General features: G+C 71.1%; 50 protein-coding genes (2 of these 50 only partly in view). 21 read left to right on the top strand and 29 right to left on the bottom strand.

Going from position 1 to position 57,671, the window contains the following annotated elements:
• The 3 genes in view from ET989_RS11420 to ET989_RS11410 are tightly spaced (each overlapping or abutting the next) and all read right to left on the bottom strand, a layout consistent with a single transcriptional unit that may run on beyond the window.
• Window positions 1-54, bottom strand: the 5' portion of a protein-coding gene (locus tag ET989_RS11420) for an AAA family ATPase (protein ID WP_165490146.1). The gene continues 930 nt to the left of window position 1, outside the view; 54 of the gene's 984 nt are visible here — the first part of the coding sequence; the start codon lies at window positions 52-54; its stop codon lies beyond the left edge, outside the window.
• Window positions 51-2,177 carry a Mu transposase C-terminal domain-containing protein gene (locus tag ET989_RS11415; RefSeq protein ID WP_131169037.1) on the bottom strand — a complete coding sequence of 709 codons (2,127 nt, stop codon included), beginning with the start codon at window positions 2,175-2,177 and terminating at the stop codon, window positions 51-53. The genes ET989_RS11420 and ET989_RS11415 overlap by 4 nt, the downstream gene beginning before the upstream one ends.
• A complete protein-coding gene (locus ET989_RS11410) occupies window positions 2,159-2,983 on the bottom strand; it encodes a hypothetical protein (protein ID WP_206662325.1) in 825 nt (274 codons plus the stop codon). Before ET989_RS11410 ends, ET989_RS11415 begins: the two co-directional genes overlap by 19 nt.
• Before the next feature lie 1,181 nt (window positions 2,984-4,164).
• Between ET989_RS11410 and ET989_RS11405 the strand changes: the two genes are divergently transcribed.
• The 4 genes from ET989_RS11405 (at window position 4,165) to ET989_RS11390 (ending at window position 10,773) form a co-directional block, all read left to right on the top strand.
• A complete protein-coding gene (locus ET989_RS11405; RefSeq protein ID WP_131169033.1) occupies window positions 4,165-4,953 on the top strand; it encodes a phosphotransferase family protein in 789 nt (262 codons plus the stop codon).
• On the top strand, window positions 4,950-5,210 hold the full coding sequence (locus ET989_RS11400; protein ID WP_131169031.1) for a hypothetical protein: 261 nt from the start codon (window positions 4,950-4,952) through the stop codon (window positions 5,208-5,210). Before ET989_RS11405 ends, ET989_RS11400 begins: the two co-directional genes overlap by 4 nt.
• Window positions 5,207-6,031, top strand: a complete 825-nt coding sequence (locus ET989_RS11395; RefSeq protein WP_131169029.1) for an aldo/keto reductase — start codon at window positions 5,207-5,209, stop codon at window positions 6,029-6,031. The genes ET989_RS11400 and ET989_RS11395 overlap by 4 nt, the downstream gene beginning before the upstream one ends.
• A gap of 113 nt (window positions 6,032-6,144) precedes the next feature.
• Window positions 6,145-10,773 (top strand): ATP-dependent helicase, encoded by a 4,629-nt coding sequence (locus tag ET989_RS11390; RefSeq protein WP_131169027.1) that lies wholly within the window; start codon window positions 6,145-6,147, stop codon window positions 10,771-10,773.
• A 4-nt stretch (window positions 10,774-10,777) separates the two neighbouring features.
• Here the strand turns inward: ET989_RS11390 and ET989_RS11385 are convergent, their stop codons facing one another.
• The 4 genes from ET989_RS11385 to ET989_RS11375 all read right to left on the bottom strand — a co-directional run bounded on the left by ET989_RS11385 (window position 10,778) and on the right by ET989_RS11375 (window position 14,030).
• A complete protein-coding gene (locus tag ET989_RS11385) occupies window positions 10,778-12,127 on the bottom strand; it encodes a Fic family protein (protein WP_131169025.1) in 1,350 nt (449 codons plus the stop codon).
• A 70-nt stretch (window positions 12,128-12,197) separates the two neighbouring features.
• Window positions 12,198-12,458, bottom strand: a complete 261-nt coding sequence (locus tag ET989_RS15290; RefSeq protein WP_206662324.1) for a hypothetical protein — start codon at window positions 12,456-12,458, stop codon at window positions 12,198-12,200.
• A gap of 16 nt (window positions 12,459-12,474) precedes the next feature.
• Complete coding sequence (locus ET989_RS15285) at window positions 12,475-12,891, bottom strand: hypothetical protein (protein ID WP_206662323.1); 417 nt, start codon at window positions 12,889-12,891, stop codon at window positions 12,475-12,477.
• Window positions 12,892-13,043: 152 nt separating this feature from the next.
• Window positions 13,044-14,030, bottom strand: coding sequence for an SDR family NAD(P)-dependent oxidoreductase (locus ET989_RS11375; RefSeq protein WP_131169023.1), 987 nt, complete (start codon window positions 14,028-14,030; stop codon window positions 13,044-13,046).
• A 106-nt stretch (window positions 14,031-14,136) separates the two neighbouring features.
• Here ET989_RS11375 and ET989_RS11370 point away from each other — a divergent pair, with 106 nt between their 5' ends.
• From ET989_RS11370 to ET989_RS11355, 4 genes are all read left to right on the top strand, one after another.
• Window positions 14,137-14,829, top strand: a complete 693-nt coding sequence (locus ET989_RS11370; protein ID WP_131169021.1) for a TetR/AcrR family transcriptional regulator — start codon at window positions 14,137-14,139, stop codon at window positions 14,827-14,829.
• A gap of 196 nt (window positions 14,830-15,025) precedes the next feature.
• On the top strand, window positions 15,026-16,918 hold the full coding sequence (locus ET989_RS11365; protein ID WP_131169020.1) for a metallophosphoesterase family protein: 1,893 nt from the start codon (window positions 15,026-15,028) through the stop codon (window positions 16,916-16,918).
• A gap of 106 nt (window positions 16,919-17,024) precedes the next feature.
• A complete protein-coding gene (locus tag ET989_RS11360) occupies window positions 17,025-18,395 on the top strand; it encodes an L-serine ammonia-lyase (protein ID WP_131169018.1) in 1,371 nt (456 codons plus the stop codon).
• Window positions 18,396-18,457: 62 nt separating this feature from the next.
• The gene (locus tag ET989_RS11355) at window positions 18,458-19,381 is read left to right on the top strand and encodes a hypothetical protein (protein ID WP_131169015.1); all 924 of its coding nucleotides are present in this window, start codon (window positions 18,458-18,460) and stop codon (window positions 19,379-19,381) included.
• 15 nt (window positions 19,382-19,396) lie between these two features.
• Here the strand turns inward: ET989_RS11355 and ET989_RS11350 are convergent, their stop codons facing one another.
• From ET989_RS11350 to ET989_RS11330, 5 genes are all read right to left on the bottom strand, one after another.
• Entirely contained in the window at window positions 19,397-21,391 is a 1,995-nt protein-coding gene (locus ET989_RS11350; RefSeq protein ID WP_131169013.1) for a M3 family metallopeptidase, read from the bottom strand.
• A 23-nt stretch (window positions 21,392-21,414) separates the two neighbouring features.
• Window positions 21,415-22,938: a serine/threonine-protein kinase gene (locus tag ET989_RS11345; RefSeq protein ID WP_165490145.1), complete on the bottom strand. Its 1,524-nt coding sequence runs from the start codon at window positions 22,936-22,938 to the stop codon at window positions 21,415-21,417.
• An 81-nt stretch (window positions 22,939-23,019) separates the two neighbouring features.
• Window positions 23,020-23,760, bottom strand: a complete 741-nt coding sequence (locus ET989_RS11340) for a phosphotransferase enzyme family protein (RefSeq protein WP_131169008.1) — start codon at window positions 23,758-23,760, stop codon at window positions 23,020-23,022.
• A 9-nt stretch (window positions 23,761-23,769) separates the two neighbouring features.
• Window positions 23,770-24,501, bottom strand: a complete 732-nt coding sequence (locus tag ET989_RS11335; RefSeq protein WP_131169006.1) for a pirin family protein — start codon at window positions 24,499-24,501, stop codon at window positions 23,770-23,772.
• Complete coding sequence (locus ET989_RS11330; RefSeq protein ID WP_131169004.1) at window positions 24,498-25,016, bottom strand: glycine cleavage system transcriptional repressor; 519 nt, start codon at window positions 25,014-25,016, stop codon at window positions 24,498-24,500. Before ET989_RS11330 ends, ET989_RS11335 begins: the two co-directional genes overlap by 4 nt.
• An 84-nt stretch (window positions 25,017-25,100) precedes the next feature.
• Between ET989_RS11330 and ET989_RS11325 the strand changes: the two genes are divergently transcribed.
• A complete protein-coding gene (locus tag ET989_RS11325) occupies window positions 25,101-25,724 on the top strand; it encodes a hypothetical protein (RefSeq protein ID WP_131169002.1) in 624 nt (207 codons plus the stop codon).
• Window positions 25,721-26,911, top strand: coding sequence for an MFS transporter (locus ET989_RS11320; RefSeq protein ID WP_131169000.1), 1,191 nt, complete (start codon window positions 25,721-25,723; stop codon window positions 26,909-26,911). Before ET989_RS11325 ends, ET989_RS11320 begins: the two co-directional genes overlap by 4 nt.
• Window positions 26,912-27,049: 138 nt before the next feature.
• Here the strand turns inward: ET989_RS11320 and serB are convergent, their stop codons facing one another.
• Both serB and ET989_RS11310 read right to left on the bottom strand, forming a co-directional pair.
• Window positions 27,050-28,234, bottom strand: a complete 1,185-nt coding sequence (serB, locus tag ET989_RS11315; protein WP_131169076.1) for a phosphoserine phosphatase SerB — start codon at window positions 28,232-28,234, stop codon at window positions 27,050-27,052.
• Between the two features lie 259 nt (window positions 28,235-28,493).
• Window positions 28,494-29,627 carry a DUF2207 family protein gene (locus ET989_RS11310; protein ID WP_131168997.1) on the bottom strand — a complete coding sequence of 378 codons (1,134 nt, stop codon included), beginning with the start codon at window positions 29,625-29,627 and terminating at the stop codon, window positions 28,494-28,496.
• A 190-nt stretch (window positions 29,628-29,817) separates the two neighbouring features.
• Between ET989_RS11310 and ilvD the strand changes: the two genes are divergently transcribed.
• Entirely contained in the window at window positions 29,818-31,683 is a 1,866-nt protein-coding gene (gene ilvD, locus ET989_RS11305; RefSeq protein ID WP_131168995.1) for a dihydroxy-acid dehydratase, read from the top strand.
• 91 nt (window positions 31,684-31,774) lie between these two features.
• A complete protein-coding gene (locus tag ET989_RS11300) occupies window positions 31,775-32,521 on the top strand; it encodes a hypothetical protein (RefSeq protein WP_131168993.1) in 747 nt (248 codons plus the stop codon).
• Window positions 32,522-32,548: 27 nt separating this feature from the next.
• Here the strand turns inward: ET989_RS11300 and ET989_RS11295 are convergent, their stop codons facing one another.
• From ET989_RS11295 to ET989_RS11280, 4 genes are all read right to left on the bottom strand, one after another.
• Complete coding sequence (locus tag ET989_RS11295) at window positions 32,549-33,391, bottom strand: rhomboid family intramembrane serine protease (protein ID WP_131168991.1); 843 nt, start codon at window positions 33,389-33,391, stop codon at window positions 32,549-32,551.
• Window positions 33,392-33,408: 17 nt separating this feature from the next.
• Entirely contained in the window at window positions 33,409-33,831 is a 423-nt protein-coding gene (locus ET989_RS11290; RefSeq protein ID WP_131168989.1) for a hypothetical protein, read from the bottom strand.
• Between the two features lie 117 nt (window positions 33,832-33,948).
• Window positions 33,949-34,671, bottom strand: coding sequence for a hydroxyethylthiazole kinase (locus tag ET989_RS11285; protein WP_131168986.1), 723 nt, complete (start codon window positions 34,669-34,671; stop codon window positions 33,949-33,951).
• A 115-nt stretch (window positions 34,672-34,786) separates the two neighbouring features.
• Window positions 34,787-35,170: a hypothetical protein gene (locus tag ET989_RS11280; protein WP_131168984.1), complete on the bottom strand. Its 384-nt coding sequence runs from the start codon at window positions 35,168-35,170 to the stop codon at window positions 34,787-34,789.
• A gap of 201 nt (window positions 35,171-35,371) precedes the next feature.
• Here ET989_RS11280 and ET989_RS11275 point away from each other — a divergent pair, with 201 nt between their 5' ends.
• Window positions 35,372-36,775 carry a DUF2252 domain-containing protein gene (locus tag ET989_RS11275; protein WP_131168982.1) on the top strand — a complete coding sequence of 468 codons (1,404 nt, stop codon included), beginning with the start codon at window positions 35,372-35,374 and terminating at the stop codon, window positions 36,773-36,775.
• Window positions 36,776-36,838: 63 nt separating this feature from the next.
• Here the strand turns inward: ET989_RS11275 and ET989_RS11270 are convergent, their stop codons facing one another.
• From ET989_RS11270 to pdxH, 3 genes are read right to left on the bottom strand one after another with little or no spacing between them, the layout of a single operon-like run.
• On the bottom strand, window positions 36,839-37,513 hold the full coding sequence (locus ET989_RS11270) for a potassium channel family protein (RefSeq protein WP_241656322.1): 675 nt from the start codon (window positions 37,511-37,513) through the stop codon (window positions 36,839-36,841).
• Entirely contained in the window at window positions 37,506-38,849 is a 1,344-nt protein-coding gene (locus ET989_RS11265; RefSeq protein ID WP_241656321.1) for a TrkH family potassium uptake protein, read from the bottom strand. Before ET989_RS11265 ends, ET989_RS11270 begins: the two co-directional genes overlap by 8 nt.
• A 40-nt stretch (window positions 38,850-38,889) precedes the next feature.
• Window positions 38,890-39,522, bottom strand: coding sequence for a pyridoxamine 5'-phosphate oxidase (gene pdxH / locus ET989_RS11260; RefSeq protein ID WP_241656320.1), 633 nt, complete (start codon window positions 39,520-39,522; stop codon window positions 38,890-38,892).
• Between the two features lie 43 nt (window positions 39,523-39,565).
• On the opposite strand from pdxH, the gene ET989_RS11255 reads away from it, so the two are divergent.
• Window positions 39,566-40,282 (top strand): TIGR00266 family protein, encoded by a 717-nt coding sequence (locus ET989_RS11255; RefSeq protein ID WP_131168978.1) that lies wholly within the window; start codon window positions 39,566-39,568, stop codon window positions 40,280-40,282.
• A gap of 168 nt (window positions 40,283-40,450) precedes the next feature.
• On the top strand, window positions 40,451-43,018 hold the full coding sequence (locus ET989_RS11250; RefSeq protein WP_165490144.1) for a PEP/pyruvate-binding domain-containing protein: 2,568 nt from the start codon (window positions 40,451-40,453) through the stop codon (window positions 43,016-43,018).
• Window positions 43,019-43,095: 77 nt separating this feature from the next.
• Here ET989_RS11250 and ET989_RS11245 read toward each other — a convergent pair whose 3' ends face one another.
• Together ET989_RS11245 and ET989_RS15825 are read right to left on the bottom strand one after the other, a co-directional pair.
• On the bottom strand, window positions 43,096-44,313 hold the full coding sequence (locus tag ET989_RS11245) for an MFS transporter (RefSeq protein WP_165490143.1): 1,218 nt from the start codon (window positions 44,311-44,313) through the stop codon (window positions 43,096-43,098).
• 175 nt (window positions 44,314-44,488) lie between these two features.
• Window positions 44,489-45,067 carry an ATP-binding protein gene (locus ET989_RS15825; RefSeq protein ID WP_277751368.1) on the bottom strand — a complete coding sequence of 193 codons (579 nt, stop codon included), beginning with the start codon at window positions 45,065-45,067 and terminating at the stop codon, window positions 44,489-44,491.
• A 220-nt stretch (window positions 45,068-45,287) separates the two neighbouring features.
• Here ET989_RS15825 and ET989_RS11235 point away from each other — a divergent pair, with 220 nt between their 5' ends.
• Window positions 45,288-47,867 (top strand): alpha-amylase family protein, encoded by a 2,580-nt coding sequence (locus tag ET989_RS11235; RefSeq protein WP_241656319.1) that lies wholly within the window; start codon window positions 45,288-45,290, stop codon window positions 47,865-47,867.
• 50 nt (window positions 47,868-47,917) lie between these two features.
• On the opposite strand, the gene ET989_RS11230 is transcribed toward ET989_RS11235, so the two are convergent.
• The 3 genes from ET989_RS11230 to ET989_RS11220 are packed head-to-tail and all read right to left on the bottom strand — an operon-like array spanning window position 47,918 to window position 50,284.
• Window positions 47,918-48,424 (bottom strand): universal stress protein, encoded by a 507-nt coding sequence (locus ET989_RS11230; protein WP_241656318.1) that lies wholly within the window; start codon window positions 48,422-48,424, stop codon window positions 47,918-47,920.
• A gap of 1 nt (window position 48,425) precedes the next feature.
• Window positions 48,426-49,823 carry an MFS transporter gene (locus tag ET989_RS11225; protein WP_077348526.1) on the bottom strand — a complete coding sequence of 466 codons (1,398 nt, stop codon included), beginning with the start codon at window positions 49,821-49,823 and terminating at the stop codon, window positions 48,426-48,428.
• On the bottom strand, window positions 49,820-50,284 hold the full coding sequence (locus ET989_RS11220; protein WP_077348528.1) for an SRPBCC family protein: 465 nt from the start codon (window positions 50,282-50,284) through the stop codon (window positions 49,820-49,822). The genes ET989_RS11225 and ET989_RS11220 overlap by 4 nt, the downstream gene beginning before the upstream one ends.
• A gap of 288 nt (window positions 50,285-50,572) precedes the next feature.
• Here ET989_RS11220 and ET989_RS14985 point away from each other — a divergent pair, with 288 nt between their 5' ends.
• The gene (locus ET989_RS14985; RefSeq protein WP_165490142.1) at window positions 50,573-50,812 is read left to right on the top strand and encodes a hypothetical protein; all 240 of its coding nucleotides are present in this window, start codon (window positions 50,573-50,575) and stop codon (window positions 50,810-50,812) included.
• A 27-nt stretch (window positions 50,813-50,839) separates the two neighbouring features.
• Here ET989_RS14985 and ET989_RS14980 read toward each other — a convergent pair whose 3' ends face one another.
• Both ET989_RS14980 and ET989_RS11210 read right to left on the bottom strand, forming a co-directional pair.
• Window positions 50,840-50,977: a hypothetical protein gene (locus ET989_RS14980; protein WP_165490141.1), complete on the bottom strand. Its 138-nt coding sequence runs from the start codon at window positions 50,975-50,977 to the stop codon at window positions 50,840-50,842.
• Between the two features lie 7 nt (window positions 50,978-50,984).
• Window positions 50,985-54,368: a pyruvate carboxylase gene (locus ET989_RS11210; RefSeq protein ID WP_131168971.1), complete on the bottom strand. Its 3,384-nt coding sequence runs from the start codon at window positions 54,366-54,368 to the stop codon at window positions 50,985-50,987.
• A gap of 227 nt (window positions 54,369-54,595) precedes the next feature.
• On the opposite strand from ET989_RS11210, the gene ET989_RS11205 reads away from it, so the two are divergent.
• The 4 genes from ET989_RS11205 (at window position 54,596) to ET989_RS11190 (ending at window position 57,300) form a co-directional block, all read left to right on the top strand.
• A complete protein-coding gene (locus ET989_RS11205; RefSeq protein ID WP_131168970.1) occupies window positions 54,596-55,177 on the top strand; it encodes a hypothetical protein in 582 nt (193 codons plus the stop codon).
• 106 nt (window positions 55,178-55,283) lie between these two features.
• The gene (locus ET989_RS11200; protein ID WP_131168969.1) at window positions 55,284-55,547 is read left to right on the top strand and encodes a hypothetical protein; all 264 of its coding nucleotides are present in this window, start codon (window positions 55,284-55,286) and stop codon (window positions 55,545-55,547) included.
• 63 nt (window positions 55,548-55,610) lie between these two features.
• The gene (locus ET989_RS16120) at window positions 55,611-56,048 is read left to right on the top strand and encodes an HU family DNA-binding protein (RefSeq protein WP_206662322.1); all 438 of its coding nucleotides are present in this window, start codon (window positions 55,611-55,613) and stop codon (window positions 56,046-56,048) included.
• Window positions 56,049-56,184: 136 nt separating this feature from the next.
• Window positions 56,185-57,300 carry a hypothetical protein gene (locus ET989_RS11190; protein ID WP_131168966.1) on the top strand — a complete coding sequence of 372 codons (1,116 nt, stop codon included), beginning with the start codon at window positions 56,185-56,187 and terminating at the stop codon, window positions 57,298-57,300.
• Here the strand turns inward: ET989_RS11190 and ET989_RS11185 are convergent.
• Window positions 57,266-57,671 carry the 3' end of a TIGR04053 family radical SAM/SPASM domain-containing protein gene (locus ET989_RS11185; protein WP_131168964.1) on the bottom strand. The gene runs 800 nt beyond the window's last position, so the window shows 406 of its 1,206 coding nt (coding positions 801-1,206); the start codon falls outside the window, past its right edge — the gene reads right to left on this strand; it ends in the stop codon at window positions 57,266-57,268. The two genes, ET989_RS11190 and ET989_RS11185, sit on opposite strands and share 35 nt — an antisense overlap.

The following is a 57,671-nucleotide window of genomic DNA, read 5'->3' as shown; positions in this document are numbered from 1 at the left end:
GGGCGAGTTGGTGTGCCAATCGTCGAGCAGATTGGGCTGGAAGCCGATGGTCATTGGATGCCCTCCTGCCATCCGTTCTCGTATGCCGAGAGGTCCATGTACTCCTCGTCGGCCTCGGGGTCGTCGTCGGTCGTGGTGATGTCAAGGCGTCCGATGAGGCTGCGGTACTCCAGCGGGCTGTCCTCCAGGTCTTTGGCCCAGGCTTCGCGCCGGGATGCCTCGAAGTCGGCTTGGCGCTGTTGGCGACGGTCGGCGAAGACTCCGCGTGACCAAGCCATCGACAGGCGGGCCAAGGCATCGAGTCGTTGGGTGGCGGTGTAGCCGCGGGCGCGGTCGTCCCGCGTGATGGCTTCGTGGAGGAGTGCCTCGCCGAATGGTGCCATCGTTCGCCCGACGCCAGAACCGACGGGGACGCTCAGCCACTGTCGAGTGACTGGGTGTTGGACGAACACTCGCGACAGGTCGTAGCGGTCATAGCGGACGTCCATGAGGTGTCCGGGGCGACCCAGCCCCGGCTGCACGAACTGGCGGAGGTCCATCAGTTCGTCGGACTGGTAGACCAACCCATGCAGGTTGATGCCGTAGTCCTCGAGTCTGCGGGGCTCAGAAGACAGGAAGTCGATGACGCGCCACGGGTCGGTGGGCACGGGTACTTCCCCGACGACCGTGAGGTAGTTCTCCAGTATCTGGTTGGGTGTGGCGCGAAGGGCCGGGTTCAGGGGGTCGGTGAGCCCGTGGTGTTCGGTGTTGTTGTAGACGCCGAGGAACGCGCTCCAGAGGGCGTCGTGGAGGTCGCCCATGGTGAGGCAGACTTCGCCGGCATTGTCCTTGGGGTGGTTCGCGACAGAGGCTCCCTTGTAGCCGGCCTCGAGGAAGAGGGACTGCACCTGGTCCAGGACCCGGTGGAGTGACTCGACGATGCCCTTGGCCCAGCCGGCTGCGGGAGGGCAGTAGATGAGGTTGATGCCGTTGCGTGCTGCGGCGCTGAGCAGGTGCAGGGATTCGTTCTCTCGGCCATGATCCATCACGACGAAGGACGGTCGGATCCCCAGCTTGGTGCCGATCACAGCGGGTCTCGTCACTCGTAGTCCGGATGACCCAGCGGTGAGGGTCACGAAGCGGGGCAAACCCCTGACGAGTTGATACTGGTAGGGCCAGCCGGCGCGAGTGACCTGAGGCCGACCCATGTCCCACAGCAGCATCGCGACATCGCGTGAACTCGGCGCATTCGCGACGACGCGACAGGCCACGACCATGCGGGTGTACACGTCGATCCCACTGAGGATGTAGGCCTTGGCGCGACCGACGCGTGGGAACCACGGGTGCATGGTCGTCTCTGTGGCATCGATCTGCACGAGTTCCCCAGGCCGGCTCGCGGTGAGCGAGCCGTAGGTGCGTCCGACATCGCGTGTGCGGTTCCGTCGCGACTTGGCTTCCCGGTGGAGCGCCTGTCCGCGGGTCAGTTCCCCGAGGAGCCGGGCCATCTCATCGGCGGTGAAGCTCACTTCGAAGCCGGTGTCCCAGAGGCGTGCTTGCGCCAGAGCCGCCAGCACGGTGTTGTCGACTCGGGGTCGGTCGGGTTGTTCGGCAACGAACTCCTGCAGGACCTCGCGCACGTCGTCGGGTAACTCGGCGACACCGAGGGGAATGCGACGGTTTCGGTGGACGAGGCCGAGAACGCCGTCCTGGTCGAACATCGAGAGCTGCCGGTACAGCTGAGACTCTGAGCTCGGGAACTCGCCACGAGCACGCAGTTCCCGGGACTTGTGGGCGACGCGCTCGCCCAAGGTGGTGATCGTTGGGTCGTAACGCGGGTCAAGAAGCCCCTCGAGTCGATCCAGTTCTGCGAGACCCCGGCGGCTACCTGAGCGGAGTTCGAGCAGGTCCCGCGCTCGGCGCTCCAATCGCTGACGTTCCGCTTCGTTCAGGGCGTGCCAGATCCAGGACGTGGGGAGTTCCAGCCGGTCCGGCACTCGTACCTGCGGCATCGTGGTCGGGCGCACCCGCTGGTAGACCTCGCTGAGCGTTAGTCGCACCAACTCGTTGGCGACGGTGAACACGACCTCCATGCCGGCGGGGCCTCGCTCGAAGCGGACCATTCGATGGATGACGCCGTCGAGGTCCACCAGGCCGCCGGGCCGCAGGAACGAGTGGCCCTTCACACCTGCATCAGCCACGGCGGCGCCTCTCTGGGCGGGGTGCCGTAGACCGGGCTCCACGGAGCGAGGGGTTGATCGAGATCCACGAAGAGCTGGCCGCTGGCCATGGCGGCCAGCACCCTCCTGCGTGCGTCGGGGCAGGCGAGCGCGGCCTCGATGTCAGCCACGCGGACGCGACCCGCCGATTGCCCTGTCATCCTCACGGTCTCGTCGGGAACAGTCTCCCGGCCGAAGTCCCCCCACAGGAACCGCAGGTTGCGACACCTCTGAGCGGGCAGCTCGGTACGGACTTGGTATTCCCACCCGATCGCACGGCAGGTCTCGGCAGTGAGGGTCAGGATGGCGCCCAACCGCGGGTCCGTGCGTAGCTTCTCCGCTCGTGTGACATCCACCAGAAGCAGACGCCCATCGCGCAACGCGACGAGGGCATCGGGGGTGTGTTCACGGAGACCGCGGCGCGGGAAGCGCCACTCGAAGCGGACTGGCTGCGTGACGACATCGACGGCTCTGCCAACCAGGACGAGGTCCATCAGGTGATGCATCTCGTTGAAGCTCTCGAACCAGATCGCGCGACGCTGGTCGACCCCACCCGGCACGTGCAGGACTCCGATGTAGTTCGGCATGCCCACGTGCGAGGACATCACGCGGACCATCTCCAGCCCGTTCGGCTGAATGGCCCGGGCCCCGTGTACGGCGAGCAGCGAGCCTGCCTGCGACCCGCGACGGATCACCCCCACGGTGGCTCCATGCGCCACCTGCCGACGCTTCTCTTCATCGAGCGCCGTATCGATGACGACGTCCCAAGGACACCTGATTCCCTGCACATCAGGGAGGAGGGAAACGAACCGCCCCGCCCTACGTGGGCTCTTGACCGCATGGGGGTTGGGCCCGGAAGATAGCATGCGAAAGCCTTCCACTTGGTTTTCCTTCCGACGGACGAGCCGCGAACTCCACCGACGGACCTACAGGCCGGGCCCGCAAGGCCCGGTCTCGTGCGTTACGAGCAGTTGAGAGTGGTGCGTCGTCGTAATCGACGCCACGAAGCACAGATCGAAGAGGCTGCTCCCTTCCGCGGCGGCCACGATGGGATCGGTCCGCATCGCCCGCGTGTCGCTCCAATCCAACGGACACCGCGAGCCTAATGTCTAGTGACCCAGCACCTCAATGCATTTTCCGACCCGGGCTGGCGCCAGCCGCGTCGACGCAAATGCACGGGTGGTGGTGTATTGCCGGGCGCGCGAACGTATCACGCCTAGTGGAAGCCCGAAAGAAAAACATCAAACAAGTGATAACAATGCACACTGTTATCGGAAGCAATCGAGCAATGAAAGGCGTAGTAAATGGGCGAACAAGGGGTAGGGAGCCGACGAGAGGTGGCACTATTCTCCACCGCGCTGAAGAGTCTCGGGGACCGTCCTGCCGCGCGCGACGTGCTCGAGCTCGCCGCCGACCCTCGATTCGCGATCGACAGCACTCAGCCCTGCATGCGTCCGGGATGCCACAACACGTGCGAGTGGGGAGGGCGGGGTCGTCCCAGGATGTTCTGCAGCGACCAGTGTCGACGCCAATACGACAGGACTCGTGCCGAACTCCTGCGCCAGGTCGCCACCCTCGAGCGGCTCTCGAATGTCTTCCACGAACTCGATCGCCGCAAGGCAGTGGCCGAGCTTGCCAAGCGACGGTGGGTCCTGGCGCGCTACCCAGCCTTGGGGGTCGCTCTCGGTGAGTCCACCGGAGAAGACCAGCCGCACTGATGGCGAGTTGTAGTCAGTCCCACTAGGTTTCACGCATTTTCTCGGACTCCTGAGCGTGAGCCACTCTCACGTACTCGCAGAATCCGCGCGCTACTCGCAGAATCGCACCCGCCGGACACGTGGCGTTCGGCGCTGGCCGGGATTGAGCCCGAGTTACACGGGTGTAGTTTTCCCCAGCTGTGCACAACCCTGTGGACGGCGGCCTCCCCGAACCTCCGCCCCACCGAGGCCGGCGCTCTAGAGTGGAGGACATGCGCCAGCAGGTGGTCGACGACGTCATCGTCAGCAAGCATCCGGCCGGCACGATGGAGGACGACCTGGCCGTGCGTCTGGCCGTCGCGTCCACCGATCCCGTCCGCCGCAGCTTCGCGCCGCCCCTCAGCGCCATCCCGGTCGCCGCGCCCGACGGGCGGCTGGTCACCCTCGCCCCGCGCACCCACCCGATCCCCGACGATGAGCCCCCTCCGTGGCACGAGGCAGGCGCCCTGCTGGCGCGGCTGCACTCCTGCCCCGTCCCCGACGACCTTCCCGAGCACGGCGGACGCCAGCAGTTCGCCGCCGCCGTCGCCGAGGCGGATGCCCTTCACCCCGGCGGTTCCACCGACGTCCTGCGCGAGCTGGGGCTGCACCTGCTCCAGTCCTGGCCCGTGCCTACCCGGGTGGCCGTTGTACACGGCACCTTCGACCTCGGTCGCCTCGGCCGGCTACCCGGCACCGAAGCCTGGCTGCTCACCGGCCCGCACACCCTCGGCGTCGGGGACGCCGCCTGGGACCTCGCCGGGCCGGCCGCTCTGTGGGGCGCCGGGCTACTCGACGACGCGAGCTGGTTCGCCTTCGTGGGCGGCTACGCGGCAGCCGGCGGGCGCACGCCCACGGAGGGGCAGCCCTGGCCCGGCCTCGACCACCCCGCCCGGTGCGCGCTGCTGATGGCCACCGTCGCCGAGCTGCGCCGCTGCCCCGGCCACCCTCAGCCCGAGCTCAGCCCCGCCGCCGAGGCCCTGCTCGCCGCGTGCGTCAAGGCGAACGGACGCCGCTGGTGACCGACTCCCCCAGCTGCCCGCACTGCCGGCAACCGCTGCCGGGCTGGAACCCGCCGCCCGAGCCCGGTCCCCCGCCCCAGCGCGAGCCGGGGTACGCCGACCACCACCCCCAGCGCAAGGCCGGCCACGCCGCCACGCGTCCCCTCCCGCCGTTCGCGCCCGGCTGGCTGGCCGGGCCCACGGCGTCCGACCCCGACGCGCACGGTCTGCTGCGCGGCATGATGAATTCCTTCACGAGAGAAGAGGAAGCACGATGACCCTGGTCCCCGAGATCACGCTCCACGACGGCACGACGATCCCGCAGCTCGCCTTCGGCACGTGGCAGGTGCCGGATGCCGACGTCACACCCGCCGTCCTGCACGCGCTCGAGACCGGCTACCGGCACATCGACACCGCCGCCATCTACGGCAACGAGGCGGGCGTGGGCCGTGCCATCGCGCAGGGAGGCGTTGCCCGCGAGGACCTCTACATCACCACCAAGCTGTGGAACGACGTCCACCGGAAGGCCGACGCCCGCCGCGCCATCGAGACGAGCCTGGAGAAGCTCGGCCTCGACCACGTGGACCTGTACCTCATCCACTGGCCCTCCACCGTGAAGCACGGCGACGCCTACATCGAGGCTTGGGACGCCCTCCAGGAGTTCAAGGCCGAGGGTCTGGTCACCAGCATCGGCGTGAGCAACTTCCACGCCCACCACCTCGATGCGATCTCCGGGGAGGTGCCGGCGATAAACCAGATCGAGGTGCACCCGACGTTCGCCCAGATCCCCCTGCGGGCGTTCTGCGAGGAGCGCGGCATCAAGGTGGAGTCGTGGAGCCCGCTCGGCTCGGGCGCCGACCTCGGCAACGGCGAGTTGGCCGACATCGCCGCCGCCCACGGGCGCTCGGTGGCGCAGGTGATCATCCGCTGGCACCTCCAGCACGGCCTGATTGTGCTGCCCAAGTCGGTCACCCCTGCCCGCATCGAGGAGAACTTCGCCGTGTTCGACTTCGAGCTCGACGCCGACACCATGGCCCGCATCGACGGCCTGGACGCCGGCAACCGCGTCGGCTCCGACCCGGACACCGCCGGCTTCTGACGGTCAGCCGCCTCTCAGTCTGACGGGACCTCAGTCACACTGACCTCGCGGGGCCCCATGCGGCGATTGAGAGGCGGGAAACCGTCAGTCGGCCGTGGCAGAGTGTCCCCACGATGACAATTGGTCCCGGCTCCGAGGTGCTGGAACGCTTCTCCACCGCAACGCGGGCGTGGTTCTCCAGCAGCTTCACCGCGCCCACAGCCGCCCAGGCCGGGGCGTGGGCGGCCATCAGCGCGGGCGAGCACACGCTGGTCGTCGCTCCGACGGGCTCGGGCAAGACCCTCGCCGCGTTCCTGTGGGCCATCGACAAGCTGGCGGCGGCTTCGACGAGCTCAGCCAACCGGGCGGCAGAGCCTGTCGAAGCCCCCTCCACACGCGTCCTCTACATCTCCCCCCTGAAGGCGCTGGCGGTCGACGTCGAGCGCAACCTTCGTTCACCGCTGGTCGGCATCGGGCACGCGGCCGACCGGCTGGGGCTGCCGCGGCCCGAGGTGACCGTGGGCGTCCGCTCGGGCGACACCCCGGCCGACCAGCGCCGCCGGTACGCGCGCAACCCCGACGACATCCTCATCACCACCCCCGAGTCCCTGTACCTGCTGCTCACCTCGCAGGCGCGCGAGGCGTTGCGCGGCGTCGAGACCGTGATCATCGACGAGGTGCACGCGGTGGCGGGCACCAAGCGCGGCGCCCATCTGGCCCTGACGCTCGAGCGGCTGGACGCCCTTCTGCCCTCCCCTGCGCAGCGGATCGGGCTGTCGGCGACCGTGCGGCCGATCGAGGAGGTGGCGCGGTTCCTGGCCGGGGGGCGTCCAGTGTCGGTGGTGCAGCCGCCGAGCGAGAAGCAGTGGGACCTGCGGGTCGTCGTCCCCGTCGAGGACATGGCCTCGCTGGCCGCGCCACCCCCCGAGGACGAGGACGGGCCGCGGCAGGTCCCCTCGATCTGGCCCCACGTCGAGGAGCGCATCGTCGACCTCGTCGAGGCCCACCGCTCGACGCTGGTGTTCGCCAACTCGCGTCGGCTGGCCGAGCGGCTGACCGGCAGGCTGAACGAGATCGCCGCCGAGCGCGCCGAGGCCCAAGCCCTGGACAACGAGAACCCAAGCCCTCGGCAGGCGCAACCCAAGCCCTCGGCGCAGGCGCCCGCACAGGTGATGGGGCAGGCCGGGGCGTCCGCGGGAGCGCAGCCCGTGATTGCCCGGGCCCACCACGGCTCGGTGTCCCACGACCAGCGCAAGCAGACCGAGGAGGCGCTCAAGGCAGGCCACCTGCCCGCCGTGGTCGCCACCTCCAGCCTCGAGCTGGGCATCGACATGGGCGCGGTCGACCTCGTCGTCCAGGTGGAGGCGCCCCCGTCGGTGGCCTCAGGCCTGCAACGCGTGGGTCGCGCCGGCCACCAGGTCGGGGCAGTCAGCCGGGGGGTGTTCTTCCCGAAGTACCGCGGCGACCTCGTCGCCACGAGCGTGATCGTCGACCGCATGCGCGCCGGGGCGATCGAGCAGCTGCACGTGCCGGCGAACCCGCTCGACGTGCTCGCCCAGCAGGTCGTGGCGATGGTGGCCCTCGACGAGTGGGCCGTCCCCGACCTCCTCGAGCTCGTGCGGAGGGCCGCCCCGTTCGCGACCTTGACCCGCGGCGTCCTCGACGCGGTGCTCGACATGCTGGCCGGCCGCTACCCGGCCGAGGAGTTCGCCGAGCTGCGCCCCCGCCTCGTCTGGGACCGCGTCACGGACACCCTCACCGGCCGTCGCGGCGCACAACGCATCGCGGTCACCAACGGCGGCACCATCCCCGACCGGGGGCTGTTCGGCGTGTTCATCGCCGGCGACGGTCCCGGCCGCCGCGTCGGCGAGCTCGACGAGGAGATGGTCTACGAGTCGCGCGTCGGCGACGTCATCACGCTGGGCACCAGCGCCTGGCGCATCGAGGACATCACCCACGATCAGGTCCTCGTCTCGCCCGCGCCGGGGCAGCCGGGCCGCCTGCCGTTCTGGAAGGGCGACACCATCGGGCGCCCCGCCGAGCTGGGCGAGGCGCTCGGTTCGTTCGTGCGCGAGCTGTCCACCTCGGACGCCGTGGGTGCGGCCGAACGGCTGGTCGCCTCGGGGCTCGACGAACTCGCGGCGTCCAACCTGCTCACGTACGTGGCCGAGCAGCGCGAGCAGACCGGTCAGGTACCCACCGACCGCACGATCGTGGTCGAGCGGTTCACCGACGAGCTGGGCGACTGGCGCATCGTGATCCACTCGCCGTGGGGTGCGCGGGTGCACGCGCCGTGGTCGCTGGCCATCGCCGCCCGGCTGCGCGAGCGCTACGGGGTCGACGTGCAGGCGATGCACGCCGACGACGGCATCGTGCTGCGGCTGCCCGACATGGGCTACTCCGACCCGACCGCCGACCCCGGCGACGCCGACTCGTGGGGCGCCCCGTCCGCTCCGCCCGACCTCATGGAGCACATCGTCCTCGACCCCGAGGAGGTGACCGCGCTCGTCACCGAACTGGTGGGCGGCTCGGCGCTGTTCGCCTCCCGGTTCCGCGAGTGCGCGGGTCGCGCACTGCTGCTGCCCAACCGGCGCCCCGGCCACCGGCAGGCGCTGTGGCAGCAGCGGCAGCGGTCGGCGGCGTTGCTGGAGGTGGCGTCGAACTACCCGGCGTTCCCCATCGTCCTGGAGGCCGTGCGCGAGTGCCTGCAGGACGTCTTCGACCTGCCCGCCCTCGTGGACCTGATGGGGCGCATCCGCGACCGGCGGGTGCAGGTCGTCGAGGTCTCCACCGGACGCCCGAGCCCGTTCGCCCAGTCGTTGCTGTTCGGGTACGTGGCCCAGTTCCTCTACGAGGGGGACTCCCCGCTGGCCGAGCGTCGCGCGGCCGCGCTGTCGCTCGACCCCGACCTGCTCGCAGAGTTGCTCGGCACCGCCGAGGGGCTCAGCCTCCGCGACCTGCTGGACCCGGCCGCCATCCAACGCACCCGCGACGAGCTCCAGCACCTCGCCGAGGGGCGCCGCGCGCGCGACGCTGACGAGGTCACCGATCTGCTGCGGGCACTTGGCCCCCTCTCCGAGCCAGACCTGGCGGCCCGTTCGACCGACCCGGAGGCCGTCGCCGGCTGGCTGGCCAGCCTCGACGAGGCCCGGCGCATCTTCCGCGTCGGCGACCGGTGGGCCGCCGCCGAGGACGCCGGGCGCCTCCGCGACGCCCTCGGCACCGCCCTGCCCCCCGGCCTCCCGCACGCGTTCACGGATCCGGTGACCGACCCGCTGGGCGACCTGCTCGTCCGCTATGCCCGCACCCACCCGCCGTTCGCCATCGACGACGTCGCCGCCTGGCTGGGCATCGGCCCCGCCGTCGCGCTGGCCAGCCTGCGCGGCCTCCAGGCGGCCGGACGCCTCGTCGAGGGCGAGTTCACGCCGGGGGCGTCTGGGCGCGAGTTCGTCGACCCGGGCGTCCTGCGGCTGATCCGGCGGCGGTCGGTCGCCGCGCTGCGCGCCGAGGTCGAACCGGTGCCCGCCGAGGACTACGCCCGCTTCCTCCCCGCCTGGCAGGGTGTCGGCGGAGGCTACCGCGGCGTCGACGGCGTGCTGCGTGTGATCGAGCAGCTGGCCGGGGTGTCACTGGCCGCCTCGGCGGTGGAGACCCTGATCCTGCCCGCGCGCGTGCGCGACTACGCCCCCGCGATGCTCGACGAGCTGTGCGCCGCCGGCGAGGTCGGCTGGCGCGGTCAGGGCGGTCTGGCGGCTTCCGACGGCTGGGTCACCCTGTGGCCGACCGACCTCGGGCCGCTCGGCGCGGCGCTGGGCGAGCCCGAAGGCGACCTCGAGCTCGCCTTGGTGGACGCGCTGGGCACCGGCGGGGCGTCCTTCTTCAGCCCGCTGGCGGACGCCGTGGGCGACCCGGGCGGGCTCGCGGCGTCCGACGGGCTGTGGTCGCTGGTCTGGAAGGGCCTGGTCACGAACGACACCCTCGCCCCGGTGCGCGCCCGGCTCGGCGGGGGGTCGCCCACGCACCGCGCCCGCACAGCCGCCCCCCGCACACGGTACGGACGCCCCCGCCTCCGCCTGCCGCGGGCGTCCGCTCCCCCGTCGGTCGGTGGGCGCTGGTCACTGGTGCAAGCGGAGCCCTCGGCGGCCTCGACCCAAGCCCTCGGCGAGCGGCTCGTGCTGACCGCCGAACTGCTCCTGGACCGTTACGGCGTCGTCACGCGCGGGGCCGTCCAGGCCGAGGGGATCGAAGGCGGCTTCGCCGGGGTCTACAAGGTCTACTCCGCCGCCGAGGACGCCGGACGCCTCCGGCGCGGCTACTTCGTCGAGGGCTTGGGTGCCGCCCAGTTCGCCACCACGGGCGCGATCGACCGACTCCGCGGCGTCGGTCGGGGCGCGGCAGCGGGCGCACTGGTGCTCGCGGCGTCCGACCCGGCGAACCCGTTCGGCGCAGCCCTGCCGTGGCCCGGGTCAGGCGACCACCGGCCGAGCCGGAAGGCGGGGGCGCTGGTGGTCCTCGACGACGGGCACTTGGTCGCGTGGCTCGAGCGCGGCGGGCGCACGGCGCTCACGTGGTCGGAGGACCCCGACCGGCTGCGCCGGGCCGCCGAAGCTCTGGCGGGGCTCATCCAGGGCGGCCGGGTGGCCGCGCTCACCGTCGAGAAGGTCGACGGCGCCGCCTCACTGGGCGCCGACCACCCGTTCGTGCACGCGCTGCTGGCGGCGGGGTTCCACCAGACACCCAAGGGCGTCCGGCTGCGCCGCTGAACTGTCAATCAACTGTCAACGTATGTGATTTTGACAGTTCGCTGAGGCGCTGGTCGAAGCCCGCGACGGGCTCCCAGACCTGCTGGCGCCCCTCCCGGCGACTGGACAGCAGCCCGAGATCCTCCAACTGCCGAAGGTCGGCTCGCGCCGTGGCGAGCACGACATCGTGACTCGCCCCGTGCGATGCCGCCGTGAACCTCGTGGCGCTGCCCCGGAGCACCCCCTCGACGATGGAGGCCTGCCGATGGTTGATGCCCAACCCGCCCACCGCCTCCCGCGCCACGCGCAGGTCCCGGCCCTTGCGCGCGAGGTACTGGTGGAGTTCGTCGATCGCCCGACGGATGACAGCGACGTGGTGCAGCGCGAAGTACGTAACATCACCGTCGTCCTGTTCGGTGTTGAGGTAGGCCCTGGCGTACTGGGCCGGGGCATCGCGAAGGATCCGCGAGATCGCGACGAATTCGAGCAGCCAGTAGCCGTGCTTGAGCGCCACCCAGTAGAAGAGGGCGCGCGCCGTGCGGCCATTGCCGTCGACGAAGTAGTGGTCGTACCCCACCATGAAGTGCGTGACGATGGCCCGCAGGATCGGATGCAACCACCCCGTGCCGGTGCGACCGTTGGCGAAGTCGCACAGCGCGGCCAACCGGGTCGGGAGTTGCTCGGCCGGCGGAGGCTCGTGCAGCGGTTCGTCGGAGGACACCGACCACACCCCCACCCGCACCTCGCCCGGCAATTGGAGCCGACCGGCGGCCTCCGGGTCGTCGAGCGTGCCCTCGGTCAGGATCGCGTGCACACGACTGACCATCGAAGGGGTGATGTCGTCGTCGACGTGTTCTCGGATGAACTGCATGGCCACGTAGTTGTTCGCGATCATGCGTTCACTCACGGACCTGGGGGAGCGCCCCGTGCGCAGCATCTCCTTCGCCACCCTCTGCGTGGTGACCGCACCCTCCAGCTGGGATGACGTGATGGCTTCCTCCATCAGGGAACTGACGAGATAGCGGTCCCGCGTGCGCTCATTGACCACGAGCTCAGGCATCTCGACGCGACCGCTGGCACGCGCCGTGACGTCGTCCAGCCCCCGGAGCAGGGCATCCGAGAGCACGTAGTTGAAGGGGCGTCCCTCTTGGTCCACCAGGGGGAGGTCCCGGGCCTGCGCCAACCGGCTCATCTTGGTGACAGCCCACCACTGCTCAACCGTAAGACCCTCGGGAGGGGTCTTGTGCCGCAGTTTGTTCCACGGAAGGTACTCCTCCTCCCGGTAGGCCGCCCGCATGGCCTGCGCCACCGTGCGCGGGTCCAGACCCGTCAAGGCGGGCCACGGGTCGGGGGGCTGCTTCGGACGGGACACCATGCCAACACCCTACTGTCAATGAATCAGCAATTGACAGTCAATTGACTATCAATGCTGAGAAGACTGACAATCAGCCACCAGCCACTGCGCGCACCGCGTCGGCCAGCACACCCGGCTGCTGCTCGCGCAGCTCGTAGCGCGCCCGGGTCATGGGCTTGTTCACCGACAGCACGCGGGTGAGGTCGATGGGTGTGCCCGAGACGACCGCGTCGGCGTCGGCCGCGTCGATGGTGGCCTCCAGGTCGCGGATCTGTGCGTCGCCGTAGCCCATCGCCGGCAGGATCCCGCGGGCGTTGGGGTACTTCGCGTAGGTCGCCGCCAGCGACGCCACGGCGTACGGTCGGGGTTCAGCCCGCGCACGGACGCCTCGACCTGGGCGATCGCGTCCTCCGAGGCCACGTCGCACTTGTTGATGATGACCAGGTCGGCCCGCCCGGCAGCACGAAGTCGGCGCCGGCGGCGATGCACCGGCTGGCCAGGTGCATGACGTCGGCGTGCGCGATGTCGGAGTACGAGAAGACGCACTCGTCGACGTGCTCGCGGGCGATGAGCTCCTCGAGGTCGGCCTCGTCCACGATCGGGATGCCCTCGGGGTACCGCCCCCCGGCCAGCTCGGCCGGGTAGCGGCGTCCGGCGATGTCGGGGATCTGGGTGGCGGTGAACGCCACCACCTCACGGGCCGCGTCGTCGCGGTACCGCACGTTGAAGTTGTGGAAGTCGCGGCCCGCCGCGCCAAGGATCACGGTCCTGCGCACACCATTCATGGGAACCCCTCGTGTTCAGCCCGGAACGCCACCCTGCGCCCGGCCCATCCACGCTATCGAGCCGGGACGCCGTGCGCGGCCGGTCCGGCACAACGGCTGAGGACTCCGGCACGCCCATCCTCACGAGGACGCGGGCTCGGCCTGCTGCTGCGCTACCCGCTGAACCGCCGCGCGCCGGCCGGGTCGACGGTTGCCCGCAGCGCGTCCGTCCACTCCGTGGGTCTGAGGCCGAAGCGCTCCTGCGCGGCCGTGGAGTCCAGCACGAAGGGCCGCTCGAACTGGTGCCGGGTCTCGTCCAGCTCGCGGACGAGCGGCACGACCCGGGCTAGGGCCATCACCCACCGGGGCAGGGGCCGCACCACGGCGTCCGCCCCGCCGGCGGCCGCGGCGGCATCGCGCGCCACCTCGCGCTGGCTCCGCGGTTCCGAGGTGGGCACGTGCCACACACGCCCCCAGTCGGGGCCGGCCTGATCGGCCTCCGCCACCGCCACCGCCAGGGCGGCGATGTCGGGCAGGTAGGTCCAGGAGTGGGGTGCGTCGGCGTCCCCCACGGGTGGGCGGGCGACCCTGCCGGACGCCGCGGGCTTGACCACGTACTCGTTCAGGAAGCTCACCCCGGCACCGGCGCCGGGCCCGAAGTAGTCGGAGGCGCGCAGCTCGACGGCCCGCACACGTAAGGCCGTGTGGGCCGCCAGCGCGTCACGCCACATCCCGGCTCGCACTTCGCCCTTGACCCCGTTCGGCGCCACCGGCGTGGACTCGGCCATGGGCGCGTCGACGCGACCGTAACCGTAGAGGTTGCCGATGGTGACAAGCCCGGCACCGGACGCCTCAGCCGCCCCGAGGAACGCGGCGGCCATCGGGGGCCAGGCCGTCGACCACGTCGTGTAGGGCGGGTTGACGGCGTTCACGATGACGGACGCCCCGGCCGCGGCCTGCGCGAGGGCGTCCGCGTCGGCGGCATCGACGACGACGGCCGTCACGCGAGACGCGGCGTCCGAACGCGCGGCCTGCGCCAGCACTTCCGCGCTGGGGCCGGCGCCCCGGCGCGAGGCAAGGGAGACGGTGTGGCCCGCCTCGGCGAGCTGGAGTGCGATGTGCTGGCCGATTCCGCCCGCACCGACGACGAGAGCGTGCATGGGATCCTCCTCGAGAAGTGCGAACACTGTTCGCTTATCTCCAGTGAAGCACCGCCGACCGCAGAAATCAAGAACACTGTTCGCGCTTTCTTGCTAGGGTCCTCCCATGACCGAGCCCGGCGCCCGCGCGCGTAACCGCGCCCAGGTGGCGGCGTCCCTGCTCGAGGCCGGACGCCGCCAGCTCGCCGAGGTGGGCGCCGCCGCACTCTCCGTCCGCGCCGTCGCCCGGGACATGGGGATGGCCCCCTCGGCCCTCTTCCGCTACATCGCCTCGCGCGACGAGCTGCTCACGCTCCTGATCGTCGACGCCTACGACGAGTTGGGCGCCTTCGTCGAACAGGTCGAGGGCGACGTGCCCCGCGCGGACCTGCGCGGCAGGTGGCGCGCCCTGGCCCACGGCGTCCGGGACTGGGCGGTCGCCCACCCCCACGAGTGGGCACTGTTGTTCGGCTCACCCGTCCCCGGCTACGACGCCCCCGGAGACCAGACCAACCCCGCCGGCCAGCGCGCGGCCGCGGTGCTGGCCCGGGTCGGCGCCGACCTCGCCGCCACCGGCGCCGGCCCGGACGCCTTGGGCGACGACGGGGACGTCCTGGCCGCGGCCGCCGTCGCCGTGCTCTCCGACGGCCCCGCCCTGCCCCCCGTGCTGTTCACGCACGGCCTGCTGGCGTGGACGGGGCTGATCGGGGCGGTGAACCTGATCGTGTTCGAGACGCTGGGCCGCGACCTCGCGGAATCGGATGCACTGTTCGCCTACGCCGTCCGCGCCAACGAGACGCTGATCTTCGGCTCCGCCTGAGCCGCCGGTGGGAGATGGCCCCGTGGACGCCGTCGACACCCTCGAACGACTCTGGCCCGCATCCGGCCCCGCTCCACCTCCTGCCTGGGCGCCTGACGACGTTCACCGGGGCGTCGCCTGACGGACGCCTCCGGGTCGCCCGGCTCGGACAGGGTGGGGGGACCACCCTTCCCCAGGCCGACCCCTCAGGAGTGACATGCGTCCCACCCGCCTCATCGCCGCCGTGGCCTCCGTCGCGCTGGCGTCCACCTGCTTCGTGACCCCGGCCGTGGCCGAGACCCCCGCCGCCACGGCCCGCGCGGCCCAGCCCGGCTTCCGCGTCCTGCCCTACCTGCAGAAGCCCGCCGGCGACTCCATGACCATCAACTGGATCTCCGAGCTCGGCACCCCCGGCACGCTCGCGATCACGCCGCAGGCAGGCCCCGACGGCAAGAAGCCCCCGGGCAAGAAGCAGACCCGCACGTTCACCTCGGAGCCCGTCTACCAGGAGATCATGGAGTACTCCGACAGGGAGCTCACCCAGGCGATCGCCGGCCTCGAGCAGGGCAGCTGGCTGCTCGCCAACGAGAACCACAAGCACTCGATCCAGGTCGACCAGCTGAAGCCGGGCACCACCTACGCGTACACGGTCACCCAGGACGGCCGCACCTTCGACGGCGACTTCACCACCGCCCCGAAGAGCAACGACTGGGACGAGCTCCGCATCATCGCGTTCTCCGACTCCGAGACCGAGCCGTACGGCCGCATCGAGCACCGCGAGTGGGAGCTCTCCCAGGTCAACCCGTACACCGAGGGTTCCGACGCCCGCCCCGGCCAGGGCTCGCTGTGGCACCAGACGTTCGGCAGCACCGCGCGCTACGGCCAGTTCACGCTGAAGTACCCGCTGAGCCAGGACATCGCCATGCGCGAGAACATGGCCACCATCGCGAACGCCGACCCCGACCTCATCCTGGTGGCCGGCGACCTCGCCCAGGGCTCGGGCTACCAGCCGGGCTGGGACGAGTTCTTCCGCTACTTCGCCGGCGAGCACGGCACGCTGGCGTCCACCACCCCGCTCATCACCGCGCTGGGCAACTGGGAGACCTACGCCGCCCTCAACGGCGGCTACGGCACGGACGCCGACCGCACCCCGGCGGTCATCTCCCGCAACCGCTACCACGCCTACATGGACACGTGGGGCGACCCGAAGAACCCGCAGTTCAAGGACTCCTACCACCGGGTCGACCACGGCCCCGTGACGATCCTCACGCTCGACTCGACCAACGGCATCCCCGACGAGCGCGTCGGCCAGATGCTGTCCGGCGAGGTCTTCTCCGGCAACGACCTGGCGATGGGGCCGGAGAACATCACCACCGACACCCAGGGCGAGTTCACCGAGGACAGCTACGACGCCGGCTTCGTCGAGCAGTTCGGCGGCACCACCGCCGACTCCGACCTGCCGAACTTCAACCCCGGCACCGAGCAGTGGGCGTGGGCCGAGAAGCAGCTGCGGGACGCCCGCGCCAAGGGCCAGGTCGTCATCGTGCAGTTCCACCACGCGGCCTACTCCAACGGCGTCCACGGCACGCCGCCGAACCGCGCCACCAGCGCCGACAACCAGTCGGGCGTCGCGATGCGCGTCTACACGCCGCTGTTCGAGAAGTACGGGGTGGCCGCGGTCATCTCCGGCCACGACGAGATGTTCGAGCGCTCGTTCGTGGACGACGACGGCGACGGCGTCGGCTTCATGAGCTACGACGTGGGCGTGGCCTCGGACGGCCTGCGCGGCGAGCAGTACGAGCGCGCAGCCGACGGGACGTGGCAGCCGATCCGCTTCAACACCCGCTCGGAGTGGTCGGCCTCTGCCGACGTGCCGGAGACCTGGACGACGGACGCCAACGGCGTCCCGCAACTGACCGATGGGGGCCTGCACTACGGGCACCTGCAGATGGATCTCAGGAAGACGGCCACCGGGTCGGAGCTGACACTGACCCCGGTCTACGTGTTCCCCGTGCTGGATTCGGAGTACGACCTGGTGCGCACCGAGCGCCGCGTCTACGACGACGTGACCACGATGCAGTTCGACAAGAAGGGCCGGGTCATCGGCTGAGCCACGGCGAGGTGGGTTCGCGGGCTGCCGGCGTCTCCGACTGCCGGGCCGGGTGATTCCCCCGAGGGGGTACCCGGGTCCGGGAGCGGCCAGTAGGGTCTGGCGCATGGCCTTGAGCGTCTTCGACCTGTTCTCGATCGGCATCGGGCCCTCGTCGTCCCACACGGTCGGCCCGATGCGAGCCGCGGCCATGTTCCTCGGCGACCTCGGCGACGACCTCGCCAGGGTGGCCCGCGTGCGCTGCGACCTGTACGGCTCGCTCGGCGCCACGGGCCGCGGGCACGGCACCGACAACGCCATCATCCTCGGCCTGCTGGGCGAGCGCCCCGAGACGGTCGACCCTCGCAGCGTCGCCGCCACCGTCCGCACAGCCTGGGACGAGCGGTACCTGGAGCTGGCCGGACGCCACCGCATCGACTTCGACCCGGTCACCGAACTCGTCCTCGACGGCTCCAAGGAGCTCCCCGCTCACCCCAACGGCCTGGAGCTGCGCGCCTGGGACGCCGCCGGCGAACTGCTGGCCGCGTCGACGTTCTACTCGGTGGGCGGCGGCTTCGTCGTTCGGGGGGACGCCGAGGCGTCCGACCCCGTCGTGCCCAACGACGTCGAGGTGCCGCATCCGTACCACACCGCCGAGGACCTGCTCGCGATCTGCGAGCACACGGGGCTGTCCATCGCGAGCGTCGCGCTGGAGAACGAGCTCGCCATGGGGCGCACGAAGGAGGAGGTCGAGGAGGGCCTGCTCGCGATCTGGGCGGTCATGCAGGAGTGCGTTCGCAACGGCGCCGCGACCGAGGGACGCCTCCCCGGCGGCCTGCGCGTCCTGCGCCGCGCCCCGGCCCTGCACACCAAGCTCGTCAGCGAGGGCGTCTCGGACGACCCGCTCCGCGGCATGGACTGGATCACCTTCTACGCACTCGCCGTGAACGAGGAGAACGCCGCCGGGGGGCGCGTGGTGACGGCGCCGACGAACGGGGCCGCGGGCATCATCCCGGCCGTCCTGCACTACTACTGGAACTTCATCCCGGGCGCGAACGGCGCCGGGGTGGTGAAGTTCCTGCTCACCGCCGGTGCCATCGGCATGATCTTCAAGAACACGGCGTCCATCTCCGGCGCCGAGGTGGGCTGCCAGGGCGAGGTGGGGTCGGCCTGCTCGATGGCAGCAGGCGGTCTGGCCGCGATCCTGGGCGGCACGCCGGAGCAGGTGGAGAACGCCGCCGAGATCGGCATGGAACACAATCTGGGCCTCACCTGCGACCCTGTCGGCGGGCTCGTGCAGATCCCCTGCATCGAGCGCAACGCCATCGCGGCGGTCAAGGCGATCGCGGCCGCCCGGACGGCGCTGCGCGGCGACGGGTCGCACATCGTGAGCCTCGACAACGTCATCAAGACCATGCGCGACACCGGGGCTGACATGAAGGCCAAGTACAAGGAAACGGCCCTCGGCGGCCTCGCCGTCAACGTCATCGAGTGCTGAGGGGGAGTCCTCCCCCAGCGTGGCCTCACCAAAACCCCCTCTGATACGGCACCATGGGGACCGTGGAACGGCTGATCGAGGGCACCCCCGGCGAAGAGGCCGCTGTCTGGGTACAGGACAGGGGTGGGGGTCCACTGCGCCTGCGTGGCCATGTCGTGATCGAGGACTTGGGCGGCGTGCTCACCTCGATCTCGTCCCGTACCGGGGCCAACGGCCCGCTCAACCCCGTGACGCAGTACATGCTCTCCCGGGCGGCGAATCACCTGGCCGACCGGCTGATCGACGACGCGGGGCCCACCAAGGATGGCCGCGACTCCGTGCCGCGCATCCTCTCCAGCGCGCTCGGTCACCAGCCGTTCGTTGAGTCGGTGCTCGAGATGAGCCAGCACCAGATGCTGCGCCGCTGGCCGCTGGCCACCGACTGGTACACCGACGTCATCAACTACGTGATGCGCCCGTCCCGCTTCGACCCGAAGTTCGAGGGCCTGGTGGCGGACATCGGCCAGAAGACGGCCGCGCCGCTGGGCGAGTTCGTCCGTTCGTTCACGCGCGAGGCGTACACGTTCTCCGACAACACCAAGACCGTGCGGGTGGCCGAGGCGCTGCAGGCGCTGTGGCCCGACTACGCCCCCGTGCGGAATGCGATGGGGCAGTACCGCCAGCACGTGCTGGAACGCTACATCCCGGTCTACCGGGCCGCGCTGCAGGCGTACGGCCTGGTGGCGCGCCCGGGCATGGACATCCAGACGATCGGGTGGGCGTTCAACGCGCTGCACGTCCGGGAGGCCCTGGAGTTCCTGGCCGGGCAGACGACGACGCACACCACCCCCGACGGCATCGAGTGGTCGATGACGGCGTGGACGGTTGTGCTCATCATCGCCGGCGCGGTGACCGACGAGGAGGGCAACACCTTCCACCCGATGGAGCTCTCCGAGCGCCTGCCCATCCGGCCGTTCCCGACGATCGAGCCGCTGCTGGCGCTCTGAGCCCGGCCCGCCGCTTCAGTCGGCCAGGCCGAGGCGCTCGAGCAGCGGGCCGACCTCGGGGTCGCGGCCGCGGAAGGAACGGTAGGTCTCCAGCGGGTCCACCGAACCGCCGGGCGCGAGCAGCGTCCGGCGGAAGTGGTCGCCGTTCTCCCGGGTGCCCCCGCCGTTCTCCTCGAACCAGGCCACCGCGTCGGCGTCCATCACCTCGGACCACTTGTAGCCGTAGTAGCCCGCCGCGTACCCGCCGCCCCAGATGTGGCTGAAGTACGTCGAGCGGTAGCGCGGCGGCACGAGCGCCTCGTCGACGCCCCAGGACGCCAGCGCGCGCGCCTCGAAGTCCTCGACCTCGTCGCCGCTGGTCGGCAGCGACCCCAGCGGGGTGGTGTGCCAGCTCTGGTCGAGCAGGGTTGAGGCCATCAGCTCCAGCGTCCCGGCGCCCTGGTTGAAACGCGAGGCGTCCTTGAGCCTGGTGATCCACTCCTCGGGCAGGACGCGCCCGGGCGTCCAGGCCCAGTGCTCGTTGACCTGCGAGGGGAACTCGACGAAGTCGCGCGGCGTCGAGGTGCCAGCGCGGCTCGGGTAGCGGCTGTCGGCGAACAGGCCGTGCAGGGCGTGGCCGAACTCGTGGAACATCGTGATGACGCCGTCCCAGCTGATGGTGGTCGTGGAGCGCGTGTAGTTGCAGTTGTTGGTGACGACCGGCAGCTGGCGGGTGAGGTGGTTGCCGTCGACGAGGTTGGTCATCCAGGCGCCGCCGTTCTTGTTGGGGCGGGCCCAGAAGTCCATCACGAACAGGCCGACGGGGGTGCCGTCGGCGTCGTGCACCTCGTAGACGTCGGCGTCCGGGGTGTGGCCGACCAGATCGGTGCGGTGTGTGAACGTGATGCCGTACAGCTCGTTCGCCGCGGCGTACGTGGCTTCGAGGACGGCGTTGACGTCGAGGAACTCCTCCACGTCGGACTCCTCGAACGCGAACCTCTCGCGGCGGACGATCTCGGCGAGGTACTCCCAGTCCCAGGGCTCGAGGGTGGCATCAGGGTCGTTCTCGGCGAGCTTGGCGGCGAGGGTGTCGGCGTCCGCGCGGGCCTGAGCGGCGGCGGCGGGGCCGAGCGGCGCCACCAGCGCGAGGACGGCGTCCGTCGTCTTGGCGCACGCCGACTCGGCGACCAGCGCGGCGTGGTGCTCGTAGCCCAGCAGGGCCGCGCGCTCGGCGCGGGCGCGGGCGATGTCGACGATGAGCTGGCGGGTGTCGTGCGCTCCGCCGAGACCGCGGTTCACGGACGCCTCGAACAGCCGCTTCCGCAGGCCTCGGTCGTGCAGCTTGGTCATCAGCGGCTGCTGGGTGGTGTTGACGAGCTCGATGCGCCAGGTGCCGTCCTCGGCGGCGAGTCCGTCGACCTCGGCGTCGGTGAGCCCGTCGAGCTCGGCTCGGTCGGTGACGACGACGGCGCCGGCGACGCGGCCCTCGCGGTTGGCCTTCTCGAAGGCGGTGCCGAGCTCGGCCAGGCGCTGGTTGAGCGCGCGGAGGCGCTGCTGGTCGTCCTCCCCCAGGGAGACGCCGGAGCGGTTGAACTGGCGCAGGAGCTCGCCGAGCAGCCAGGAGTCCTCGGCGTCCAGCTCGACCTCGCCCGCGGCCTCGCGCGTGGCGAGCTCGGTGAGCCGATCGAAGAGCGCCCGGTCGAGGAAGATCGCGTCGGTGTGGGTGGCGTGCTTGGGGGCCAGGTCGGCGTAGATCGCGTCGATCTCGTCGTTGGTGTCGGCCCACAGCACGGACGCGAAGGGCAGGTAGGCGCGGTTGAGCAGCTCGCCCGAGCGCTCCCACGCGTGCAGGACGTTCTCGACCGTCGCCGGCTCGGGGTCGGACGCCAGCGCCCGCAGGTTCTCCAGCTGCTCGGCCATGCCGGCCTCGAACGCCTCGCGGTAGTGCTCGGGGCGCAGGTTCGCGAAGTCGGGGAGCTGGTAGGGCAGGTGCGAACGTTCCGCGAGCGGGTTCGTGGCAGGCAGCGTCATGCGCCCAACCTACCGCCGAGGGCTCAGAGGGCGGCGCGGACGGCCGAGAGGGCCAACCGGATGGCGCCGGCCTCCAGGGGGTTCAGCTCGCCCTTCTCGCGCTGCTTGTCGATCTCCTCCGCCATCTGGTCCAGGGCCGCGCCCGGATCGATGCCGTCGGCGACGTCGTCGCGGCTGGACTCCCACGCCTTGGTGAGCGCCTTGGCCGCCTTGGAGTCGGCCGGCAGGGCCGCGAGTGCGGCGTCCACCCCGGCCAGGGCGGTGCGGAGGGCGACCTCCTCGCCCGAGGGGAGCGTCGGCAGGGTGATCGGCAGGCTCGGCAGCGCGACCGGAGGCCGGCTGGCGGGCGGTTCGGTGGCGGGGGCGGTCGGGCGGCGGGGCGCGGTGGTGGGCTCGGCGTCCCGCGTCGGCTGGGCGGACGCCCCGGGCACGGCCGAGGCGGGGGTCGCGGCGGCAACGCCGCGGAACATCTGGGAACCGATCGCCCACGCGGCCATGAACACCAGGATCGCGACGATGATCACCCCGAGCCACAGGGCAGCGGTGCGGAAGCCGTCGCCGGGCGGGCGCGACGGGGGTACCCGGCGCGGGGGGATGGCCTCCGCGCGGGTCGGGGCCGGGAGCGCGGACGTGGCGGCGGGCAGCACCGCGGTGGCCGCCGGCGCGACGACGGCGGCACCCGCGGCGGCCACAGCGGCGGGCAGGATCGTCGTGCGGGCGCTGCGCGGATCCTCGGCGAGCTGCGCCAGCGCCTGGCTGACGACGGCGGCGGTGGGGCGGGCGAGGGGGTCCTTGGCCAGCATGCGGCTGACCAGGTCGTCCAGCGCCGGGGAGATGCCCGGACGCCGCGACCGCACCGACACCGCCGGCTCGGTCACGTGCCGCTGCGCCACCTGGATCGGGTTGTCGCCGCCGTACGGGGGGTGTCCGGTCAGCATCGCCACCAGGACGCCGCCCAGGGCGTACACGTCGGACGCCGCCGTCGCGCGCCGCCCCTGCGCCTGCTCCGGAGACATGTAGGCCGCGGTGCCGAGCGTGGTGGCGGGGGCGGTGAGGTGGGCCTCGGCGTCCAACTGGACGAGCGCGATGCCGAAGTCGAGCAGCTTCACCGCGTCGCCGTCGACCATGATGTTGGCGGGCTTGATGTCGCGGTGGACGACGCCGATGGCGTGGGTGGCGACCAGGGCGGAGGCCACCGGGCGGGCGATCGCGATGGCGCGCGCCTCAGGCAGCGGCCCGGAGTCGCGGATGATCGTTGACAGGGCCTGGCCGCTGAGCAGCTCCATGACGAGCCAGGCCTCGCGCGCGTCCGAGCCGGCGTCGAAGATGGTGACGATGTTGCGGTGGTTGAGCTGGGCGGTGGCGATCGCCTCACGGTGGAAGCGGTCGGCGACCGAGGTGTCCGTGGTCTGGGTGAGGTCGACGACCTTGACCGCGACGTCGCGCCGCAGCCGCTCGTCGCGGGCGCGGTAGACCTTGCCCATCGCCCCGCGTCCCAGCGGGGCCGTGAGGCGGTAGCGACCGCCGACCTGTTGCCCCCATTCCATGCCGCCCATCGTAGGTTCGCCTGCTGAGGAGCACATGAGACGACGGGCGGGGTTTCTCATCGGCCCGCCGCGGGTGAGGCCTCAGCCCAGCAGGCCGGCCAGGTAGGCGGCGTCCTTGGAGTAGTTCTCCGCGTCCAGCAGCAGTTTGTCGTTCTTGCGGGCGAGACCGTGCGAGTGGGTGAAGGCGGCCAGGTGCTCCAGCCGCTCCACGATCACCGACAGCAGCTCGGGGACGGTGGCGTCCGTGCCGTAGGACCTCAGCAGCAGCTCCAGGCGGGAGCCGAGGTCGATGGGCAGGTCGGGGGCGTCGGGGTTGGTGGGACGCATCAGCGGCACGGCGCGGTAGGCGAGGTAGGCCAGGTCCCACAGCCGCGGGCCGGGGGCGGCGAAGTCCCAGTCGATGACGCCGACGAGTTCCTGGTCGCGGAACACCATGTTGTAGGGCGCGAAGTCGTTGTGGCAGATGACCTCGGCGGGCTTGTGCGGGGCGGTGCGCCAGTGCGGGTCGGGGTCGGTGTAGCCCTCGGTGGCGTCGTGGAGCTTGCGGAGCCACTTGGCCGACCGCTTGAGGGTGGCGTCGCTGTAGACCCACTCGGGCAGCGGGTAGGTGGGCACCTTGCCCTTGAGGTAGGAGAGCGCCTCGCGGCCGTCCTTCGTCCACCCCTGGGGCTCGGGGACCCAGTCGAGGCCCTGGTCGCGCAGGTGGGCCAGCAGGCGCTGGATGGTCGGTGTCCACGGGCCGGCCTCGCGCAACACCTGGTCACCCAGGCGCGAGACCTCCGTCATGGTGCTCCCCTCGAGGGGCCGCTCGGGCTTGGCCATGCGCCCAGCCTAACCCGGTTCAGTACCAGAAGAGCGGGACGGGGCGGCGAGCGCGGCGCCGCCGAGCAGGAGGCCCCGCACGACGTGACCGGCGTCCGCCGCCGCGCCGACCGCGAACTCGCCGCTGACGATCGCCGCACGGCCGGCGGGCACCTCGACGTCGCCGACGCGCAGCGCCGCGCCCTCGGCGATGACGACGTACTCCCAGCCGTCCTCGACCGGCACGACGAGCGGGTCGTCGGAGGCGAACCGCACCTCACAGGCCAGCGCGGGCAGGTGCGTGGCGACCGGCGAGTCCTCGAAGCCAAACTCGCCGACGATGATGGCGACCTCGTGGTCGCCGACGCGGACTGGCTCGGGCCAGAACTCCTCCACAGACGGCGTCAGGTCGGACGCCCCGGGCGCGGCCAGGCGCAGGGCCACGCCGGTGACCGGCTCGCCGCCGACGGAGGCCTGGGCGACCTCGACGCCGGCGCCTGCGGTCACGACCACCGCCTGGCCGGGGCCGTAGGTCGTGTCCGATCCGGTGGAGTCGGTGTGGCGCAGGTGCCCGGAGAACAGCCAGGTCAGCGACTGGGTGTTCGCCTGCCTGCGCGCCGGCTGCTGGAGGACGGCCGGGCCGAACCAGTCGACGTACGTCCACGGTCCGACTGCCGCGACGTCATCGGCGGGCACCAGCCGCAGGATCGGGACGCCGCCCACCGTCGTGGTGGCGGGCTGGACGACGCGGACCGAGGTCACTCCCCCAGGTCCTCGACAGTGATGTCCACCATCAGCTCCATGGCGAGGCGCTCGAGGGCAGAACGCAGGGCGTCCGCATCGGTTCCGGCGGTGACGGGGACGACCATGTGCGCCTCGAAGAGGCGACCGCCGGCCATCGGAGCGTCATAGGAACCCGTCTCGAGCTCCTCAATGGAGAGGCCGTGCTCGGTGAAGACCGCGGAGAGCTCCTTGACCAGGCCAGGGCGGTCGTTGCCGAGCAGCTCGACCGTGAGGCGGCTGTCGGGCTCGTCGGCAGCATGTGCGTCCGCGTCGTGGACGACGATGGTGAGCCCGTCGAGGGCGTCCAGGCCGGCGCGGAAGGCGTCCGCGCGGTCGTCGGGAAGCGTCACGACGACGATGCCGGCGAAGGCACCGGCGAGTTCGGCCATCTGGCTGCGCTCCCAGTTGCCGTCGTGGGCGGCCGCGACCTCCGCGAGCGCGTTGACGATGCCGGACCGGTCGTCGCCGATCACCGTGAGCACGAGGGTGGTCATGCCGCCACGCTACCGGGCCGGTGCGCGCGGCAACAGGTGGCGTCCGATGCGGGTGCACGGGCGCCGGGCACGTACGCTGCTCGGGTGGATCTCGTCGTGCTGTGGGGTTGGGCCTGCGCCGTCGCGGGGACGGCCCTGTCCGTGCCCCAGGTGGTGCGGCTGCTGTCCACGGGCACGAGCGCCGGCGTCAGCCCGCTGCTGTGGCAGCTCAACGTCGCCAACGGCATCGGCTGGACGGCGCACGGTCTCGCGTCGGGGCACGCGAACGTGGTCGTCCCGAACTCCCTGAGCGGGCTGCTCGCCGCCCTGGTGCTCCTGCTCGTCCAGCGCGACCGGCGGCTGCCCGTGCTGCGCACCTGGCTGCTGCCGCTGGCGGTCGGCCTGCTCGGCGTGCTCGTCGTGGCCGTCGCCCCTGAGGGCGGTTTCGGGGTGTTCGCCGTGTTCCCGCTGGCCATCGGCTTCGGCGCGCAGACGCGCGACCTGGTCAGCTCGCCCGACATCGACGGCGTCTCGCCGGTGTTCGTGGTGGGGGCCCTCGTCGTCCAGGCGATGTGGTGGTCGTGGGCGTTCCTGGTCGGCGACCTGTCGATCCTGATCTGCGCCACGGTGATCGGGCTGGTGTGCGCGCTCAACGTGGCGCTGTGGCTGCTGCGCCGGTCCGGACGCCTGCGCCCCCGCGCCCGCCCGCAGGTGGCGGAGGCGGCATGACGGACGCCCCCGTGCGGGAGCGCGTGCCCATCCCCCGCGAGATCTGGGTGATGGTCGTGGCGGCCTTCGTCATCGCCCTCGGCTTCGGCATCGTCGCGCCGATCCTGCCCCAGTACGCGGCCAGCTTCGACGTGGGCCTGACCGCGGCGTCCGCCATCGTGACGGTGTTCGCGCTGGCCCGGATGGCCTTCGCCCCCGCCGCCGGTTCGCTGATCGGGAAGTTCGGCGAGCGGTGGATGTACATCGCCGGCCTCGCCGTCGTCGCGGCCAGCTCGTTCCTGTGCGCGATCGCCGTCGGCTACTGGGACCTGCTGCTGTCGCGCGGCCTGGGCGGCATCGGGTCGGTGACCTTCACGGTCTCATCGATGGGCCTGATGGTGCGGCTCTCCCCGCCCCAGGCGCGCGGGCGAACGTCGGCGCTGTACGGGTCGGCGTTCCTGCTGGGCAATGTCATCGGCCCGGTGCTGGGCACGTTCCTGGCGTTCCTGGGCTTCCGGGTCGCATTCCTGATCTACGGCGGCGCGGTCGTGCTCGCGCTGCTGGTGGTGCTGCTGTTCCTGCGCGACCAGCCCCGAGGCACGTCCGTCTCCGATGCGCGCCCCCGGCTCACGCTGGCCGAGGCGCTGCGCAACCCCGACTTCCGCGCCCTGCTGGTGACCGGCTTCGCCAACGGCGGCGCGACCTTCGGCGTCCGCATCGCGCTGGTCCCGCTGATGGCGGCCGCCATCCCGACCATCGGTGCGCCCATGGCCGGCATCGCGCTGACGCTGATGGCCGTCGGCAACGTGATCGCCCAACAGTTCACAGGGCGGTTCGTGGACGCCGTGGGGCGCCGCCCGGTGCTGATGACCGGCCTGCTCGTGGCCGGACTGACCACGCTCGTGTTCGGGTGGTCGATGTCGATCCCGGTGTACCTGGGCTTGTCGCTGCTGACCGGCGTCGGGGCGGCGATGATCCAGCCTGCCTCCCAGGCGCTGCTGGCCGACATCATCGGCAACGATCGCAACGGCGGCCCGGCGCTGTCGGCGTTCTCGATGTCCACCGACCTGGGCTCGATCTTCGGAACCCTGATCGCCGGGGCCATCGCCGACCTGCTGGGCTTCGGCTGGGCCTTCGCCTTCACCGGCATCATGCTGCTGCTCGCCATCACGCCTTGGCTGCTGGTCTCGCGGGCCGCCCGCGCCTGAGCGCGCCCCTCACCCCGCGCCGACAGCCCCGGGTTCCAGCGCCGACAGCCCCGGGTTCCAGCGCCGGGAGCCCCGGGTTCCTGCGCCGAGAGCCCCGGGTTCCAGCGCCGACAGCCCCGGGTAGCTGTGCCGAGGTAGTCAGGGGCGCGGCGGGCGGTTGGCCGCGGCGTCCTCGACCTCCTCGCGGCTGAAGCCCAGCAGGTGCAGGACGGCGTCCAGGTAGGGCAGGTTCAGGGCCGTGTGGGCGGACGCCCGCACCGCCGGCTTGGCGTTGAACGCCACCCCCAGTCCGGCCGCGGCCAGCATGTCGAGGTCGTTGGCGCCGTCGCCCACCGCGACGGTCCGTGACAGGGGCAGGCCCTCGGCGTCGGCGAACTTTTTCAGCATTGTCGCCTTCATCGCCCGGTCGACGACCTCGCCCTGCACACGCCCCGTGAGGACGCCATCGCTCACCTCGAGCCGGTTGGCGTGGACGTGCCGGATGCCCAGCGACTCGGCCAGCGGGCCGACCACCTCGATGAACCCGCCCGAGACCAGGCCCACCGCGAAGCCCAGATCGCGCAGCGTGGCCACGAGCGTGCGCGCGCCGGGCGTGAGCCGGACGGACTCCAGCACCTCCTCGAACACGCTCTCCGGCAGGCCCGCCAGCGTCGCGACCCGCTCGTGCAGCGAGGCGGCGAAGTCGAGCTCGCCGCGCATCGCCCGCTCGGTGACCGCGGCCACCTCGGCCTCGCGGCCGGCGCGGCGGGCGAGCAACTCGATGACCTCGTCGCGGATGAGGGTGGAGTCGACGTCCATCACGACGAGCCGACGGCCCTGCCTCGACAGCCCGGCCGGGGAGACCGACACGTCGAACCCCGTCTCGGCCGCGGTCGCCGCCAGCGCCGGACGCAGCGAGGCCACCTCGGCGTTGGAGACCATGAACTCCAGCGTCGTCATCGGCGTCCGCGACAGCCGCCGTACCCGGTCGATGTTGCCGCCGTGCTCGGCGACGACGCGGCCGACCGCGGCCAGGTGGGTGGCGCGTAGGGGGCGGCCGAGGATGGTCACAACGACTCGCTTCGGACGCGGTGGGTTGTCGCCGATGCCCTCGTCGATCGTCAGGCGGTAGCCCAGGCGGGCGCAAGTGCCGGCGAGGCGGTCCTCGAGGGTGTCGAGGTCATCGGGAAGGCTGCCGAGCAGCACCGCGATGGTCACCTGCCCGCGCACGACGACCTGCTCGAAGTCGAGCACCTCGGTGCCGAGCCCGGCGATCGAGGTCATCAATGCCTGGGTGATGCCCGGGCGGTCAGGGCCGGTGAGGGTCGCCGCCAAGGTCTGCATCTCCGTCACGGCGCCATCCTCCCATCCGCCGAGGGCTTGGGTGGGGAGCACCGAGGGCTAGGGTTGTAGACGCCAAGGGCTTGGGTTGAGCGCGCTCTGCGCCCTGAACCCAAGCCCTCGGCAGTCTGAACCCAAGCCCTCGGCAGTCTGAACCCAAGCCCTCGGCAGTCTGAACCCAAGCCCTCGGCGGAGGGGGCGTCAGCGCTTGGCCTCCCAAGGGCCGCCGCACCAGACCCTTCGGCAGCTCAGGGAACCGGCCTCAGAAGTCGAAGTCGAAGTCGAACCCGCCGCCGTCGCCGCCGCCGTCGAAGAAGCCGCCGCCACCGTCGCCACCGCCCATGTCGCCACCGAAGTCGCCGCCGTCACCGGCCCCGATCTCGTCCAGGCCGGTGGCCTCGCCCATGTCGCCGCCGAAGTCACCCAACTCGCCGAGGGCGTCGAAGCCGCCCATGTTCAGGAACGTCGACCACAGCAGGATGTCGGTCGCCACGTCGAGCGCCAGCCAGGCGGGGGCGTACTCGGCCTCCTCGTAGGCGTGCTTCACAACCTCCGACCACTGCGGGAGGATGCCGAACAGGACGGCGTAGGGCAGCAGCCTCTCGTGCAGCTTCGCGATCTCGCCCTTGTCGGTGCCGTCCGGGCCGGCCAGAGCCGGCAGCCGCTCGGCCGTGTCGGGAGCCTGCAGCACCTTCAGCCGGTCGGCCTCGGCCATCGTCATGTAGAGCTTGAGGCCGTCGAGCTCGTCGTTGATCCGGCGGCCCTCCTGGGTCAACCGCCACGGCTTGGGCTTGATGAACTGCGCGGCCAGACCGCCCACGATCGTGAAGCCGAGCAGCGGGATGGCCGCCCCCGACGCGCCCCCGGCCAGCGTCATGAAGCCGACGGCCGCCAGCCCGAGGCCGACCCATCCGGCGGCCAGCAGCCGGGTGGACACCCCGTGCTCCACCCACCCGCGCCGCTCGACGGCGGCGTACGCCTCGGCGGTCGCCGCTTGGAAGGCGTGTGTGCGGCCGGGGTCGGGGCTCAGCTCGACGCGCGTCAGCGCGGAGCCGGGCGGGAAGACGGCGCGGTACACGGCCAACGGCACCTCGGGCAGCTCGGGCTCGGTGATGCCGTCGCGCTGGACGAACCAGACCTTGTCGCGTCCCTCGCCGACGACGCCGACCTGCCACACGCCGCGCACGGCGAGGTCGAGGATCTCGGACGGCACGATCGAGGAGTGCTTCACCTCCCGGCGCAACGCCCCCGAGAGGCCGGGCGTGACGGCCCGCGGTGGCGCGAACGCGACCGCGACGGTCTGGTTGCCCACGGCGTCCTGTTCGCCGCGCACCAGGACGATGCGCGCCACGAGGGCTACCACGGTGAGGATCGCGAGCAGGGCCGGCCAGAGCATGCCTCCAGCCTACGGACGCCCCCAACCGGGCTCACTCCCCGCCACGAGGATCAGGGTGGCGACCGGCTGCGAGGGTGACGGTGACGCCGCGGGCGTCGAGACCGTGCACTGCGACGTCACCATCTGGGTCACCCCGCGGAAGCAGTGACGAACGGACTACCCTGAGCCGAACCCGCAGGAAGGACGAACAATGGGTCAGCTCCGTTCACGCACCACCACCCACGGCCGCAACATGGCCGGTGCCCGCGCGCTGTGGCGGGCGACCGGCATGACGGACGCCGACTTCGGCAAGCCCATCGTCGCGATCGCCAACTCGTTCACGCAGTTCGTGCCCGGCCACGTCCACCTCAAGGACATGGGCCAGCTCGTCGCGGGCGCCGTCGCCGAGGCGGGTGGCGTGGGCCGCGAGTTCAACACCATCGCCGTCGACGACGGCATCGCGATGGGTCACTCGGGCATGCTCTACAGCCTGCCGAGCCGCGAGGTCATCGCCGACTCGATCGAGTACATGGTCAACGCCCACCAGGCCGACGCGCTCGTGTGCATCTCCAACTGCGACAAGATCACCCCCGGTCACCTGCTGGCCGCGCTGCGCCTGAACATTCCGACCGTGTTCGTCAGCGGCGGCCCCATGGAGGCCGGCCGCGTCCTCGGCGAGCGCGTCGTCTCCGGCGCCCCGGACGAGGGCAGCACTGACCAGCGCCTCGACCTCATCGACGCGATGATCAAGGCCGTCGACTCGACCGTCTCCGACGAGCAGATCGAGCAGATCGAGGCCAACGCCTGTCCGACGTGCGGCTCGTGCTCGGGCATGTTCACCGCGAACTCGATGAACTGCCTCACCGAGGCCCTCGGCCTGTCCCTGCCGGGCAACGGCTCGACGCTGGCCACGGCGTCCGCCCGTCGCGACCTGTTCCTGCGGGCCGGACGCCTCGTGGTGGACCTGGCCAAGCGGTACTACCAGGAGGACGACGAGTCTGTCCTGCCCAAGAGCATCGCCACCAAGGAGGCGTTCAGCAACGCCATGCGCCTCGACATCGCGATGGGCGGCTCCACGAACACGGTGCTGCACATCCTCGCCGCGGCCACCGAGGCCGGCGTCGACTTCACCCAGGACGACATCGACGCCCTCTCGCGGGTGACCCCGTGCCTGGCCAAGGTGGCCCCGAACTCCACCGAGTTCTGGATGGAGGACGTCCATCGCGCGGGCGGCATGCCGGCCATCCTCGGCGAGCTGCGCCGCGGCGGCCTGCTGGAGGAGTCGGTGCACGCCGTCCACTCCCCCAGCCTCGCCCAGTGGCTCGACGACTGGGACATCCGCGGCGGCAAGGCCACCCCGGAATCCCTCGACCTCTGGTACGCCGCGCCCGGCGGCGTCCGCACCACGGAGGCCTTCTCCTCGACCAACCGGTGGGTCGACCTCGACACGGACGCCGCGAACGGCTGCATCCACTCGGTCGAGAACGCCTACACCGCCGACGGCGGCCTGGGCGTCCTCAAGGGCAACATCGCCCCGGACGGCGCGATCGTGAAGACCGCGGGCGTGCCCGAGCACCAGTGGGTGTTCCGCGGGCCGGCCAAGGTCGCCGAGAGCCAGGACGAGGCGGTCGAGATGATCCTCGGCGGCAAGATCGTCGAGGGCGACTGCGTCGTCGTGCGCTACGAGGGCCCCAAGGGCGGCCCCGGCATGCAGGAGATGTTGTACCCGACCGCGTACCTCAAGGGCGTCGGGCTCGGCCCGAAGTGCGCGCTCATCACGGACGGCCGGTTCTCGGGTGGCTCCTCGGGCCTGTCGCTGGGGCACATCTCGCCCGAGGCGGCCTCCGGTGGGCCGATCGGCCTGATCCGCGACGGCGACATCATCTCGATCAACATCCCCGAGCGGTCGATCGACGTCGAGCTGTCCGACGAGGAGCTGGCCACCCGCCGCGCCGAGCAGGACGAGCGCGGCTGGCGTCCGGTCGCCCGGGAGCGCCAGGTCAGCAACGCGCTGAAGATCTACGCCTCGCTGGCAATGTCCGCCGACAAGGGTGGCGCGCGCCGCGAGCTGGACTGAGACCGCACCCGCACGAATCATCCCCGGGGCTGAGCGGCAACCACCCGCGAGCCGACCCCCGGCGGCGTAACGTGGGGCCATGCTCGACGACATGAGCACCACCTCCTCCGCCCCCACAGCGAGCGCCCGCCCGACAGGGTGGACCGTCCCCCGGTCCGTGGCGTGGTTCCGCTACGCCCTGCTCGCCCTCTGCGCCACGGTGGGCATCGGCATGCTGGCCTTCGGCACCCGTCCGGCCGACTTCAACGAGCTCGGCCGGGCGATCAACGCCGGCCGGGTCACCCAGGTGGTCATCGCCAACGCCCTCCCCGAGAACGCCACCGGCACGGCGAGCGCCGAGATCCGCTGGCACGACGGCTTCCTGCCCCGGTTCACCACCGTCCGGCAGGAGATCCCCGGTGACGAGCCCGCCGGTCAGGTCGCGATCAACACCACGAGCCCCTCCTACCCGATCACGGGACGTATCGAGGACCGCCTGCAGGAGTACGCCGGCCAGCCGCTCGACGTGACCCACATCCAGGACTACCGCAACACCACGTGGTGGCTGTACGGCTGGAAGGTCCCGGCGTGGGTCGGCATCGGCGGGCTGCTCGGCGCGCTGCTGACCCTCGGCCTGCTCGTCTCGGGTCCCCAGACCCTGCGCGCGACCCGCTGGGCGTGGTTCTGGGCGATCTCGAGCCCGCTGTCACCCGTGACGATCCCGCTGTTCCTGCTGTTCGGGGTGCCGCGGACGGGCGCGATCGAGCAGCCCTACACGAAGGCCGGACGCCTCACCGGCGGGTGGTCGTTCCTGCTGTTCTGCGTACTGGGTGCCAGCATCGTGCAGAACCTCCTCTGATCCTCCGACCCCAACCCTGGGGTCAGGTCAGCGCCCCTTGCGCCGCCGCTCGCGCAGCGCCTCGAGCTCCTTGCGCTCGGCGGGGGTCAGGCTGTGGATGCCCTGCTCGGAGATCTTCTCCAGCAGGGCGTCCATGCGTTCGTGGTCGGACGCCTGCCGGGCGGCCGCCTTCTGCCGGGCCCGGGAGGGCTTCGCCGCACGCACCACCGGCGCGGGCCGCGACCCACCGCGTCCGCCGGGACCGCCCGGCAGGAACGTGAGCTCGGACAGCAGGCCGAACGCGCGGGCGATGAACATCGCGACGATGCCGGTGAGCACGAGGCTGACCAGGCCGGCCACGTTGCGGATCATGATCAGCTGCAGCACCTGGATGGCGACCAGCACGGCACCGACCACCCACGCGGGGATGCCGAAGAAGAACGGGCGCTTGGGGTACTCAGCGATCCACAGCAGCAGGATGATGAACTGGATGGCGTCCAGACCGGCCATCACCCCGCCGCCCAGCACGAGGCCCACGACGAGCGACACGACCGTGAGGGTCGCCCACAGGCCGACGTACAGCGACGCCATCGGGCGGCGTCCGATCTGGCGCTCCAGGTCGCGGCCGAAGTACCACAGCAGGACGAGGGTGAGGACGCCCCACAGGGATACCCCGCTCACGAACGGCCACGTCACGATGCGCCAGACCTCCCCGCGCAGGACTTGGGCGGGGGCGAACGCGCCCCCCTCCAGGAAGGCGGGCACGAACGCCGACAGGACCATCCCGATCGAACCGAGGAGCACGAGCAGGACGGTCGTGGTCACCTCCAGGCGACCGAGGCGGAACCATGCGTCGCCGGAGTGGTCACGGGACACGTTGAAACCAGGCACGCCCCAAGCGTGCCAGATCAGCGGGCGTCGGGGTCGCCCGCGTCCTGCCCTGCGGCGGTCACGACGACCGGCTGCTGCAGGGAGCGGACGAACAGGATGCCCGCGCCGAGGATCACGAGCAGGCCGAGCAGCATGTGCGGCCACGTCACCGCCAGCTCACCCAGCGCGTACTGGACCGCACCCACGGCGAGCACGCCGAAGCCGATCGGCGCGACGCTGCGGTTGTTGGCCTGCTTGCCGTAGCGCATGCCCGACAGCGCCGAGACCAGCGACGTCCCCAGGAACACCATGGCGAGGATCGCGTGCACGGGGCGCAGGTCGGGGTTGCCGCCCATCAGGGAGCCGAGGACCCCGAGCGCCAGCGCCACGAGGGCACTGAGGCCGGACGCCCACCGGAACACGGTGTGCGAGAGCAGCGGTTGGAGTCGCGTGATGGCCACGCGGTCACCCTAGGCCGGAGGCGTCCTGCCGTAAAGCGAACCACACACAGGTCCCTGAGGTGCGAGCGCCAGGTCCCTGAGGTGCGAGCGGAGCGAGCCTCGAAGGGCCGAACCGGATCAGACGTCCAGGTACTCGGCGATCTCGTCGCCGCGGACGGTCCACAGCGAGTCGACCAGGGCGATGCGGAAGGACGCGGGCCCCTTGCTGTCGCCCTCGGCACGCTCGGCGGCCAGGGCCAGCCAGGCGGCACCGGCGAGGGCGGCCTCGAGCGGACCGGTGGCGGTGGCGCACGCGGCCATCAGCGCCGACACGGCAGCACGGACGCCGGGGATCTGGGCGAGCATCTCCGAACCGGGCAGGACAGCCACCTCGGTGCCGCCGGCCAGTACGCGGATCTCGGCCTCGCCGAGCGCGAGCGCGCCGTCGATCGCCTCGATGCGGACGTTGTCGATCTCGGCGCCGGAGGCACGGACGACGCTCGGGCGGTGGCCGAGCAGGCCACGGACCCGGTCGGGGCGCAGCGACTCCCGGCCCAGCGGGGTGGCGTCCAGCACCCACGGCGTCCCGGACGCGCGGAGCTGGGCGGCGGTCGGGTTCACGGCGTCCGACCACTCGGAGACGATGGTGCCGAGGTCGAGCATGACCGCATCGGCCGACAGCGCCGCGGCGAGGGCGTCCGGCGAGGTGCCGGTCACGACAGACCGTGCGCCGGCGCCGTGCAGCACCTCGGCCACGAAGGACGTGGCCGCGCGGGGGGCGACGCAGTGGATGAGGGGCGATCCCTCGCGGACCGCCTCGGCGGCGAACCCGATGGTCAGGGCGAGACCGGAACGGGGCATCGCGATTCTCCTCAGCGCTCGTGGAACGGGGCTATGGGCCCCAGTATGGCGAACTCGGGGGCGTCCCCGCTGACAGGGACGCCCCCGAGAGGCAGATTGAAGGGGTGCGGACGGGTCAGGCGCGCGGCTTGCGCAGGGCCAGCGTGAACAGCGCCACGGCGGCCAGCAGGTAGGCGAACCCGAGGACGATGTGGACCATCGTCAGGTGCATCTGACCCAGCGCGATCTGGATCACGGCGAGCAACGGGAGCGACAGGGCGTGGAACATGAGGCCCTTGTTGCCGCTCGCGCGGCCCCACAGGATGCCGCCGATGCTGGCGACCAGGGCCAGGACGAAGTTCAGGTTGCCCACCATGCCGTGCATCGCGTGCAGGGGGCCGCTGCCCGAGAGCGGGCCGGTGGCCAGCAGCGGGGAGATCAGGGACCCGATCGCGGCCAGCAGGGCGGCGACGCGGAGGAAGTTCAGCTTGCCGTTCGAGGTCGTTGCAGTGTTGGTCACGGGCCCGATCATAAACCAATCTTCAAATAGTTGAGATTCTCGGCGTCGCGACATCGGGGGCTCTCGGCAGCAAGCACCGGGGCTCTCGGCAGCAAACACCGGGGCTCTCGGCGCTCAGGTCTCCGCCGACAGCCCCGGCTTTGTGCGCCGACAGCCCCCGGTTTGTGCGCCGAGAGCCCCGTCGCGCGGAAGAATGGCGCCATGACACCGGCGGGCAAGACCCAGCACTTCGCGGACGCGTTCACGTCGTTCCGGATTCCCGCGACCGACCGCGCAGAGCGCGTCGCGCACGGCAAGACCCTGCGCGCGGCCACGCCACACGCCTCACTCGGCGCATGGACGCCGACGCCCGACCGTCCCGATGTGGTCGGCATCATCCAGCAGTCGCACGAGGGACGCCTGCCGTGGCTGCTCGGCGTCCGCATCGGCCGGATGGCCGCCTCGCCCTTCGGCTTCCTCCGCGGCACCGCGAACCTGATGGCCCACGACGTGGCGAACCTGCCCTCCACCGGCGTCCACACCACCGCGTGCGGCGACGCCCACATCGGCAACATCGGCTTCTACCGCTCCCCCGAGGGCAACCAGGTCATCGACCTCAACGACTTCGACGAGGCCCACACCGGCGCCTGGGAGTGGGACCTACGCCGGCTCACGGCGTCCATCTGGGTGCTCGGCCGCGACAACGGCGCCACCGAGGGGCAGTGCGCCGACGCGGTCCGCGCGTGCGTGGCCGCCTACCGCGACGAGGTCAGCTTCCTGTCCAAGACGCCGCTGCTGTGGCGCGCGTACAACCACCTCGACGTGAACGCCCTGCACGAGACGGCGACCGAGTCGAGCCTGCGCGAAGAGATCTTCCGCGCGGCCAAGGCGGCCCGCAAGCGGACGTCCGACCGCATGCTGCCCAAGCTCGCGGGCGGCTCCACCGACGCGGCGCGCATCGTCGACGACCCGCCACTGGTGACGCACCCCTCCGACGCCGAGTTCGAGGCGCTCGCCGCCGGCCTGGACGAATACCTGCCCACCCTGACCCCCCAGTGGCGGCGCATCGTCGGCGGCTACTCTCTGGTCGACATCGCGCACAAGGTCGTCGGCGTGGGGTCGGTCGGCATGCGCGCGTGGGTGGCGCTGCTGGCCGGGTCGCGGCCCGACGACGTGCTGTTCCTGCAGCTCAAGCAGGCGCAGCGCTCGGTGCTGGCCCCGTTCGTGCATGGCGAGACCGCCTGGCACGCCCACCAGGGCCAGCGGGTGGTGGAGTACCAGCAGCAGCTACAGACGGTCTCCGACCCGCTGCTCGGCTACACCACCGTGGGTGAGCACCAGTACTACGTGCGCCAGTACCGCAACATGAAGGGCGGCGTCCCGCTCGACGCGATGACGCCCGGCGCGCTCGTCGACTACTCCGGCATCGTGGGCCACCTGCTGGCCAAGGGTCACGCGCGTACGTCCGGGGCGTCCATCATCTCGGGCTACCTCGGCAAGAAGGACGCCGCGGTCGAGGCCTTCGTCGACTGGGCCCGCGCGTACGCGGACCAGACCGAGGCCGACCACGCCGTGCTGGTGACGGCCGTCAAGGCCGGACGCCTGCCCTACGAACCGGGGGTGTGAGGGTCGTGGTAGTGGGTGCACCGTGTTGGGGCAGACGTTCCCAGATTCCCATTCGGGGTTGCGTCAACTGATGCGGGCGAACCGCTCGACGTCGCGCTTGCTGCCGGACACGATCAATTGGTCGCCCTCGAGGACGACGGTCTCGGGCACGGCGTAGATGAAGTCCTCCCCGGGCCGCTTGAGGCCGACGACCGTGACGTCGTGGCGAGTGCGGATCGCCGACTCGGCCAGGGAACGGCCCCACGCGAAGGAAGGCGCCAGCGTCCGGGCCATGGCGAAGCCGTCCTCGAACTCGAAGTAGTCGATCATGTGGCCGGCGACGGTGTGGGCCACGCGCTCCCCCGCCGACCTCTCGGGGTAGACGATGTGGTCGGCGCCGATCCGCTTCAGGATCTCCCCGTGCTTGCGGGAGGACGCCTTGGCCCAGACCTCGGGGACACCCTCCTCCTTCAGGGTCAGGACCGTGATGATGGACGACTCCAGGTGCGCCATCGACACGATCGCGATCCCGACGTTCTCCAGGCCAAGCTGGCGCAGGGCGTCCGCGTCGGTGGAGTCCATCCGGACGACGTGCCGCAGCGTGTCGACGTAGCGGTTGACCAGGTCGAGGTCGGCGTCCACGCCGAGCACGTCCATGCCGAGTTCTTGGAGGCGGCGCGCGCAGGCGATGCCGAAACGTCCCAGGCCGAGCACGAGCACCATGCCGTCGGCGGGGCGGGGCCGGAACAACTTATCCAACAAGGGGGTCCTCCCTCGGCAGTTCGTAGTGGCGGTGCCGGGCGGTCATCGCCAGGGCGGCCGCGACGGACACCGGTCCGACGCGACCCAAGTACATCAGTCCCATCAGGACGCCCCACGCCGCGGGGGGCAGGGTGGGGGTCAGGTTCATGGACAGGCCGACGGTGCCGAACGCCGAGATCGCCTCGAACGTGTCCTCGCGCAGGGGCGCGTCGCTGACCGCGGAGATCGCGAGGATGCCGACGAACACCGCCGCTGTGCCCAGCACGACGACTGCCAGCGCTTGACGGGACACAGCAGAGGAGATCTTGCGGCTGCCGAGGACCGTCTTCTCATGGCCGCGCACCTCGGTGATGACGGCGAGCAGGAGCACGGCGACCGTGGTGATCTTCAGGCCGCCCGCCGTGCCGCCGGAACCCCCACCGATCATCATCAGGCCGAAGTTGACCGCGAGGGTCTCGTCGGTGACCAAGGCGTAGTCGACCGAGTTGAACCCAGCCGTGCGCGGGAACACCGACCCACCCAGCGCACCCAGGAACTTCCCCATCGGACCTTGACCGCCGAGGGTGGCCGGGTTGGTCCACTCGAAAGCGGCGAATGTCGCGAACCCGAGCACGAGGAGGATCACCGTGCCGTACAGGGTCAGGCGCAGGTGCACCGACCAGAAGGGGGGCAGGTGCCCGCGCACGCGCTCGACGACCTCGAGGTAGACCGGGAAGCCGAGGCCACCCAGCACGATGGCCAAGCAGATCGGCACCATGACGAAGGGGTCAGCGTTGAACCGCACCAGATTGTCGGGGTAGAGCGCGAATCCGGCGTTGTTGAACGCAGACACCGCGTGGAACATGCCGTGGTAGGCCGCCGCTCCCCAGTCCGGGAGGTAGGACCGGAACCGAAGCGTCAGCACGACCGCGAACACGAGCTCGAACGCCAGTGACAGCATCAGGATCCGGGCTGGGATCGACCGCAGCCCCCGTCTGGTGCGCGCCCGCGTCTCCGACTGGGCGATGTGCAGTTGGGCCAGCGAAGCACGCCGGGTGACCGAGAAGATGATCAGGCTGGTCAGGGTCATGATCCCCAGCCCACCGACCTGGATGAGGGTCATGATGGTGAGCTCACCGAAGGTGCTCCAGTGGCTCGGGGTGTCGACCACCGCCAGACCGGTGATGCACAGCGCCGACATGGCCGTGAACGCAGCCACCCAGAACCCGCTGGACTCCCCGGACTCGGTGGCGGCGGGGGACATCAGCACGAGCGTCCCGACCACCCACCCGAACAGGTACGCGACCGGGGCGATGCGTCCGGGGTGGGACAGCCACCGCGCAAAGCCGAGCACGCGGAGAAGGCTACTCCCCCCACCGTGGGTCCGGTGGGCGCTACGGCGCCAGGCGCTCCCGGACCCACGCCCCGCCGTCGCGGCGGTACCGCACCCGGTCGTGGAGGCGCGACGTGCGCCCCTGCCAGAACTCCCACACGTCCGGCACGAGGCGATAGCCACCCCAGTGCTCCGGACGCCGCGGGTGCAATCCCTGCTCTGCCGCGGCCTTCGCCGCGTTCGCGACGAGGACGCCCCGGTTCGCGATGACTTCGGACTGCGGCGAGGCCCAGGCGCCGATCCGCGAGTCGAGGGGGCGGACGGCGTAGTAGGCGTCCGACTCCTCGGGCGTGACCAGCTCGACGGGGCCCTCGACGCGGACCTGCCGCTCCAGCGGCGCCCAGTAGAACAACAGCGCGGCCCGCGGGTTGGCGTCCAGCTCGTGGCCCTTGCGCGAGGTGTAGTTCGTGTACCAGACCAGCCCGGCGTCGTCGTAGCCCTTGAGCAGGACGATGCGCGCCGACGGGCGACCCTCGGCGTCCGCCGTGGCGAGCGTCATGGCGTTGGGCTCCAGCCCTTTCACGCGGCGCGCGTCGGTGAACCAGCGGTCGAACAGCTGGACGGGCACCTCCGTGGTGTCGCGCTCGTCCAACTCGCCCTGTTCGTAGCTTCTCCGGAAGCCCGCAATGTCCACGGGACCCACCCTAACCGGGGCCCAGAGGGGCCACCATGGACCCATGCAAACCCAGATTCGGCACAACCCCGCTTTCGCCGCCGCCCGCCTGTACCTGGCGCCGGGAGAGCCCGCTCGCATCGAGTCGGGCGCGATGATGGCCCACTCGGCCGGCGTCCAGCTCGCCGCGAACACCGGAGGCGGCCTCATGGCCGGCCTCAAGCGCTCCATCCTCTCGGGAGAGTCGTTCTTCGTGACGACCGCCACCGGCGGCCCCCAGGGTGGATGGATCGACGTCACGTCCGTCCTGCCGGGCGACATCATCACGCTCGAGATGTCCCCGGACCGGCCCTACTTCGTCACCCGCGGTTGCTGGCTGGCGAACGACCACGGCACCGAGGTCACCCCCAAATGGGGCGGCATGGCGAACCTGTTCGGCGGCGAGGGCGGCTTCGGCCTGCAGGCCTCCGGGCGGGGCCAGGTCGTGCTGTCGGTGTACGGCGCCCTGGACGTCATGGATCTCGCGCCCGGCGAGCAGGTGACCGTCGACACCGGGCACGTGGTCGCGTACGAGCTGTCCATCTCCTTCCGGATGCGCCGGGCCGTCGCGGGCCGGACCATCCAGTCGGTGAAGACCGGCGAGGGGTTCGTGTTCGACTTCACCGGCCCCGGACGCATCCTGCTGCAGACCCGTAACCCGGACGCCCTCCAAGCCTGGTTGCGTTCGGCCGGCGTCAGCGAAAACCCCGGCGGCAGCACCCTGGGCAACCTGTTCGGCTGACCCCCCTTCCGCCGACAGCCCCGGTGTTCTCCGCCGACAGCCCCGGTGTTCAGCGCCGACAGCCCCGGTGTTCAGCGCCGACGGCCCCGGCTCTGCGCGCCGAAAGCCCCCGCCGGGGGCTGTCGACGGAGGAACCGGGGCTGTCGTAGACGGTGGGATACTGGGTGCGTGAGCCCCTCCGCCGACCTCGCGCGACAGGGCGGCAAGGGAGCCAACCTCGTCCGCCTGCGGGACGCCGGCCTGCCCGTCCCCGCCTTCGTCGTCATCACGACCGACGAGTACGCCGCCTTCGTCGCCGACCACGGCCTCGCCGCCCCCATCGCGGCGGCGCTGCGCCGCCCGGCGGCCGAGGCATCCGACACCATCCGCGCGGCGTTTGCGGCGGCCACCCCGACCGCCGCGCAGCGCGCTCGGATCGTCGAGGCGCTGGCCCCGCTGCTCGACGGCGGCGAGCCCGCCGGGCCGTTGGCCGTCCGCTCGTCCGCGACCGCCGAGGACCTGCCGGGCTTCTCGTTCGCCGGCCAGCAGGACAGCTGCCTCTCCGTCACCGGGATGGACGCCGTGGTCGACAGCATCGTCGCCTGCTGGTCCTCGCTGTGGACCGAGCGCGCCATCACCTACCGCACCCGCAACGGCATCGGGCACGATGCGACCCTGGCGGTGGTCGTCCAGCAGATGGTGGACGCCGACGCGTCCGGCGTCCTGTTCACGGCCAACCCGCACACCGGACGCCGCGACGAGTCGGTCGTCGAGGCCGTCACCGGGCTCGGGGACGCCCTCGTGTCGGGCCGGGTGACGCCCGACACCTTCGTCCTGGAGACCGCGACCGGGACGCTGCGCTCGCAGCAGCTGGCGGGGGCGCAGGCGTCCGTCTCGCCCTCAGACCTGCAGTCGGTGCTGTCCCTGGGGCGCCGCATCGTCGAGCTGTACGCCGAGCCGATGGACGTCGAGTGGGCGCGCGCCGACGGGGCCGTCCACGTGCTGCAGGCCCGCCCGATCACGTCGCTCTACCCGCTGCCGGCGCCCAACCCCGCCCGCCACGACGAGCCCGAGGTCTGGTTCAGCTTCGGCGCGTTCCAGGGTCTGCTGGAGCCGATGACCCCGCTCGGCCAGGAGGCGATCCGGATGGCGCTGTCCGGCGGGGCGCGCCTGGTCGGGCGCCGGGTCGACTGGCGCACCAACCGCTTCATCCAGTCCGCCGGCGAGCGGCTGTGGATCCGGCTCGACTCGCTGATACGTATCCGGGCGACACGGAAGCTGCTGGCCGAATTCCTGCCGCTGGTCGAGCCGGGGACGGCCGCCATCCTCGCCACGCTCGCCGAGGAGCCGGGCCTGCGCCCGGCGCGGACGTCCCCGTCGGCGGGCATCGCCGCCAAGTTCGCCACCCTCGTGCCGCGGCTCCTGCCGCGCATCCGAGCCGCGTCGGCCAACCCCGAGCGCGCCCGCCGCACGCTCCACCGAACGACCGAGCTCCTCGTCGCCCACGTGGCCCGCGAGATGGACCGCGCCGCGAAGGGCCGGACGCCGCAGGAGCGGCTCACCGCCCGGGTCCGGGTGCTGGACGACTTCGCCCGGCGCGCGTTCCCGACCCTGTTGCCGGTATTCGCGCCGATCATGGCGCCGACCCTGCTGGAGCTGCGCACGCTGCGCGAACTCGCCGCCATGACGCGGCTGCCCGACGCGGACGCCCTCGCCATGGCGGCGATGCGCGCGCTGCCGGGCAACGTCACCACCGAGATGGACCTCGTGCTCTCCGACGTCGCCGCCACGATCAAGCGGGACGCCACCGCGTGGGGCTGGGTAGCCGAGACGCCGGCGTCCGACCTCGCGCGGCAGTTCACGACCGGACGCCTCCCGCGCGTGGCCCAGTCGGCGATCGCCGACTTCTTGGCGTCCTACGGCATGCGGGGCGTCGCCGAGATCGACCTGGGCGCACGGCGGTGGCGCGACGACCCCACGCCGGTCATGCACACCCTCAAGGCGTACCTGGCGCTGCCGGCCGGGGCGTCGCCGCGCGCGGTGCACAAGGCGGGCCAGCACGAGGCGGGACGCTCGATCCGCAAGCTGATGGACGCCTCGACCCCGGCCCGCGCGCAGCGCATCAAGCGTTCGGCGCAGGCGATCCGCGGCCTGGCGGGCGCGCGGGAGACCCCGAAGTTCACGCTGGTGCGGTGCCTGGGGCTGATCCGCGAGGGGCTGGACGCCTCGGCCGCCGAACTGGTCGAGAACGGCCGGCTGGGCGCGGTCCCCGACATCGCGTTCCTGCGCGTGGACGAGCTCGAGCGCGCGTTCGCCGCGGAATGGCACGAGGTCGTCGCGGGGCGGCGCGCCGTGTACGAGGCCGAGGGGCGCCGGCGCCAGATCCCGCGCGTGCTCGTCGGGGATGGGCGGGCGTTCTACGACGGGCTGGGTGCCGGTTCTGCCTCCCTCGGCGGTGCGGGCGTGTCGCCGGGTGTCGCCGAGGGCCCCGTCCGGGTCGTGCTCGACCCGCGGACGACGCCTCTCAAGCCCGGGGAGATCCTCGTTTGCCCCGGGACCGACCCGGCCTGGACGCCGCTGTTCCTCGTCGCGGGGGGCCTGGTCACCGAGGTGGGCGGGCTGATGACCCACGGATCGGTCGTGGCGCGGGAGTACGGCATCCCGGCGGTCGTGGGCGTCCACGCGGCGACGACCCGCCTGGTCGACGGCCAACGCGTCCGCATCGACGGCAGCTCCGGGGCCATCGAACTCCTCTGACCGCCGACAGCCCCGGGGCTCTCGGCGCAAAAACCCGGGGCTGTCGGCGCAAAAGCCCGGGGCTCTCGGCGGAGGGGTCAGGCGGCGGTGGTCAGCGTTGGGCGGACGCCGTGGGCGTCCGCCCGCGACGCGCTCGCCAAGACGCCCGTGAGGGCGGCGGCGACCCCGAGCACGGCGGGCATCGCCAAGGCGGCTTGGGCGCCCCACGCCTCGATGACCCACCCGGCCGCGGAGGCACCCGACCCGACGCCGACCATCACCGCTGTCGAGAGCAGGGTGAGGACGAGGGTGTTGCCCGGGTCCGCGAGACGCTCGGTGCCGGTGGACGCCGCGATCAGCAGCGGCGCGACGCACAGGCCGAGCGAGAAGCACGCCACGGCCAGCAGCAGCGGCACGCCGGTCGCGGCCAGCCCCAGACCGAACACGACCATCAGCGCCCCGGCGCCCATGACGCGCACCGGCAGGCTCCAGCGGCGCAGCAGACGGTGCGCGAACAGGCCCGACACGGCGCTGCCCACGCCCATCGCGCCGTAGACCAGGCCGGTCCAGACCTCGTCGGGGGTGTCCTGGAACAGGGCGGCGATGCCGGTCTGGGTGGTGCCGAACACGGCGCCCACGACGGAGGAGAGTACGAGCCACGCCACCATCCGCGCCGGGACGCGACCGCGCGTGATACCGCCGGCCAGCGTCCGGACCGCCGGCAGCCTGAAGGCGAAGAAGGTCTGGGCGACGACGAGCAGCACCCACGCCACACCGACGGCGAACACCGGCGACACGGCCGCCGCCAAGGTCGCCCCCAGGATGGGTCCGGCCACGAACGACACCTCGTCGGCGACCGTCTCGTAGCTCATCGCGACCTCGATCTTGCGGCGTCCGTCGGGCTCACCGGCAAAGGCGGCCGACCAGCCGGCACGGGCCATCGCGCCCACCTGGCCGTTCGTCGCCCCCACCAGCCCGGACACGACCGCCTGGACGAACACCGGCACAGCGACCCACGCCAGCGACGCCAGCGTCGCGATCGACACCGCGGCGGCCGCGGTCATGGCGAGCAGCGCGCGACGGCGTCCGAACCGGTCGGCGAGCAGGCCGACCACGGGGGCGCCGAGCGCCCCGCCGAGGCTGAACGCGGCGACCAGCAGGCCGGCGAACGCGAACGAGCCGGTGAGCTCCTGCCCGAACAGCACGAGGGTGAGGGTGAGCATCGAGTACGGCAGGCGCGCGACGAACGCGCTGGCGAGCCAGCCGAGGCTCGCGTTGCGCACGAGAAGGGAGTAGGTGGATTCAGGCGTCGACATCGGTCCTCCGGGTACGGATGGTTCGGTGCGCATCCCCCACCTGACGCGCGTTGCCTGGTTACCAGCTTCGAGGGTACCCGTCGCCGCCCGACACCGACGAATTGTGTGCCGGGGTTGCCCGGGCCCCGCAAACGCTCCTCGAAAGTGAATCTGCGCCCCCTCCAGCACGTGCGACTCACGTTTCGAGGTGCATCTGGCTCGCGAGCGTCTCACCCGCGGCGATGCGCATCTGGGAGAAGACCAGGTCGACGTTGGTGACCTCCTCGGTAACGGTGTGCTCGACCTGGCTGCGGGGGTTCATCTCGATGAAGACGTAGCGGCCGTCCTGACCGAGCAGGAACTCGACCGTCCCGGCGGTGGAGTAGCCGATGTGGCGGGCGAAGCGGACGGCGTCCGCGCAGATCTGATCGCGCAGTGCGGGGTCGAGGTTGGGGGCGGGTGCCAGCTCGACCACCTTCTGGTGGCGGCTAGCCAGGCCGGCGTTCTCGCTGAGGAAGCCGTGACCGGGGTAGATCGCGTGCGCGTGGGCCTCCTTCGCCGCGCGCACGATCCCCTCGATGTCGAGGTAGGCGCGAACCGGGTTGCCGCGCTCCCCGTAGGGGAAGACGGCGACGGTCTTGATGCCGAGCTCGGTGCAGGTTCCCCTTGACTGCCCGCGGCGATGGTCGGCGCCGCCAGACGACGATGTGCCGGTTCCCGAGGTGGAACCACAACTCGTGGATTCTGTGCGACGTAGCGCCCGTTGGACTACCAATCTCCGGGTCGCATCGCGGGGTGTGAGACGAAAGGCCTTGTCAGAGGCTTTGGGGTGCCGACGGGCGATCTCCTTGGTAGTCCACATGGCGCTACGCGTCGCCCGTGAACCCGCGACAATGCCCGTGTGGAACGCAAGCCGTTCGTACGGGTCCTCTACCCACCGGGACACCCCCCGGTGGGATAATGGGCGCGGTTCCCCAGACGACGAAGGAGTCCTCGTGCCCTTGTTCCCCGCGCTCACCGATCCCAGCTCGATCCCCACCGGGGACATGCCGGGGGACAAGGTGCACATCACCGATTGGCATCTGGCGGCTGCGGCCACGCTGTACCCCGCCCTGCGCGAGCAGCTCGACCCCGTCCTGGCCGCAGGACGCGCCGTGGTGGCCGTCTACGGCGGCTCGGGCGTGGGCAAATCCGAGCTGGGATCGCTGCTCGGCCACGCGCTCAACGCGGACGGCATCGGCGCCTACATCCTGTCGGGCGACAACTACCCGCGCCGGATCCCCTCCGTCAACGACGCCGAACGCCTGCGCGTCTTCCGCCACGCGGGCGTCCGCGGGTTGGTGGACGCCGGGGCCTACGACGCGTCCGTCCGGGACGCCCTCTCCTCCCTCCAGGCTGCGGGGACGGACGCCGACCCGGCGGCCGCAGCCGAGCACCCTTGGCTCCCGACCTACCTCCGCGCGGGCTCCACGGCGCTCGCCGCGTACCTCGGGACACCGAACGAGATCGACTTCGCCGAGGTGAACGCGATCATCGCCGCCTTCAAGGGCGGCGCCGACACCCTGACCCTCAAGCGCATGGGGCGCACCGAGGCCGACCAGTGGTATGACCAGGTCGACGTCTCGGGCACCCGCGTGCTCGTCATCGAGTGGACCCACGGCAACAGCGACTTCGTCGAGGGCGTGGACGTGCCCATCCTGCTCAACAGCACCCCGGCGCAGACGCTGGCGCACCGCCGCGCTCGCGCCCGTGACGGGGCGGTCGACAGTCCCTTCACGACGCTCGTCTTGGGATTGGAGCAGGCCAAGCTGGACTCGCAGGCACCCAAGGCGTCCCTGATCCTGTCGAAAGAGGGCGAACTGCTCACCTACGACGCCTACCTGCAGGCGATGGGGCGCCACCTCCCCCGCGATGGCGTCATGCTGAACGCCTACCCCGACAGCCTCGACGGCACCCTGGCAGGACTGGCGGCGTTCGTGCAGCGTCCCGAGGTCGCCGGCGCGTTCAGGTCGCTGTACCTGCTCCCCAGCGTGTTCAACAGCGACCTCGACCGCGGCTTCAGCGTGATCGACTACGGGCTGAACGACCTTCTGGCGAAGCCCGCCGACCTCGAGGCGCTGGCCGCTGCGGGGCTCGACCTGAAGTTCGACTTCATCCTCAACCACGCCTCGGTGCTGTCGCCCCAGTTCCAAGACATCCTGGCCCGCGGCGAGAGGTCTCCCTACAACGACTTCTTCATCGACTGGAACGCCTTCTGGGCCGGTCACGGCGAGATGACGCCGGAGGGCTACATCCAGCCACGCGCGGACCTGATCGAGCACATGTTCTTCCGCAAGCCGGGCCTGCCGCTGTTGATGGTGCGTCTGCCCGACGGGTCGGAGAAGCCGTTCTGGAACACCTTCTACCAGGAGGTCCGCTACCCCCGCGTGGACGCCCAGGACCTGATGGCGGCCGGCCTGCAGTACGCCTCGGCCGACGAGTTGGCCACCCGGGTCAACGCCACCATCGCGGACGGCGGACGCCCCGGGAATGCTGACTTCACCGGCTTCGAGGCGTGGCGGGACGCCGTGGTCGACCTGGTGGAGTCGCGGCGCACCTACCTGGGCCAGATGGACCTCAACATCAAGTCGCACCTGGTGTGGACGTTCTACGCCGACACCCTGGCCAGGCTCGCGGGCTATGGCGCCGAGATCGTCCGGCTGGACGCTTTCGCCTACGCCCCCAAGGAGCCAGGCGAGAAGAACTTCCTGAACGACCCCGGTACGTGGGATCTGCTCGACCAGGTGAAGGCGTTGGCCGACCGGCACGGGGTGAAGCTGCTGCCCGAGATCCACGCCCGCTACGAGGAGGGCATCCACGAGACGATTGCGGCCAAGGGGTTCCTCACCTACGACTTCTTCCTGCCCGGGCTGCTGATCCACGCGTTCGAGACGCACTCCGCCGAGCGCCTGCTCGCGTGGATCGGCGACATCCAGGCCAAGGGCATCAAGACCGTGTCGATGCTGGGCTGCCACGACGGCATCCCGCTGCTCGACCTCAAGGGCCTGCTCAGCGACGACGAGATCGAGTCGGTGATCGCCACGGTGCGCGGACGCGGCGGCTACGTGAAGGATCTCCACGGCCAGAAGGCGACCTACTATCAGGTCAACGCCACCTACTACAGCGCTCTGGGCTGCGACGACGCATCGATGCTGCTGGCCCGGGCGATCCACCTGTTCATGCCGGGCAAGCCGCAGGTGTGGTACCTCGACCTCTTCGCCGGCGAGAACAACCTGGCCGCCGTCGAGCGTGCGGGGTCGGGCGGGCACAAGGAGATCAACCGCACCAACCTGTCGGCCGACGACCTCGAAGCCGGCCTCGCGAGGCCCGTTGTGCAGCGTCAGATCGACCTGCTGCGGTTCCGCAACACCCACCCGGCGTTCGGGTGGGATGCCGAGCTGACGGCGTCCGGAGAAGGCTCGATGTTGATCTTGGAGTGGTCGCGCGAGGGCCACACCGCACGGTTGGAGGCCGACCTCGCGACCCGGGCGTTCCGCATCACCGCGGACGGCACGGACCTCGACAGCCAAGGCTGACCCTGCGTTCGGCGCCCCCGGCCGGCGGGCAGGGTGCGCCGTCGCAGCGCTCAGACGTCCTCGGGCACCTCGATCTCGGTCACTTCACCCCACGCCGCCGGGGGACGCACCACCAGGACCTCGCACGGGGCTTCACGCACGACGGCGGACGCGACCGTCCCGAGCAGGCGTCCGGCGAGACTGGTGTCTCGGATCGCCCCGATCACGATGAGGTCCGCCTCGTGCTGCTGCGCGGCTCTCAGGAGGGCGGAGGCAGCCTCGCCCTCCACCAGCAGCGACGCCTTGACCTGCGCGCCCAGGCCGGACGCCGTGGATGTCGCGGTCGCCAACGCGTTGCTGGCCGCCTCGCGTCCCAACACAACGGAGGTCCGGGTATCACCGAGGGTGGCCGTCGCCTTCGCACCCTCGCGCATCGTCATGCCCGAATAGGCGCAGACGATGACGAGGTCGGCCTCCTCGGCAGCGGCCAAGAACGAGGCCCTCGCGACGGTCGGGTCTGACAAGGCAGAGCCGTCGGTGCCGACGACGATGCATCCGTACGGAGTCATGCGTGCCATCTCAGGCTCCCTTCGTGGTGACGGTCTCGTCGCCAGAGCCGACCGGCTCGATGTCGCGCACGATCGGGGGCTCCTTGACCCAGAGCATGACCAAGCCGGCGATGCCCAGCAGGATGCCGGCGGCCATGATCGCGTTGTTGGGGTTGTCCCCCAGCAGGTTCTTGTAGATCGCGCCGAACGTCAGCGTCTGGATGAGCATCGGGATGACGATCATCATGTTGACGATGCCCATGTAGACGCCGTAGCGGGTCGAGGGAACCATGCGCACGATCATGATGTAGGGCACGCCCATGATGGACGCCCACGCGATGCCCAGGCCCACGATCGCGACGACCTTGAGCGGCAGGGTCGGCATTTGCGGGAACAAGAGCAGACCCACCGTGGCGCACCACAGGGCGATGGCGTGCACCCACTTCGCGCCCAGGCGGCGGGCCAGGGCAACCAGCCCGAACGCGACACAGAAGGTCACGATGTTGTAGGCACCGTTAATGACGCCTGTGTTCGCGACGGCGAGCTGGTAGCCCTCGGAGTGGGCGTCCGTCGTGCCGTAGAGCGACTGGGACACCGACAGCGACACGTATTGCCAATAGATGTTCATGGCGTACCACTGGAAGAGGTACACCAACGCCAGCTTCCGCATCTCGACCGGCATGTCGACGATGGCGTCCTTGATCTCGGCGATGAAGTGGCCGGGGCCACCCTTGCTGGCGCGGAGCTCGGCGAGTTCTTTCTCCGTCGGCTCGAGCTCGGGCGTTGACAGCACCGAAATGAGCACCGTGGCGATCGAGCAGACCGAGCCGAGGAGGAACGCCGGGTAGACCCACAGCGGGATGCCGACGGACTGACCCAGGCCGAAGACGCCCTGGAAGAACATCAGGCTCAAGTTGGCCAGCGTGATCCCCAGGCCGGTGAAGAACGACTGGGCAAGGAAGCCCTTGCCGAGTTGGGCCGGGGGGAGCCGGTCGGCGATGAACGCGCGGTAGGGCTCCATCGCGGTGTTGTTGGAGGCGTCCAGGAGCCACAGCAGGAGAACCGCCATCCAGACCGCCCACACGAACGGGAACAGGGCCAGGCAGATCGCGCAGCCGATGGCACCGATGAGGAAGAAGGGGCGTCGGCGCCCGCGGAAGAAGCCCTTCTCCACCCATGTTCGGTCTGAGAGGGCCCCGATGATGGGTTGGATGAGCAGGCCCGTGACCGGACCGGCCAGGTTGAGCAGCGGCAATTGGTCGTGTGACGCGCCCAGGAACGTGTAGATCGGATTGATGGCCGTCTGCTGCATGCCGAAGCTGTACTGGATGCCGAAGAACCCGAGGTTCATCAGGAGGATCTGCGGCATGGTCATGATGGGCTTCGTGCGGACGACCGCCGACGTCGTCGGCGCTCCTGCGGTATTCATGCCTGTCCTCCATCCAGGTAGGTGCCCAAGCGGGCCAATTCCTTCTCCCAGCCGGCGGCGTGATACTGCGCCACGGCCGGGTCGTACGGCCCCTGGACGATGCGCACGAGCGTGCTGTCGCCGCCCATGGCGGTGAACTCGACGCGCAGTTCGAGGGACTCGTTCGGGTCGATGCCGGAGTCGCCCGTGATGCGCTGACGCGCGACGAACACGTCCGGGTCGAAGTACTCGGTGAAGACGGCGTCCGTGGTCACGCGGACGCTCGGGTCGTCGTCGCGCACCTTCACGTGATGGTGCTTGCCGCCGGTCCGCAGGTCCGACGTGACGCTCTCCCGCTCGACGTGCCACCCAGGGCTGCCCCGCCACTGGGACATCTCCTCGGGTGCGGTCCAGGCGCGAAACACGCGGGGCCGCGGGTGGGCGAACTCCTGCTCGACCACGACAATGACATTTGCTGACATGCGACCTCCAGTGGGGGTTGACTCGGCGCTCGGGGGCCACCCGAGGCGGTTGCGCAACCCGCGTTGGCTGCCGGCACCAAGGTATCCCGTTGCGCAGCATGGCACCCCATCGGGAGTCTGTGCAACGGTCAGGAACGACAATTCTCACCAGGGCGTCGAGAGTCGCTCATCACCTGGGCTCGGCATTCATGGAGGCCGGCAGCTACCTGGAGAACATCGCCAACCGCCCGGGGACCCGCCGGGTGGTCGTCACCATGACGCGCCTCTTGGGTGGAGCCCCCCTGGTGGGTGGGGTCACGCTGGCCGTCGTCAGCGGCTTATCCGGCGGCGCTCATCATCGGCAGCGTCCTCGTGGTCGCCTCCCTCGTCCTCATTCGGGACGCCGTCGTGCTGGGCCGCGATCTGCGCCGTGAGCCGCTGGACTTCGCGTTCGAGCCCGCCCCCAGCCGCGGGCTCCTCTCCCCCGGCACCGTGTTCGGCTTGGCTGGCGGCGTCGGGACGCGCCCCGCAAACGCTCCTCGAAAGTGAATCTGCGCCCCCTCCAGCAGGTGCGAATCACGTTTCGAGGTGCATCTGGCTCGCCTCGGCCACGGCGTCCAGCCGCATCTGGTCGTACTGGCCGTTCACGACCGTCACCGGGCAGCCGAGCCCGACCACCTGATCCACCGACACCGACTCCAGTACGGACGCCATCAGGTCATCACGACGGCGTGACCACCAGCAGCAGGTCGCCACCTTCCACCGTCTGGGACTGCTGCAGCGCCACCCGCTGCACCGTGCCCGCGACCGGCGAGGTGATGGACGCCTCCATCTTCATCGCCTCGATGGTCGCCACCTGGTCGCCGACCGCAACGGTGTCACCCGCCGCGACGGTCAGCGTGACCACGCCCGAGAACGGCGCCGGCACCTGCCCGGGGTCGTCCGGGTTGGCGCGCTCGGCGGCCACGACCGACGACTGCACGCCCAGGTCGCGCACCAGCACCTGCCGAACCTGCCCGTTGACCGTCGCCATCACCGGCCGCAGGCCGCGCTCGTCGGCCTCGCCGATGGCCTGCAGGCTCATCAGCAGCGTCTTGCCGCGCTCGATGGGCACCTCGTGCTCGATGCCGGGCTCCAGCCCGTGCAGGAACTGGCGCGTGGTCAGCACCGAGAGGTCCGAGTACCGCTCGGTGGCCTCCTCGAAGTCCTTCGTCGGGCCGGGGAACAGCAGGCGGTTGAGCGTCCGGCGCGGGTCGGACGCCAGGGCCGCGGCGTCGGCGTCCGGCAGGTCGGTCTCGACGGGACGGACCCGGCGGCCCGCCAGCGCCTTGGTGCGGAACGGCTCCGGCCACCCGCCCGGCGGGTCACCGAGGTCGCCGTTGAGGAAGCCGATCACCGAGTCGGGGATGTCGTACTTCTGCGGGTCGGCCTCGAACGCCACCGGGTCGATGTTCTGGCCCACGAGCGCCAGCGCCAGGTCGCCGACCACCTTGGACGACGGCGTCACCTTCACGATGTTGCCGAGCATGGTGTTGGCGGCGGCGTACATGTCCTCGATGGCCTCGAACCGGTCGCCCAGGCCGAGCGCCATCGCCTGCTGCCTCAGGTTCGACAGCTGCCCGCCGGGGATCTCGTGGTGATACACGCGCCCCGTCGGCCCGGGCAGGCCCGACTCGAACTCGCCGTACAGCACGCGGACGGCCTCGAAGTAGGGCTCGAGGTCGGAAGCCGCCTGCAGGCTCAGCCCGGTGGCGCGTTCCGTGTCGTCGGTAGCCGCGATGAGGGCCGACATCGACACCTGCGAGGTCGTGCCCGCCCAAGCGGCGTTGGCGACGTCGACGGCGTCCACGCCCGCGTCGATGGCGGCGAGCAGGGTGCCGAGCTGTCCGCCGGCGGTGTCGTGGGTGTGCAGGTGGACGGGCAGGTCGAAGTTCTCCCGCAAGGCGGTGACGAGCTTCGCCGCCGCCGGGGCCCGCAGCAGGCCCGCCATGTCCTTGATGGCGAGGATGTGCGCGCCCGCCTCGACCAGTTGCTCGGCCAGACGCAGGTAGTAGTCGAGCGTGTAGAGCTTCTCGCCCGGCGAGGTCATGTTGCCCGTGTAGCAGAGCGCGGCCTCGGCGACGCCGTGGTCGGTCTTCAGCACGGCCTCGATGGCCGGGCGGATCTGCTCGACATTGTTGAGGGCGTCGAAGATCCGGAAGACGTCGACGCCGGTGCGGGCCGCCTCGGTGACGAAGGCGTCCGTCACGGCCAGCGGGTAGGGCGTGTAGCCGACGGTGTTCCGTCCGCGCAGCAGCATCTGGATCGGCAGGTTGGGCATCAGCTCATGCAGGGTCGCGAGCCGGGCCCACGGGTCCTCCTTGAGGAAGCGGAGGGCCACGTCGTAGGTGGCGCCGCCCCACGCCTCGACCGAGAACAGTTGCGGCAGCGTCCGGGCGACGGTGGGCGCGACGTTCGACAGGTCGCGGGTGCGGACGCGGGTGGCCAGCAGCGACTGGTGGGCGTCCCGGAAGGTGGTGTCGGTGACGGCCACGGCCTTCTGCTCGCGCAGCGCCCGGGCGAAGCCTGCCGGCCCGAGTTCGAGCAGGCGCTGGCGCGACCCGGCGGGCGGCTCGGCGGCGAGGTCGACGGTCGGCAGCTTGGTGCGGGCGACCACGGGCGTCCGGGGCAGGCCGTGCGGCTTGTTGATGGTCCGCTCGGCGAGGAACTGCAGCAGCTTGGTGGCGCGGTCGGCCGACTCGTGGGGGCGCAGCAGCTCGGGGCGCTCGTCGATGAAGGACGTGGTGGCCCGCCCGGCGAGGAAGTCCGGGTCGGCGAGCACGCCGCGCAGGAACCCGATGTTCGTCGACACGCCCCGGATGCGGAACTCGGCCAGCGCGCGCTGGGCGCGGCGGACGGCCGTGGCGAAGTCGCGGCCGCGGCAGGTCAGCTTCACCATCATCGAGTCGAAGTGCGCGCCGATCTCGGCGCCGGCGAACACGGTGCCGCCGTCCAGCCGGATGCCCGAGCCGCCCGGCGTCCGGTACACGCTCACCTTGCCAGTGTCGGGGCGGAACCCGTTGGCCGGGTCCTCGGTGGTGACGCGGCATTGCAGGGCGGCGCCGCGCAGCTGGATGGCGTCCTGGTCCAGGCCGAGGTCGGCCAGCATCTCGCCGGCGGCGATGCGGATCTGCGAGGAGACCAGGTCGACGTCGGTGACCTCCTCGGTGACCGTGTGCTCCACCTGGATGCGAGGGTTCATCTCGATGAACACGTAGCGGCCGTCCTGGCCGAGCAGGAACTCGACGGTTCCGGCGTTCACGTAATTGATGTGGCGGGCGAAGCGGACGGCGTCCGCACAGATCCGGTCGCGGAGGTCGGGGTCGAGGTTGGGCGCCGGGGCCAGCTCGATGACCTTCTGGTGGCGGCGCTGCACCGAGCAGTCGCGCTCGTAGAGGTGGATGACCTCCCCGCTCGCGTCGGCGAGGATCTGCACCTCGATGTGGCGGGGCTGGTCGACGGCCTCCTCCAGGTAGACCCGCGCGTCGCCGAACGCGGCGTCCGCCTCGCGCATGGCCTCCTCGAGCGCGGACGGAAGGCGCTCGGCGTCGTCCACGCGCCGCATGCCACGCCCGCCGCCGCCCGCGACGGCCTTCACGAACACCGGGTAGCCGATGTCGGACGCCGCGGCCACGAGCGTGTCGACGTCGTCGGACGGCTCGGCGCCGCGCAGCACGGGCAGGCCGGCCTCGCGGGCGGCCGCGATGGCGGTGGCCTTGTTGCCGGTCAGGTCGAGCACCTCGGCGGCCGGGCCGATGAAGGTGATGCCCTCCTCGCGGCAGCGGCGCGCCAGGCCGGCGTTCTCGCTCAGGAAGCCGTAGCCGGGGTAGATCGCGTCGGCGTTGGCCTCCTTGGCCGCGCGCACGATCCCCTCGATGTCGAGGTAGGCGCGCACCGGGTGGCCGCGCTCGCCGATCTCGTAGCTCTCGTCCGCCTTCAGCCGGTACTCGGCAAGGCGATCCTCGTACGGGAACACGGCGACCGTCTTCACTCCGAGTTCGGTGGCGGCGCGGAACGCGCGCACGGCGATCTCGCCACGGTTGGCGACCAGGATCTTGGCGAACATGGAGCAACACTAATGAGCGTGGCAACCCGCCGCCCATCCCCTGTGTGCTCTTCGCGGGGAGGGTGTCAGCTACCCCACTCCGCCGAGGACTCGTGCAACTACCGCCGAGGACTCGTAGTCGTCACCACCAGCCGAGTCCTCGGCGGGGCCGGACCTTCCGCCCCGCACCCCGCGCACCGTGAGGCCCCGGGCCCACCCGCGTACTGGACAGCGCTAGGCTCCGGCTCATGGAGGCCCGCAGCTACGTCGAGAACATCGCCAACCGCACGACCATGCGGGGCGTGATCTCGACGATGACCCGCCTCCTCCTGGTCGCCGTGGTCGTGGGCGCGGTCGCGCTGATGGTGCTGATGAACTTCCGCCCCGTCGCGCTGATCTCCGGCGTGGTCCTGCTGGGCTTCGCGATCGTGCTGGCCCGCGACGTCGTCGTCACGACCCGCGAGATCCGCAAGGCCCCTCTCGACCTGGCCTTCGAGCCCGCCCCGAGCCGCGGACTGGTCACCCCCGGCACCGTGTTCGGCGTCGCGGCCGGCCTCGTGCTGTTCGGCGCGATCATGGGCATCACAATGTACGTCGGCAACCCCGGGGGCAGCTTCGTCGGGCCGATCGCGCTCGTGGCGGTCGGCGTCGCGCTGGCGATCATGGGCATCCCGACCCTGGGGGTGCAGCAGCGCAAGTGGACGGTGCTGTCGGACGCCCTCGCCGCGAACCCCGGCCTCGTGCCCTACCTCCAGGATGCTCGCGCCCGCTTCCCGAAGTCGGCGCCGTTCCCGTTCTCGGCCCCCACCGACGTCGTCACCATCCCCTGACGCCCCACTGCCCTCCGCTTCCCGCCGAGGACTCGTGGTCGGTCTGACCATGAGTCCTCGGCGGTAGTTGCACGAGTCCTCGGCGGAGTGGCAACCAATCCTCGGCGTGGCGAGTGGAACCTTTCGTCGGTTCGACCCGACCCTCGACGGACGCCCGGGGGTGGACGCCCCGTTCACCGGCCCGAAGGGCATCACGATCGGGACGCCGCTCTCGACGCTGGAGACGACCTTCACCCAGGACGAGTGGGATTCCGCTGGCGTCTTCGAGGGCCGCTTCGAGATCTTCGCCGGCGACACCACCGGCGCCACCTTCGACCTGGACGCCGACGAGCGGGTCTCCAGCATGTCCGCGGGCTACTCCTGCGGCTGATCCGCCGAGGGCTCCATCCGGCGCAGGGTATCCATGGCAAGGGCATTCGCCTATCCTGCGGAAATGAACAAGGCGCAACTCATCGACGCGATCGCCCCCCGTTTCGCCAGCCGTGCCGACGCGGCGCGGGCCCTCGACGCCGTGACCGGGGCCATCGAGGACGCCCTGGCCGCCGGCGAGAACGTCACGCTGGTCGGCTTCGGCACGTTCGAGCGCCGGCACCGCCCGGCCCGTACCGTCCGCAACCCACAGACCGGTGAGTCCATGCTCACCCAGGCGCGCGACGTGCCGGCCTTCCGCCCCGGCGCATCGCTCAAGCAGCGGGTCGCGACCAAGCCGAAGAAGGCCGCGAAGGCGACCCGCAACGACGCCGTGGACGCCCTCACCGGGACGGTCGCCCCGGCCGAGACCCTGGCCGACGTGGTGGCGTCCGACAAGAAGGCGGCCAAGGCCCTGAAGACCCTCAAGAAGGCAGTCAAGAAGGCGGACGCCCAGGCCTGACGCGGGCTCGATGCCCGATCGGTCATATCGGTCGCCCGATCGGGTGGGTCTCCCGGTGGAGCTCGTCGGCACCGACAAGACCTACCTGATCTGGCGCAAGGCCTGACCCGAACACCCCCAAGAAGGAGTGCCCACCATGTCGAGCACACGCCGTCGACTGTCCCTCGTGTCCTGCCTGTTGCTCGTCGGGTGCGGCACTCCTTCACCCAGCCCCGTCCCGGTCGGGTCGGCCGGCTGCCCCTCGGACTGGGATGCGGCCATCGTCTGGTCGACCGAGACCGCACCGCAGAGCCAGTTGGACTACGTCAGCGGTGATGCGGTCGTGGCGAGCCGATCCCTGCCCCACCAGGGCCTGCGCGCCGCCCCGGCCCAAGCGCCCTTCCGTTCCGGGGAGACGGCATGGCTGGCCGCCAACGGCAATACCACCCGGGACACCACGCACGTGCTGCGCTGGTCGCAGGCCGACTGTTCCACCCAGGCCTTCGCCGTCCAGGAGCAGGTCATCTGGAGCGTGGTGGCCAGCGATGAGGCGTTCTACACGACCAACACACTCAACGGCGAGGCCCAGGTGCATCGCCGCACCATGGACGGCACCCTCACCGCCGAGGTGGCCGTGCCGGCCACCGTGTTCTCCAGCCTCGCCCTGGACGGGGATCGCCTGCATGCGGTCGGAGCCACCGGGGACCCGGGCGACGAGCAGACCGTCCTCGTCACCTTCGATGCCACCACCCTGGCTGAGCAGCGCCGCCTCGAGCTCGGGCCGCGCAGCCTCGCCGTGTCGACACTCGTGCACGCGGGCAAGCTGTACCTGCCGGCCGGGGCCGTCGGCGACGCGAACGGCAACGAGCGCGAGGTGTCCACCCTGCAGGTGGTGGACCTGGACACCGGCACCCCGGAGACGCTCGACCTGGGCACGGCCTCGCCCTGCCTCGTCGCCGACTCCGAGCGGGGCCTGGTGTTCGCCCACACGTCCATGAATCCGACGTTCCGCAGCATGGACGCGTACCGGTACGTCACGCTCTTCGACCCGGCCACCCGGGAGCGGACCACCCTCGACGCCGGACCCGCCCTGCGGCAGATCGTGGTGGCCGGCGACGCGTTGCTGGTTCTCACGCAGCCCGGCGACGCTGCCGCCACGTTGACCCGCTACGCACTGTCGGATCTGCGCGAACTCTCGCGCGTCGAGGTCGCACCCCCGGCCGGGGGCCAGCACTACCTCAGCGGGATCCTCGCGACGGCACCCGACGCGTGACCTCGTGGGCGCAGAACGGCTCTTCGGCGAGGTAGTCGCCCGTCATGGCGTAGGCGCGCGCCCGGCTGCCGCCGCAGGCGTCCCGGTAGCCGCACAGGCCGCACTTGCCCTTGAGCAGGGTGCGGTCGCGCAGTTGCTTGAAGACGGGCGCGTTGCGGTAGATCTCGATGATGTCGTCGTCGCGGATGTTGCCGGCCTTCACGGGGAGGAAGCCGGAGGGGTACACGTCGCCGGTGTGGCTGATGAAGATGAACCCGTCGCCGTCGTTGACGTTGCGGGCCCGCCCGATGCCGTCGCTCTGCGAGTAGTGCATGCCCCGGGTCATCACCTCGTGCACGTCCTCGTCCGCCCCCGCGCGCACCTCGGCGCGC

Origin of the sequence: Propioniciclava sinopodophylli, from assembly GCF_004324755.1 — a bacterium.
Lineage (GTDB): Bacteria > Actinomycetota > Actinomycetes > Propionibacteriales > Propionibacteriaceae > Propioniciclava > Propioniciclava sinopodophylli.
This window is presented reverse-complemented; position numbering and strand designations above follow the sequence as displayed.

Coding starts and splice junctions, on each gene's coding strand:
- ET989_RS11405 (WP_131169033.1), top strand. CDS start 4,165: ATGCGCCAGCAGGTGGTCGACGACGTCATCGTCAGCAAGCATCCGGCC.
- ET989_RS11395 (WP_131169029.1), top strand. CDS start 5,207: ATGACCCTGGTCCCCGAGATCACGCTCCACGACGGCACGACGATCCCG.
- ET989_RS11390 (WP_131169027.1), top strand. CDS start 6,145: ATGACAATTGGTCCCGGCTCCGAGGTGCTGGAACGCTTCTCCACCGCA.
- ET989_RS11385 (WP_131169025.1), bottom strand. CDS start 12,127: ATGGTGTCCCGTCCGAAGCAGCCCCCCGACCCGTGGCCCGCCTTGACG.
- ET989_RS15285 (WP_206662323.1), bottom strand. CDS start 12,891: ATGAATGGTGTGCGCAGGACCGTGATCCTTGGCGCGGCGGGCCGCGAC.
- ET989_RS11375 (WP_131169023.1), bottom strand. CDS start 14,030: ATGCACGCTCTCGTCGTCGGTGCGGGCGGAATCGGCCAGCACATCGCA.
- ET989_RS11370 (WP_131169021.1), top strand. CDS start 14,137: ATGACCGAGCCCGGCGCCCGCGCGCGTAACCGCGCCCAGGTGGCGGCG.
- ET989_RS11365 (WP_131169020.1), top strand. CDS start 15,026: ATGCGTCCCACCCGCCTCATCGCCGCCGTGGCCTCCGTCGCGCTGGCG.
- ET989_RS11360 (WP_131169018.1), top strand. CDS start 17,025: ATGGCCTTGAGCGTCTTCGACCTGTTCTCGATCGGCATCGGGCCCTCG.
- ET989_RS11350 (WP_131169013.1), bottom strand. CDS start 21,391: ATGACGCTGCCTGCCACGAACCCGCTCGCGGAACGTTCGCACCTGCCC.
- ET989_RS11345 (WP_165490145.1), bottom strand. CDS start 22,938: ATGGAATGGGGGCAACAGGTCGGCGGTCGCTACCGCCTCACGGCCCCG.
- ET989_RS11340 (WP_131169008.1), bottom strand. CDS start 23,760: ATGGCCAAGCCCGAGCGGCCCCTCGAGGGGAGCACCATGACGGAGGTC.
- ET989_RS11330 (WP_131169004.1), bottom strand. CDS start 25,016: ATGACCACCCTCGTGCTCACGGTGATCGGCGACGACCGGTCCGGCATC.
- ET989_RS11320 (WP_131169000.1), top strand. CDS start 25,721: ATGACGGACGCCCCCGTGCGGGAGCGCGTGCCCATCCCCCGCGAGATC.
- serB (WP_131169076.1), bottom strand. CDS start 28,234: ATGCAGACCTTGGCGGCGACCCTCACCGGCCCTGACCGCCCGGGCATC.
- ET989_RS11310 (WP_131168997.1), bottom strand. CDS start 29,627: ATGCTCTGGCCGGCCCTGCTCGCGATCCTCACCGTGGTAGCCCTCGTG.
- ilvD (WP_131168995.1), top strand. CDS start 29,818: ATGGGTCAGCTCCGTTCACGCACCACCACCCACGGCCGCAACATGGCC.
- ET989_RS11300 (WP_131168993.1), top strand. CDS start 31,775: ATGAGCACCACCTCCTCCGCCCCCACAGCGAGCGCCCGCCCGACAGGG.
- ET989_RS11285 (WP_131168986.1), bottom strand. CDS start 34,671: ATGCCCCGTTCCGGTCTCGCCCTGACCATCGGGTTCGCCGCCGAGGCG.
- ET989_RS11275 (WP_131168982.1), top strand. CDS start 35,372: ATGACACCGGCGGGCAAGACCCAGCACTTCGCGGACGCGTTCACGTCG.
- ET989_RS11255 (WP_131168978.1), top strand. CDS start 39,566: ATGCAAACCCAGATTCGGCACAACCCCGCTTTCGCCGCCGCCCGCCTG.
- ET989_RS11245 (WP_165490143.1), bottom strand. CDS start 44,313: ATGTCGACGCCTGAATCCACCTACTCCCTTCTCGTGCGCAACGCGAGC.
- ET989_RS11230 (WP_241656318.1), bottom strand. CDS start 48,424: ATGGCACGCATGACTCCGTACGGATGCATCGTCGTCGGCACCGACGGC.
- ET989_RS11225 (WP_077348526.1), bottom strand. CDS start 49,823: ATGAATACCGCAGGAGCGCCGACGACGTCGGCGGTCGTCCGCACGAAG.
- ET989_RS11220 (WP_077348528.1), bottom strand. CDS start 50,284: ATGTCAGCAAATGTCATTGTCGTGGTCGAGCAGGAGTTCGCCCACCCG.
- ET989_RS14980 (WP_165490141.1), bottom strand. CDS start 50,977: ATGGCGTCCGTACTGGAGTCGGTGTCGGTGGATCAGGTGGTCGGGCTC.
- ET989_RS11210 (WP_131168971.1), bottom strand. CDS start 54,368: ATGTTCGCCAAGATCCTGGTCGCCAACCGTGGCGAGATCGCCGTGCGC.
- ET989_RS11205 (WP_131168970.1), top strand. CDS start 54,596: ATGGAGGCCCGCAGCTACGTCGAGAACATCGCCAACCGCACGACCATG.
- ET989_RS16120 (WP_206662322.1), top strand. CDS start 55,611: ATGAACAAGGCGCAACTCATCGACGCGATCGCCCCCCGTTTCGCCAGC.
- ET989_RS11190 (WP_131168966.1), top strand. CDS start 56,185: ATGTCGAGCACACGCCGTCGACTGTCCCTCGTGTCCTGCCTGTTGCTC.